This window comes from Providencia sp. PROV269, from assembly GCF_028477785.1.
GTDB classification, from domain to species: Bacteria; Pseudomonadota; Gammaproteobacteria; order Enterobacterales; family Enterobacteriaceae; genus Providencia; species Providencia rettgeri.
The window spans coordinates 460755-518425 of sequence record NZ_JAMPLV010000002.1 but is presented as its reverse complement, the minus strand read 5'-3'; the positions used below and the strand labels follow the sequence as shown (position 1 = coordinate 518425).

Genomic DNA, 57671 nt, shown 5'->3' with positions numbered 1-57671 from the left:
CAGGCTACTGAATTAAAACCTTATGAGCGTATAACAGTTACCGGGCGCTTTAATGCTATTTATGAAGCATCCGATGCAGTCTCCCGTAGGGCTGATAAAATGGGGGCATATGCCTTTTACATTCAAAGCCTTGATGATGTAGGTGATAGCGGCAACATGCGTGTTGTTGCAGATGTCTACGCAAAAGATGCACCAGAAGTTGGTACACCGAAACGTCGTGTATTCGGTGGTGTTGAAGAAATGTCAAAAACTGACGCAACAGAATATGAGCCTTTTGATACTGTTACGGTAAGCGGTTTTTACCCTTCTCAACCAGACCTCTATGAGGCTATTGCTAAAAAAGCCCTTGAAAAAAATGCAGCCTCATTCTATGTGGTTCGTAATATCGCAATGAATGATGGTGGAAACACATTAGCAACGGCTTACATCTATAAGAAAGATGCCCCGAAACGACAAGTACTTAATGAAGACGCAGTGGTTCCTGCTGATTCAGAAGCTGGTCGAGCTCTATTAGCTGAAGGCGGTGAAGCAGCTAAAAAAGTACGTATCCCAGGTGTTGCATCTTCTGAAGAGCCAACAAGCGCAGTCGGTCGTTTCTTTGAAACCTCTAGCAGCCAGCCAGGTCGTACTAGTGTGACTCTGCCAAGTGGCTATGTTATTGAAGAAGTGAACAAAACAGCAGCAGCTCAAATGGTTCCATTTGACTCTATTACATTCTCAGGATATTACACCAATACGCCAGAAGTACGTTACCAAATAGCAAAACGTGCTGAAGCTAAAGGGGCTAAGTATTTCCATATTACAAGAGAATGGCAATCTAATGGTGGAAGTGTCACCATCAGTGCTGACTTGTTTAAATAACCCAGTATTACGTGATGTTAAAACCAGCCTACTCGGCTGGTTTTTTTGTTTTTATACTTTCTCTTTACGTTATTTATTTTCTTTGGCTCTATTCACTTCCATTCTTTTAAAAAAGTGCATAAAACATCTTTAAAAATGCATACATTGCCATTGCATATCTGTCATTTCGTTCGTAGAATCCACACCTATGAAAACATGTAGTCATTCTATCTGCTTTTTTAATGGCTACTAGTTAAACTAATTATTGCAATGGCATTTTAACGTCATTTTAACTTTTGATTTCTGAACGTTCAGGATTTACTTTGAAAAATACTTTGAGTCTTACCGCACTAACAGCGCTAGTTCTTAGCTCAATGGTTGGCGCCGGTGTTTTTAGTCTCCCTCAAAATATGGCGGAAGTTGCCAGCCCACTCGCATTAATAATTGGTTGGTCAATTACAGGTGTGGGTATCCTCTTTTTAGCATTTGCCCTATTGTTACTTTCCCGCATACGTCCTGACCTTGACGGTGGAATATTTACTTACGCAAAAGTCGGCTTCGGGGAATTAATTGGTTTTTGTTCAGCCTGGGGGTATTGGCTATGTGCGGTAGTTGCCAATGTGTCTTATCTCGTTATCGTATTCGCAGCAATCAGTTTTTTTACGGATACGCCTGATAACATTGTTTTTGGTGATGGGAATACATGGCAAGCTCTAATCGGAGAGTCCATACTTCTCTGGTTTGTTCATTATTTAGTTCTTCGAGGGGTACAGACAGCCGCTGGGATTAATAAACTTGCTACAATGGCAAAATTGGTTCCTCTTGGCTTATTTATTGTATTGGCTTTTTTTGCGTTTAAACTTGATATTTTCAATGCAGATTTTAGTGGTATCGAATTTGGTGTTCCGGTTTGGGAACAAGTTAAAGATACCATGCTGATTACACTCTGGGTATTTATTGGTATCGAAGGTGCTGTTGTCGTTTCTGCTAGAGCTAAAAATCGCCGTGATGTTGGCTTAGCAACAATTTTTGCAGTAAGTTCTGCATTAATTATCTACATTCTTGTTACCTTACTTTCCCTAGGTATCATGCCTAGAGCTGAACTCGCAGAAATAAAAAACCCATCCATGGCTCCGCTCATGGTAAATTTAATTGGTTCGAGTGGTGATATTATTATTGCGGCAGGCCTAATTATTTCCGTTTGTGGGGCTTATCTAAGCTGGACTATTATGGCTGCGGAAGTACCTTATATCGCAGCCCAATATCAATCATTCCCTAAAATATTCAACAAATTAAATAAAAATGATGCACCATCATCTTCTTTATGGCTCACCAATGGTGCAGTACAACTATCTTTGGTTCTTATTTGGCTTAGTGGGAGTAATTACAACACATTGCTTACCATCGCCTCTGAAATGATTTTAGTCCCTTATTTCCTTGTTGGCGCATTTTTAGTAAAAGTGGCTTTTGAACGTCATAATAAAGCATTACTTGCCGTTGGAGCTATTGCCAGCCTTTATGGTTTATGGCTGCTTTATGCATCAGGGTTAATTAATTTGCTATTATCTGTCGTTTTGTATGCTCCAGGTATTTTGGTCTTTTTCTATGCTCGTCAGCAGCAAACCAACCAAATGCCATTAAAAGCGATTGAAAAAATTATGGCATATGCCATTGCGATAGCCGCTATTCCTGCGCTCTATTATTTGGTTGCCTAGTCTTATATAAAGGGCTTAATTTTTATGAGTAAATTTAAGCCCTAATCTGCTGCAAAATCCTAGTCCCTGGTCGCTTAATAGCCCAATAATTTTCTATTACCCCCACCTCTTTCACTATTTTTCGCTCTCTTATTTTAGTGAAAATGACTGTTGTACGAACTCGAAAGTTTATATTTTTAATTTCCTTTAGTATGTTGTAACTAAATAAGCCAAGATTAACTAAAATAAAAAACGCTTCACATAAACAATATGTGAAGCGCCAATGAGTAAAAAATAATAGTTCTTACAGCTGTTGTGATAAGTGTTCCATCAACTGCATAATGCGTTTATCCGAAATTGGGTATGGTGTTCCAAGCTGTTGGGCAAACAAGCTAACTCGCAATTCTTCAATCATCCAACGAATTTCTTGAACTTCTGGCATATTTCTCTGAATTGGAGATAATTTAGCTAGCCATTGTTGCCACATATTCTGAACATGCTCTACCTTACTCATTTGAGCACGATCTCGGTTAGGGTCAATCGCTAATTTTTCTAATCTCCGCTCTATTCCATTTAAATAACGAAGAATATCAGGTAAGCGCTTCCAACCATGAGTGGTCACAAAGCCTTTAAATACCAAATTCGACATTTGTGTTTTTATATCCGATAACGCTATCGCCATCGAAAAATCAACCCGCCCTTTTAGACGTTTATTGATAGCAAACACCGCTGTTAATATTTGTTCAACTTGCTTAGCAATATTAACAACCACATCATTTAATTCTGCACGTGCAAACTCTTTCAGTTTTTCAAACTGCACTTCATCCCATACCGCACCACCAAAATCAGCAATTATTTGGTCGACGCCACAAGCAATACAGTCATCAATTAACTCTAATACCTTACCATAAGGGTTAAAATACAGACCTAATTTTGATTTATTTGGTAATTTTTCATGTAGATATTTAATTGGCGATGGAATGTTTAACAGCAATAACCGACGCACTCCGGCCCACATTGCTTGCTGTTGTTCCAATTCGGTTTCAAATACCTTGATACCAACGCTATTTTTCTCATCGACTAACGCAGGATAAGCTTTAACGGAATATCCGCCTCTTTTTTGCTCATAACGTTGAGGTAATTCGCCAAAACTCCAAATATGTAACCCGTGTTGCTCAATACCGTCATCCACAACTTCAGATAACGTTTCTTGCACTTTTTCTTTTAAGCTATTTTTTAGCTCATCAAGATTTTGCCCTTCCGCAACGGTTTTATTTTTGTCACCCACAACACGATACGTCATTATTAAATGGGCTGGAAGCTGCGCTAATTGCCATGATTCACGTTCAACAGTGACACCTGTCATACGGCGTAATTCACGTTCAAGTTTATCCAATACGCTGCCTTCAGGCTCTGGCACTCGTTCTAAAAATGCAGAAGCATAATTAGGTGCAGGGACAAAATTTCGTCTAATAGGTTTAGGTAGTGATTTAATTAAAGCAACGATTAGCTCATGACGCAGCCCAGGAACTTGCCAATCAAAGCCAATATTCTGAACCTGATTTAATACAGCAAGAGGTATATGTACCGTCACACCATCAGCATCAGTTCCAGGTTCAAATTGGTAACTCAACCGAAATTTTAAATCTCCTTGATGCCAATAGTTAGGGTAATCAAGTGCCGAAACATTGCTGGCATCCTCTTTAATCAGCATACTTTTTTCAAAGCTTAACAGGTCAGATTGTTGCTTAGATGCTGTTTTCCACCAATTATCAAAATGACGGGAAGAAATCACATCATTCGGGATACGTTGGTCATAAAATGCAAATAATGTTTCATCATCAACTAAAATGTCACGTCGACGTGATTTATGCTCCAAATCCTCTACTTCTGATAATAATTTCAGATTTTCTTTAAAGAATGCGTGGCGAGTGACCCAATCCCCTTCAACCAAAGCGTGACGAATGAATAACTCACGGCATAGTAATGGGTCAATATTCCCATAGTTAACCTGCCTTGACGCAACAATAGGTAGCCCATATAGAGTCACTTTTTCGGATGCCATTACCGCGCCTTCAGATTTTGACCAATGAGGCTCACTATAACTATGTTTAGTTAAATGTTCAGCTAAGGGTTCAACCCACTCAACATCGATGGATGCGGCAATTCTTCCCCATAATTTCGATGTTTCAACAAGTTCCGCAACCATTGTCCATTTTGGTGGTTTTTTAAACAACCCCGAACCTGGGAAAATAGTAAAACGTGCATTCCTAGCCCCAGTGAATTCGTGTTTATCGGCATCTTTTTGACCAATATGTGAAAGTAACCCAGCCAATAGCGAAACGTGAATACTTCGAAAATCAGCCTCAGAACTATTAATTGCAAAACCTTGCTCTTTTACCACTTGCCTCAGCTGAGTATATAAATCTTGCCACTCTCGAATACGTAAATAATTGAGAAAATCTTGGCGGCACATTTTTCTAAATTGGGCGTTAGAAAGCTGCGTTTGTTGTTCTTTTAAGTAATCCCAAAGATTTAAAAAGGCTAAGAAATCTGATTGCTTATCATGGAAACGGCGATGTTTTTCATCAGCAGCTTGCTGTTTATCTAACGGTCTCTCCCGCGGATCTTGAATTGATAATGCAGAAACAATCACCATTGTCTCACGTACTGCACCATGTTTACGTGCTTCAATCACCATCCGAGCAAGTCTTGGGTCAACAGGAAGCTGAGCTAGCTGCCGACCTGTATCTGTCAATTGATAGCCTTTATCTGCCTGTTTGTGGGACTTAATTGCACCTAGCTCTTCCAGTAATTTCACACCATCTTGGATATTACGTTTATCTGGAGCCTCTACAAATGGAAATGCAGAAATATCACCAAGACCAATAGAAGTCATTTGTAATATAACTAATGCTAAATTCGTCCGTAAAATTTCAGGGTCTGTAAACTCTGGGCGTGATAGAAAGTCATCTTCTGAATATAAACGAATACAAATCCCATCGGAAACACGGCCACAGCGCCCTTTACGTTGATTAGCGGAAGCCTGAGAGATAGCTTCAACAGGGAGACGCTGTACTTTTGTACGGTAACTATAACGACTAATACGTGCATAACCGGTATCAATGACATATTTGATACCAGGTACAGTTAATGATGTTTCTGCTACGTTTGTTGCAAGAATGATCCGACGTCCTCCATGAGGATGAAAGATGCGATTTTGCTCACTATTAGAAAGCCTTGCGAATAATGGTAAGATTTCAGTATGACGTAAAGAAAGTTTTGATAACGCATCTGCGGTATCACGAATTTCCCGCTCACCACTCATAAAAATCAATATATCGCCATTACCTTCAACAGATAGCTCATTTACTGCATCTATAATCCCATCTATTTGGTCACGGTCGCTATCGTTCTGATCTCCCATAATAGGACGATAACGGACTTCAACCGGATAGGTACGGCCAGACACTTCAACAATCGGAGCATGATTAAAGTGTTTCGAAAAACGTTCTGGGTCAATAGTTGCTGATGTAATAATAACTTTTAAATCAGGGCGTCTTGGTAATAATTGACGTAAATAACCTAAAATAAAGTCGATATTGAGGCTTCTTTCGTGAGCTTCATCGATGATAATAGTGTCATACTGCAACAGCAATTTGTCATTTTGTAGTTCCGCAAGCAAGATACCATCAGTCATCAATTTGACTTGAGTTGTTTCACTCACTTGGTCACTAAATCGCACTTTATAGCCAACATTTGAACCTAATTCACATTCAAGTTCTTGAGCAAGACGTGTCGCGACTGAGCGTGCGGCTAAACGTCTTGGCTGAGTGTGGCCTATAAATCCTAGGACCCCTCTGCCAAGTTCTAGACAAATTTTTGGAATTTGGGTGGTCTTTCCGGAGCCCGTTTCACCTGCAACAATAACTACTTGATGCTTTTTAATGGCATCTAAAATAACCTCTTTTTTCTGGCTGACGGGTAAATTATCCGGATACACAATTTTAGGCACATTTAATCGTTTAATTTCAACTTTTTGTTTGGCCTTTTCAATATCTATTTTAATAGCGTCAAGTACCGCAGAGCGCGATTTTTCGTTCTGGATCTTTGCAATACCTTGCACTCTTTTCTTTAGTAACCATTGGTCACGTAATGAAGTTTGTCCAATATCAGCGGTTAATGCTGTCAGAATGGATTTCACCTGTTAAATCCTTATCTTTAATAAATTTCAATACACGCTAGCCAATCCACTTCGCAATTTGTAAGGGCTAAATTTCGTTTTTATTTTTAATTGTTATTATCACATAAAAATACCATCAATTTTTTTGAAGAAGGCTATCTAATTTTTTTCCTATCAATCAGTTACACCTTACGTATCATTACCAATAAAGTTTTACCTAAAAATAGAGGAACACATGAGTAAAGTATTACTATTGAAATCAAGTATTCTGGCTGACTATTCACAAAGCAATAAAATGGCAGATTACTTTATTCAACAATGGCAGGAAAAACACTCAGCAGATACAGTAACTGTACGAGATTTAGTCAAAGAGCCAATTCCAGCGATTGACGGTGAAATTTTAGCAGCTTTTAGCCCGAGTGACACGAAAACAGAACAACAACAAGCACATTTAGACCTGTCAAATACGTTGATTGATGAAATTAAAGCTCACGATGTGATTGTTATTACAGCTCCAATGTATAACTTTACGATTTCTTCTCATTTAAAACATTACTTCGACTTTATCGCTCGCTCAGGGCACACGTTTAAATATACAGAACAAGGTTCTGTTGGCTTATTAAAAGACAAGCGTGCCTATGTATTAACGAGTCGAGGTGGTATCTATAAAGGTACACCAACAGATACCATGGTGCCTTATTTAACATTATTTTTAGATTTCATTGGCATTACAGACGTTGAGTTCATTTTTGCTGAAGGAACATCGTTAGGCCAAGAGTCCGTTGAACGAGCACATCAACAAGCACAAAACCATATAAATACTATTATCGCTTAAGATATAGTCTTTTTAAGTCATATATTATTAAAACCCAAAGCTACCATTGTTATATTTTGCGCACTTTCTGAGTGCGCTTTTTATTTCTTTTGTAACCATTGGCCATTAATGCCACGCACAAACTCCCCAGGACTTGCCCGTTCTACGAGTTTTTGCCCTGCTATCCTAGCGACCTCATTTGTTTTTAGGTTATTTTTTGCAGCAATTTCGCTGTATCTTTTTTCTCGTTCTTGGTTAATTTGTGCTGCTAGCTTAGTTGCCTCCTGGTTACTCGTATTAATCGGAGCTAAATAGCCCGACAGTGTTTCCCCTAATAGGCCTGTTTCTTTGGCTTCATCAACCGTAATTGCTATCGTCTGAAAAGCAGTCAATAATGAACATAGTGCTAGTACCTTGATAATTCGACTCATTTAGGATTTACCTCACCGAACAAATCACTATTTTCTTTCAATAATTCTTCTACTTGCCTATCCGCTTTTATTTGGATTTCATGTTCAATTTTTACATTCATATTAATATTGATGGGCTTATCCGGTGTTGCGACCTCAACTCGCAAGCAAGCTGATAACAACAATGCGATCGATATAGCTGTAGTGAATTTTAATATTTTCACGTTCATTCTTATGCTCATTATAAATTTTTTTCCAACCACTCTTCTAAAGAGCTACCAAATCGTAAACTACGCCATAATTGAAAGATATTTTCTTCATGTTGATAATGCAAATGAACTTCACGTTTTTTCTTTTCTTGCGTGTTATACCCTTCAAGGATTGTTGTCATCTTTAACATCCCTAAATTTGTAACATTAACATCTGTACGGCTGCGTTTTATTTCCAAATATTGTAACCACCCCATTGCGGAACCTGCAGATATATTATCTTCTCGGATAGAATCAACAAATTGGGGATCTAATCGTAATGTTAATGGCCCACTATTTTCTAACCATCCATCTTTAACTATCCATTCTGGGTTATTTAAATAAAAAGGTAATTCACCATTAACTTTACCGGAAACAGCAAATTGCGACACTCTTAGTATGGTAAATAACTGGCTAAGTTCAATCTGCCTTAATTTTATCGTAGCGGCTTGAGTTTGTGGCCAACGCAGTAAATCCATCGATATTTCACCCCCTAATGTTTTAAAGCCTACATTAGTCAGTTTTAATGGCGAATTTTCCGTTGGCGGATAAGAACCAGAGAGATCTGCTTTAATATCAGTTAATTCGAATAAATTATTGAGCTGCTTAATACGCAACTCAACAGGTGCTTTAGCGCCCAAAGTCCAAGTACTTTGTTTTAAACGCCACGGTAAAACAAAATCTAATCCTGATAATTCGCCATCTTTTAACCAAAGACTAGTATTCTCTACGCGCCAGTGTCCTCCTGCAATAAAACCATCTTCCGGCGTTATTGAAAAAGCGGCTTGAGAAAATAATTTTCCTTGTTTTAATTCAATACCAAGGTCAGCAGGAATTAACGTTTGAAAAGCCGTGACCGACTGTTCAGGCCAACGAGCTTCCCCTCTTAATCTTTCACCGTCCCAGCGCCCAAAAATGACTATTGGCCCTACATCTTTAGTACTTAAATCGCCTTTAAGTTGAAATTCAGCAGGAGATTTTCCACTAAGATCTGCGTTTAATGTGATCCTTGGCAGATAACTTTCAGTACCGAATTGCATCCGTTCACTGGTAAGCTGTAATTTTCCATTAAAATTGGCTTTATTCTGATCACGCTGCCAAACCAATGGCTTACTTAGCTGTAAGCGTGGAGCTCTCATCGATAAGAGCCCATATTGTATTTGGTCAAACCCTGTATTTAAGCTATTTAATGTGATTAAAGTGTCCTGCCAACTCCCATTACCCTTAATATCCCAATTAGCTGATAATGAAGGCAAATTGGCATTTCCCCAATAATTCCAAAACCATTTTCCCTTATCTAAAGCAAACTTATTGGCTTTACCATCCAAATGAATGTCGAAATCTCCCCAGTACTGTTCTTTAACCTTAAGGATAGCTTGTAAACGCCCTGAAATACCATCTTCACTTAATGATGTTCCCGCGAGTGGTAATCTAACTTCATTCAGAACAAGTGTTTCAGAAAGGCGGCCATAAGCTCTTAATAATGAACTGGATAAAAAAGAAATTTTTGGGGCTGCTAGCTGACCTGAAAGCTTAGCGGGTAAATTAATATCCAGCACCATGTCATCATATTTAACTTGGCCATTTAAACTAAAATTAATATTCGTATCGAGTAAGTCTATTTGAGTGGCTGGCAGTGTTAAAACAATATTAGCTTTACCTTTCTTCGCTTGTGTAAGCATATTGACACGCCCTGAGAAAACCATTTCACTTAACGTTTTATCCCAGTTATCGACTTGAAAATTAACTCCCCCCTGCAAAGGAATATCTGCTTCTTTCCATTGCCATTTTCCTTGAGATATCTGTATGTTAGATGGTGTTAGCGCCCATGGTAGATAAAGTAATTCTTCTTGTGTTTCTGTATCCTTGACCGTTAATACCCCTTGGCCATTCACCCAACCAAATTCAGCCAGTAAAAATTTTTCTGGGTTGATTAACTTAAAGTAAGCATTCAATTCCCCCTTTTCGGGAAATTGATTAGCCATTAATGGCAATTGAACATCACCAAATAACTCTATTGTTTGCTTTTGTTCTGGTAGGTACGCAGAGAAATCTTTAATAACCAATTGATGCTCAGCCGTAATTAAAGATGATAATCTTAAATTAACCCCTCTAAAATCAAACTGTAGAGAGTTAACCTGATTTTTACGCAACCAGATACTACCTTGGTAATCACTCCATGGTTGTATATTGGTATTATTTATAACTAATGAAAAAACAGGGAGATTATCGATAAACTCTGCAATATTAATCGGTTCATTAACTGTTTCATTAGTTGGCTCAAGAGCACTTAAACATTCAGTTTTAACATCAAGACCATCCACAATAGCATGCAAGGGAAAGACAGAAAACCTTGTGCTATTCAATTGAACCAAAGTGCAATTGTTTGCTGTTATACTGATACTTGCTATATCCAATTGACCATAACTAATTCTTGGTTCTGAAAATGAAAGTTTAAGTGGCTTAGGAAGATAGTGCGATGCGACAACTGGCACCCAGTGGGATATCGTTATCCATAAGAGTATTAAGAGAGCAGCGCTTCCACCCAAAAAGTAGAGTAATGTTCTGAATGCTCTTTTTATTAACTGCATTACTGCGTCCCTTGTTCGAATTGTTCTATAGCGCACGTGATAATTTTCAGCAAAATTTTCTTATTAAACGTGATACTAACAAAGATAAACCACATTCAATCGTAAACAGATACCTATTTTCTTAATTTATAGGTGATTTACAAACTTAATTGCCTTATTCTGAGTTTATATTTTGTAGGTACACCTTTTTACCTACTCTTTTCTAATTGGTTCCTAAAAATTGGAGTCTTTATGATGAAAATTGTTTCTTATAGTACCAAACAGTATGACCGCAAGCACATGGAACAAGTTAATCAAAATTCTGGATTTAATTTTAGTATTGAATATTTTGATTTTCCATTGACGGTTCAAACCGCTAAAAATGCGGTTGGTGCCGATGCCATCTGTATTTTCGTTAACGACGAAGCTAATCGCGCTGTTTTGGAAGAGCTTGCCGCACTAAATATTCGAATTTTAGCTTTACGTTGTGCTGGCTTTAACAACGTTGATTTACAAGCAGCTAAAGAATTAGGTATTCAGGTTGTCCGCGTGCCCGCTTATTCTCCTGAAGCTGTCGCCGAACATGCTGTTGGTATGATGCTATGTCTTAATCGCAGGATCCACCGTGCGTACCAGCGTACTCGAGATGCAAATTTCTCTCTCGAGGGATTAACAGGCTTTAATATGCATAACCGCACTGCGGGTATTATCGGCACAGGAAAAATTGGTCAAGCAACACTACGTATTTTAAAGGGATTCGGAATGCGTTTACTCGCACATGACCCCTACCCGAACCAAGCTGTTTTAGATTTGGGTGCTGAATATGTTGACTTAGATACTTTATATGAGCAATCAGATATTATTTCTCTTCATTGTCCATTAACACCAGAAAATCATCACTTACTCGATGAAAATGCCTTCAAGAAGATGAAAAATGGCGTCATGATCATCAATACAAGCCGAGGCGCATTAGTCGATTCTGTTGCGGCAATTAATGCACTAAAATCGCAGAAAATTGGCGCTTTAGGTATGGATGTATATGAAAATGAGCGCGATTTATTTTTCGAAGATAAATCTAATGATGTCATACAAGATGATGTTTTTCGTCGGCTTTCCTCTTGCCACAACGTATTGTTTACAGGGCATCAAGCGTTTTTAACGGAAGAAGCATTAACAAGCATCAGTCAAACTACGCTTAATAATATCCGTCAAATAAGTCGCGGGGAAATTTGCCCTAATATTGTTAACGCATAGTTGGGTCTGGAACCATGAAACGCCTAATTCCACTTACAATTTTGGGTTTATTGCTAGCAGCTTGCCAAACTCATCAAGTCAATGCGCGAAATGATGACCAAGCACTTGAAAATAAATTAATGCATCATCGTTTTATTCTCACTGAAGTGAATGGTAAGGCCATTAACAGTAAGCAAACAGCTCCTTCCCTTTCTTTTGGCGAGAAAATGTTTGTTTCTGCATCAATGTGTAATGATTTTAACGGGTTTGGCGATATCAAAAACGCAAAAATTACTGTAAAAAACTTAACTAGAACGGAACTCGAATGTGTTGATGAAGATTTATCTAAATGGGATTCAATGATAAACCGAGTACTGTCTGATGGCGCTGTTATTTCTTTAAAAAACAATCAGCTAATATTAATTCAGGGTCATTACAAATTAGTTTATACACTACGTGACTACGTCCATTAATGGATTATCCTGCACAACCTGCCTCTTTTAGAGGCGGTTGGCATTTAACAAAACCCACTAAACTGGCAACCAAGTAAGCTATTTAGCCTTATCAAATAGCAAGTTAATATTCGTAGATTTTGCAATTCGCTCCATATAATTCCGAATGTTTGTGCTAAATGATAAGTGCTCAACAATACTCAAACTGCGTAAGGTTGGAAAAATAATAAAATCATTAATATCAATATCTTCGCTCCGTGTTTCTAACCACGCATCTAATAAAGATAATTGCGGCTCTAATTCAACTAGCAACGTATGTGTTTCTTTTTTAAGCTCATTTAAGTCGCCGTAAGATTTTGATGTTCTGCTTATATATGCTGCTCTAGCTTCCGCTGTACTGATTTCGGGAAAATCCGTTTGAGTAAAGCGTGGTGTTACAAGCTTATATACCACCGCCGAAACCGTTTTAGACCAAGTCTCTATTTCAGGAGCAATACTCCCTTTTGCATATTTAGGTTCATTAATACTATCAACATAATGAACAATATCTAAACTTTCAGGTAAATAGCTTCCATCATCTTTTTGTAAAATAGGTAACATTTTTCGACCAATCATTTTTGTCGGTGTTTCTATATCATCATCGAATAAAACGATTTGCTCTACTGCTAACTTTTTTAAACCAAAAATCATTCTTGCTCTGACACAAAACGGACAGTGGTCATAAATATATAATTTCATTGTTAACCTCACTAATTTGATAATAAAAGTTACAATAGGTTTATACAGTATACTTGAGTGCTTACATTTATGTCTTATCACGCTTGTAAAATTTTGTTTAGCGCAAGGAAAAATAAATGTAATAGAGTGCACAAAATCCCAATAATGAAATACAGATCATGGCAAAATACGTTTAATAATGGCTACTCCTGAAAAAAATATGCAGCTAAATTCCATCGCAATTATCCTTTTGATAATTTTGAAACCCTTGATGTTATGGGGCCTGTTGAAGTATTTGGCCGCTTAGAACATTGCCAAATTGAATTTATATCACCTTCAGGAAAGGCAATGACTAGCTCTCAAGGGGTTACAGTCAATACACGCCCTATACTTACCCCATTCTATCAATATATTTTGATACCTGGAGGGCAAGGTACTCGCTCATTATCGCAGAATGATGATTATATTCAGTGGCTGAAAAAACAGGTCGAGTATGCGGAAACTGTCATTTCAGTTTGTACTGGTTCCGCACTTCTTGCTCAAACGTCCCTTTTAAACGGCTTTAAGGCTACAACAGATAAGCTCGCTTATCAGTGGGTAACTTAACTCAATGACCGAGTATTATGGCAATCTAAAGCAAGATGGGTTCATGATAATAAGTTTTATACCTCATCTGGCATTAGCGCAGGTATTGATATGTCATTACAGATTATCTGCGATTTTTATAACCGAGACATTGCAAATAATATTGCGCTTAAAATGGAGTATATATGGAATAAAGATGCTAATCATGATCCTTTTTCAAAAGTAATCATTTAAGATGTTTATAGCTTTATTTAAATCAACTTATTTGATAGCTAATAAATATTATTGATTTATTAGTCATCTTTAATTATTCAAATAATAACTCCGCCAACCAATAAAAACAAAAAATTAACATTTATTCTCATGATTTAACTTTACACTTTCAATCTTACACATCCCAAAAAGAAAGCAACTAACTGAAAACAAAGAAAATAATTAACCATTTTTTATAACCATTAAATTTTAAGTATCCATTTAAATTTGTTAATATTAATTCTTATTTTAACAATCTTAGTTTGATGAATTCTTGCATTAGCTATTTTACTTATTTTCGTTATAATCCCTTACTATAAACAATGTTATTATTTATTAATGTTTAAAGCTCTAAATCGCGATTTTCATCATATTTATGTTCTTTAAATCTTTTAAAACACTTTAGTTTTTAATATACTATCAAATGTAATTTTAATTAAGTGCATTAAATAATAACCCTTCATATAAATTGAGGATGTCATATGGACATTCATACTATAATTGGTATTAAAATAAAAAACCGGAGAAAAGAACTCGGTCTATCTGGAGCTAATTTAGCTAATAAATTAAATTTAAGTCAACAGCAAATCTCACGTTATGAAAATGGAATTAATAAAATACCTATCAATCATTTAGTTGATATCGCTGAAGCGCTAAATTGCCCCATTGAATGGTTTTTCCAAGGTTATACGAGTGGATTAAAAAATGAAAAAAATGATGAATCCGAACATATCAATAAAGAACGACAGTATGTTGCTGAAAGCATAATTGTTGATTTGAAATAAGTCTTCTATAATAACTACGAATTATCATTTTTAATATAAAATAAAGGCTGACTCTAAATATAAAATCAGCCTTTATTATTAAATAAAATACTTTTAATAATTAATCATATGTAATATCAAAGCGCATTTGAGCATAAACTTCACCGGGTGAAGTTCTGTCTTCATATTGAAAATAACGAGCGGTAAGTTCTATATCGATATCTTTTGTATCATTATTATTTAATGATGCTACACGATATGGGCGGCCAAAATTGATTGGGCTTTTATCTTTTCGTTCTATAACTTGAACACCAATTCCTTTTGCTGGGCTATAGGTACTTTGGTTTGCTAAAACACCGTTTACTTGAGTCCCTGTCGCTTTTATCCCGCTAAAAGTAACATCAATATTAGTCTTACCCGTAAAACTAGTACCGCCACTACATTTCAACTTTATGGTAAAATCTTTTTCACCTGCAGGTTGGTCTCTCGCTGTTAATTGAACTCGTTTTATAGGGTCTAACATTACATTTTGATTTTCACCACTTGTCACTTGGCAGGATGGAGAAACGATAGTAATAGCATTTGCATCTAAATAACTAACTAAGATTGGACTGTTATTAGGTTTATATCCATAAGTGGTATAAATACCACTTGCTAGTGTTCCGGTTCCTGTATATTTAGCCGTTTTTATTATACTTAGCGTAAAAGTAGAATCATTTAATGACATTGGGGTACTATAATATCCCACATTTGTAGGAAAAGTACTTGGGTAAGTCATAGAATGCTGCCGACCCGATGAGCGGTGGAATTTTAAACCAATACCTTCAACATTCGTTTGGTAAACTTTCCCACCAATATCGCGTAAATCAGGCATGACCACTTCAGCCTCAATATTCACCTTTCCACGACACCAGAGGTAGGTTTGGTTAGTATTCATTGAATAATCTTGTGTTTTAATTACACTCCCAACCGGAAGGTTAGGATCTACAACAATTTTTCCAAGTCTCATATCTACTCTATATGCCGGCTGACTTGTTCTTTCGCAACTATTCATATAGATGTATCCAGGGCGCCCATTATTTGCAGATACGCCATTTGCGGTAAATAGTAACCCTACCCCAATATACCAAAACCATTGATTTTTTATTGACATAGAACTTCCTTACTATTTCCTGCAGCTAATGAGAATGTACATTGACCTTTATCCCACGTAATAATGGCATTAGTTGCAATTTCACTGCTAATGAACACCATACCACCTTGCCCAACAATACCGATTGCCTCACCTTTTTGGTCTGTCACATTAGCGCCAAATGGTAGTGGTTTGTTATTAGATCTTTTAACGTTATAAACCACATTTTTTTCAATCTTAGTACCAAATTTAACCTTAACGACACTACCTTCATAAGGAACTATCTGTGATGACATATTTTCAAAAATAATATCTTCAGAACTGCCTTTCGGGTCAATTTCGATTTTATTAGTGCGATAAGCTCTTACATAAGGCGCAATAGCATAACCATGACTATCAATTGTCGTCCCCATCGCCCCTACCACTGATGCACCTTCTGCGTCTTTCGCCTCAATCAATGCAATTGTGGTTGCATTATTCGGCGTTAGCGTTATTCCACCGGAGTGCAAAACTAATGACCCATTTGCGCCTACACCATATTGGCGATAACCTTCACCTTGGCTGTAATTCGCATTTGTATTGACCGACGATGTACGGTAGCTAGTATTAAGACCGATATTTTTCGCACCACCATTTGCAACTGAGGTATTGATTCCGTATGTCCAATTATTATCACGGTCAAACGTACCACTGGTACCTATTTGGCTACTTCCGAACTTTTCATTATTAAATGTAGTATTAGACGTTAAGGTGGACACCTGATTCTCTCCCCAATAAAGAGGAATGCTCAAGTTCACACCGAGCCTGTCATCTTTTTTATCATGGCTATTTTGTGTATATACCCTCATAAATGACAAACCATATGAAAGGCGATTGATGCTATTGTTGTAACTTAGTTGATATTGTTTTTCTGTTCCTGACTTATCCCAATAACTTGAAATACGCCCCATGAAATAAATTCCACCGTAACCTTCAGGTAAATTTTGGTTAATAGTGTAACTGAAACCATTTTTTTCACGCCCTAATGTATCGACAACGCCACGTTTATCGTTATCAATAGCATAAAGTGCATTATTAATATTGTAATAATCTTTCGTTGAATATCGATATGCTGCTAACACAAGATTAGTGTCTGTTTCAGTGAATAACTTATTAAATGTAAAACGATAACTTTGCCCATAATCTGTACGATGATTAAATACAATGCGAGATTGCGTTACATCAATTGCAACCGCACCAATCCCAGTATTAATACCACTTCCTAACAAATAAGCTTGGTAATCATCAAAAGCAGTGACCCCACCATAAAGGGTAAATGTATTATTAATCCCATGCTGAAGAGTCGCTTGCATAACAAAAGGACGATTTCTTAAATTTTCAGAATCAGATTTACCGCCCGCTATTTGGTAACGCGTAAACCCTGGACGTAATAATTGTGCTAACGAAGAATACGGCACACTAAAATTAGTCTCGCTACCATCAGCCTCTTTTACTGTAACATTCAAATCATTACCATAACCCGATGGGTAAACATCATTCAAACTAAATGGCCCAGGAGACACGGTTGTTTGATAAATAATATTGCCATTTTGCCGAATCGTCACTAAGGCATTACTTTGAGCGATCCCCCGAATTTCAGGCGCATAAGTTGTCATCCCATCTGGATACATATTGTCATCCGTTGTTAGCTTAGCCCCTCTTAAGCCAATACTATCGAATAAATTACCATCCGTATAAAACTGCCCAATAGTCGCTTTTGATTTTAGTGCGGCAATGGGCCTTTGCAGATAAGTTTGATTGCTATTCCATTCAGAACCTGTAGAACGTTGCCAACCCAAATTCCCTATATGTTTCAATAGCCAACCATCATAACTTAAGCCAGCATTAACGCCTAAATAGGCGCTAGAGCTATTTGAACCTTGGTTTCCACTGATATGGCTATCATAGTAATTAGCCATATAGCCAATATTTAATGCAGGAATTCCTGTTTCCCAAAATTGCGAAGAAACATAACCCCGAGAAATTTTTTGTTCGTAAATTTGCGGTACAGAAATATCTAAACGTAGTGTCGACGTATGAAATATATCTTTAACTTCTTTGTCGCTGTTCCACTCATCCAACGGCAGACAAGTAGCACTGTTTTTATCAATTGATGGATTAAATTTTTCAGTATCAATACCTAAGTTTGAAAGTAACTCTCGGGTATAACAAACCCCTAATTGTTTATTTTTTTGTTCTTCAAAATTAAGTTCGTAACGCCCTTTCCAATCATTATTCGTATATACATCAACTGAATACTTTCCTGGACTAATCCCTGTCGCATTAAAACGGTCTAAATCAACGTTGTCTTTACTTCCCATAATAAAGCCACTATTGAATTCATAGGTTTCTTCTTCAGCTGAGGCATGGAATACGGGAACAATCCATGACGTAATAAAGCAGACTACAGAGAGTGTATTGCTATATTTATTGTTTAACTCTCGCTGTTTCATTATATATTCCTATTTTGCAGTTAGAGTCACCGCAACATCTGAACCATAGTCATTAATATTGTTAACAACAACCTTACTGCCAGACTTAATTGCCTGCTTTAATTCAACTAATGTTTGATTTTTGGGTTCTATTAAAACAGTTTTATCTGTAAGGCCAACCTTTCCATCGGTGGATATTTTTGTGACCGTAATATAAAAAGGTGTTGGATTTTCAATAACAATATTCTTACCATTTGTTTTGATAACTAACTGTTCAGGAGCTAATTCTCGGCTACCTAGCCCAACAGGCCGGTAAAAAAACTTAAAACGAGAACGAATTGCTAGCTGTAAAACATTCTGCATTTCCCCATCTTTGCCTTTTACAGTAGGCGGAATATCTAGAATATTAAGCCACCATAAACTTTCCCTATCTTGGGGAATTTGCCCTTTATCCATTAACTTTATGCGTAAATTTTGACCACCCTTTGCTTCTACTCGAGAAACAGGAGGAGTAATTTGAAATGGGGTTTTTATCGTATCAGGTGTTTCTGATGCATTACCTGTATCAAGCCAAGCTTGAGCAACCGCAGGACGTTCTGCTGTATTTGAAAGTTGTACGGTGATCTCTTTCTCATCTCCAGGGTAAATAAACCTCGTACCATTAACAATTATATTGTTAGCAAACGAATTAATACTGAAGATAAAGCAACATGCTAATACGATAGCTTTCATTTAAACCTCAAAACATAAAAGCGGCAGTGTTCTACCGCTTATTGCAATAATATCCATTAGTGTTTTACTACAACGTCTAATAACACTAACTTAAAACAACCAACCTATTCTTATTGATAAGTGATTTCGTAAGTTGCGTAGCTTTTAACTTCACCTGCAGTAACTTCTGTTGGTTTATCGGTGATATAACCTACGTAATATTGGAAACGTGAACCTTGGTCAATTTGGGTAATAAGTTCGGATGGTTGTTGATTGTCGCCGCCTGGTACGATGAATTTTTTAGCATCATCAGCCGATAAGACAAATTGGATATTCTTCGCACCAGTAGAATCAGTATTCGCTAAATAACCTAATTTTTCGCTACCACTTAATAAGTTACCACCAGTCCACACCACACCGATCGTTTTAGCGTTGCCGCCAACTGATGTTGCTGAACAGTTAGTCACATCAATTGCAAATGTTTTTGGTTTTAATAATGTACCTTTACCACCTGCTTGAATTTCTTCCAATGAAATTGGTGCTAAGTATACGCTTGCATCGCTACCTTGACCGTCAACAGAAACAGTACAAGAAACATCAGTTACTTTACCGTTAAAGTTAACTTGGCCACCGCCAACTTTATTTGCTGCATTAGCTGTTGATAAGCCGATGATTGTTGTAGCAACAGCGGTCAGTAGTACTTTCTTCATTTTCATTTCCTAATATGAGATTTTTATTCTTACATTTAAAGAACTTATTAAGTTTTTATTTAATTTATTGGTAAATAAAGAAAAATAAAAACTCCACCGCATATTGAATACAGTTAGTCATTTATGTTTCATTTTTAAACCATTTTTACTAATGCAAATAAATATCTTTCTTAATTAGTCCTATTTAGAATTTATAATCATATGCTCTATATGATTTCGAAGAGAGGATACATAATAACTTAAATTTTATTAAATCGTTTTTTTCATCACTTATTAATTTTTTGATAGGTAAAGACTATTAAAACAAACCTATTGATTGAGCATTTTGATGTGCTGATTCCACTAATTTACTCGTACAAAGCTTAATATTTAGATTTTAATATCTATTAATTTTGTATTATCTTATTTTAATTCAACCAAACTAAAAAATGAAAATTATTATAAAATACAAAAATCGTTATAATTGGATTGAATACATATTTTAATTCACATTTTGATACTTTCTGTCGCAAAATATCCACAATATTAATCTAATAATGAATATCACATAAAGGCTCAAACATTAATATAATTAATATTTATTGATCTGTGAAGATATGTAATACCCGTCAATTACAAATATTAAATTTCGAATTATTATGCTTGAATATCAAATTAACACACTATGGGTGTATAGGCGTTCTTTTATATTAACAGTCTGCTTTGGTCGTTATTAAAGTTTAAAAATGTGAATTTTTACGAGGTAAATGTCGATTTTAATCAAAATTAAAAAATAAATGGAATGAGGGAAATAAAAATGATAAAGGAAATAGCGATAAAATCGCAATATAATCCTTTATTCATTCAACTTGATCTTGTAGTAAAAACCAGAATACCAAATTATTTAGCCGAAGCTATGTTAAAAAAAATTATCATTATTTTTGATATAGGATAAGAAACCCCGATTAATTGTACAAACTATAAACTGTGTTATATCAATTTTCTTGCTTTATAACCTAATGAAAATAATGATGTTTTCTTAAAACGAACACCCCATGGAAATGTGATCTATGCATCAATTTTTAACATTAAGAATATTCCTAAATAACTCATTGCGTGTGTTAAAGTGTGACCAAATCCAAAAAGCCATCGCTAAAAGATGATGTTTTACTCTATTACTTATCCACTAGCAGACAGTTTAACGTCTTTTTGGCAAATCAATCACTCTAATAAGACTAATTTATTTAGCAATTACATAACATAAGGTAGCTGTTTCTATTTTAGTACAACAAATTACCGGTTATGAGACATTAGTGGATAAAAATATTTTATATCAATAATTTGCCATAAACAGATGAGGTCATCCTTACTAAATCTATATGAAGCTATCAAAATATTGCCTCCCCCCTTATGATGAGCTTAATAAGTATTAGTCCTGTTATTACATCGCTATTTAGTTGATCAAATGACAAAAATACGCTGACAACTAGTAGTAATATCGGCTAATTTCAAGAAATAATTAATGCAAAATAGAAATATTATTGGATTGGAACTGTTAGATTGGAACTACAGCAAAATCTTCACTAAGTTTTCGCTGTAGCAGTAATCAAGAAGTGAATAATTGGTTAATGTTCGTTCTGACGGTATAGAGCCCACTCTTCTATTTTCTCACCTGAGGGCAAGATACAGTACCCGAGTTGCCCTTGCTCTGTTCTCTTAATTTCTAATTTCCCACCAATTTGTTCACAATACACCGAAGCAGGGTTGGCCATGCCTACCGCTTTTGACTCAATTGCGGTTGTATTGGAAACACATCCGGAAATAGCAGCAAAACTCACTAACATAAGTGTTTTCTTCATAAGAAATATTCTTTAGTTAATTTGGAACGTTCATTTATTATTATGGAATGAGACGAATATAAACTGATTTTATTAATAAATAAAAGCCATTTTACTTACGCCTTTTGTTGTCAAAAAGGACAATCAAAATGCCAAAAAAGGCAATTAGCAAACTGCCAATAATATAATTCTGCCTATCAAATGCCAGCCCTGAATCCTTCACACTCTCACCATAAACGATAGGAATACTTACATCCATATTGTAAGAAATAATCGCGGTAATGAGACCTATAATTGTGAGTACCACACCAAATGTTTTCATTTCCATCCTCCATGTTACTCTTACAAGAAATAGATTAGCTAAGTATCTTGAGAAAAGCAAAATGAGAGGTCACAAATCATCATTTTTCCTCAAATAAAAATATTATGGTTTTAAGATATAACATAAAAAATTGTGAGAGGTTGGTTTTAAAGATAGATTTTCATGCAGTTAAAATTTTAAGACTGATAAGGCTAATAACTAGAAGGCAATATTGAATATTTATTGAAAACTTCTATAACTAATAGAATAAATAATCACACCTTGTAGTAGTGTGATTATTATTTACTTTCATTTAACACACTATAATGCACCAATTAAAATGAATAAATCATCATCGATGCAACTTGGCTAAATTTTTCAAAAAAAGAAATTATTGCCGGTAAAATAGCAATATTTAGAATGGCAAATAAGCCTACAGTTGAAAGTGATATTTCCATAATAACTTACTGTATCATAGAGGGTTACTACTACCCCCTACCCATCGGCCTATTCATAATGTGTTCTTCCCAATCCACCACATCAATTTCTCTGACCGCGATATGGCGAACAGACACGCCTTCATTATGCATTGCCGCTTTAGAGCCGGTTTTTAATGGGTGCCAGGCCGGGAGAGGCTTCCCTTCTAATAACAAACGGTAAGCACAAGTGCTTGGCAGCCATCCAAATGTTTCTAAGTTATAGCGATTAAGTTTTATACAATCCGTTTCATAACTGAAGCGGTCTTCATAATGCTTACACTGGCAAGTTTTTAGATTTAGCTGATTGCAAGCGACATTAGTAAAATAGATTTCATCTGTATCTTCATCCATTAATTTGTGTAAGCAGCATTGCCCGCAACCATCACAGAGAGATTCCCATTCTTCATCCGTCATTTCATCTAAAGTTTTAAATTGCCAGAACTGCGACATAATACTTTTTAATCCTATACTTAAATAACCCGTGTAGTCAGCGAGTGATCATTAATTGATAATTTTAGCATATCACCAGAAGCTAATGGGCCAACACCTTCAGGTGTACCCGTTAAGATGACATCCCCTGCACGTAATGTGAAAAAGCGGGACATATAGCTAATCAGAGGTAAAATTGGCGTGATCATATCACGCGTTGAGCCCTCTTGGCGAACTTCACCATTTATTTCCAGAGAAAGCTGAACATTTTGTAAGTCATTTGGGTTACTAATAGGAATAAAGCCAGAAATTGGACATGAACCATCAAATGATTTGCTTTTTTCCCATGGCTGACCTGCTTTTTTAAATTTAGCCTGCAAATCACGTAAGGTTAAATCTAATGCAACTGCATAACCGGCGATAGAACGTGATACACGATCTTCATCTGCATTTTTTAATGGCATACCAATTAAGATTGCCATTTCAATTTCATGATGAACAGCACCAAAATCTTTTGGAATAACAATTGATTGAGTAATATCACACAAGGCAGTTTCTGGTTTAATAAAAATAACAGGTTCTTCCGGTATAGCAGACCCCATTTCTTTTATATGCTTTGCATAATTACTACCAACACAAACAACTTTATTTGCAGGGAAATCCAGTAACGCACCTTGCCAGTCACGATGTTGATACATAATAGTACTCCTATTATCGTTATTGTATTTTATTAGCGATACCATCTGCCATCATGCATACACTCAATGCAAAATAATACGAGCGGTTCCAATGCATAATGGTTCGAAAATTTTCGGTCACTAAAAATGTCCTGCCTTCAGGGTCATCCGGAATAACCACCCACGTTTTTACGCCTGAAGGTAACTGAGCGAATGCAGGTAATGTAACACCTAGTTCTTGCCATTCACTAACAGATCTTCCTTGTTCTGCTTTTACACCTTCCAACGTTTTATTAAAATCTACAGGTAAGTTAACTTGGTAACCCCATGGTAATTTAGCTTGCCAACCTTCTGTTGATAAATAATTAGCGATGGATGCAAAAACATCAGATTTATTATTCCAAATGTCCATTTTACCATCACCATCACCATCTGCTGCATAAGACAAATAAGAGGTTGGCATAAATTGACTCTGGCCCATCGCTCCAGCCCATGAACCTTTGAGCTGTTGATCTTCTGGGATATAACCTTTATCCATTATCTCAAGCGCAGCTAAAAGTTGTTTGCTAAAAAGCGCTTCTCTTCGTCCTTCAAAAGATAATGTCGCGAGTGCCGAGATAACATCTTCTTTACCCTGTGAGCGCCCAAAACCACTTTCTAATCCCCATAATGAAACAATAAACTGAGGTGGAACGCCATATTTATCACTTATAGCATCTAGAGTGGATCTGTTTTCTAAATATTTGTCATAGCCTGCATTGATACGCGATTGTGGTAATACGTTTTTTAAATAGCTTGCTAACGTAACCGTCGCCCTTTTCTCTGGTTGGCCTTTATCTGCTTTCACTACACGCTCAATAAAATGGATATTAGCAAAAGCACGTTCAATGGTGGCAGGCTTAATCCCCTGTTCAATAGCATGTTCTTTCAGTAATTCCACATAAGCAGGAAATTGTGATGGTTCACGTTGTTCAATAGGAAATGCTTTATCTAAAGCAACGACTTCTTGCGCTATAGCCGCATTTTGTTCTGCTGTAATCGGTTGAGTAACAATTGATTCGTTATGAGTTGCAGAGCAACTTGTTAAAAACAAACCAGCGACTAATGTATATAATAACGTTGGTTTCATTTGTCTCCTCCAGACTGTCATTGCTTTTCAGGATTTTCTTAATTTGCTCTAGTTATTCAGTTCTTTGTGTTCTGAAAGCAAATTTTCCACCGGAGGTGGGAATTGTAAGTAATAACCAACTTCTAAGAGGTCAGATTTAACCTTTGCCAAGTCAGCATTGGCGAGCTTTTCACGCTTATCTAATGAGACAAGCATAGCAAATTGAGGTGTACCAAATTGGGCTAATAATTCATCAGGAACACGTGAAAAATCATCTTTCTTCTCAATATAAAGATAAGTTTGGTCACGTTTAGGGCTTCTATAAATTGCACAAATCATTATATTTAACTCTTTTTCTTAGTTCATTAGCTTGCTTGAAGTATATAGTAACTATAACATGCTATTGTTTTACAGAATATCTTCACCCGAGGATTGTTTCGGAAATTTTAATTTGCTGAGTCTGGATAGATGCCACAATCGCCAATAGAACTTAAAGGCAGCAGTTTTACTCTTTCAGTTATTCACTTATACAGTGAAGAGCCTAAACTCATCAAAAAAGCGCTGCAAGATAAAGTAAATCAAGCTCCTGATTTCTTTAAAAATGCTCCTGTCGTGATTAACATTGCTGAATTATCCCCAAATGTAGATTTACAGAGCATTCATCGTTCTGTTATATCTGCGGGATTACGTATTGTTGGGGTTAGTGGGTGTACTAACCCGCAAATGCGACAAAAAGCAAACGATGCTGGTTTACCGATATTAAGCGAAGGTAAAAGTCAAAAACCTGTTGAGATTCAGCCTGAGCCTCAGGCTGCTACAGTTCAAACTGAGCCTTTATATCGTAAAACTCGTATTATCAATACCCCTGTTCGCTCTGGACAACGTATTTATGCACCAAATAGTGATCTGATCGTCACAAGTAATGTTAGTGCAGGTGCAGAACTATTAGCAGATGGTAATATCCATATTTATGGCGTGATGCGAGGCCGTGCATTAGCAGGGGCCTCCGGCGATATTGAAAGTCAGATTTATTGTACTCATTTGCAAGCTGAGCTGGTCTCCATTGCAGGTGAATATTGGCTGAGCGATCAAATCCCTGCTGAATTTCTCGCCAAAGCAGCTAAACTTTGTTTAGTTGATAACAAACTTAATATCGAATATTTAAATTAGACCTTATTTACAAGGAATTATTCATGGCACGCATAATTGTAGTGACTTCAGGTAAAGGTGGCGTTGGTAAAACTACTTCAAGCGCGGCCATAGCTACTGGCCTGGCACAAAAAGGGAATAAAACGGTGGTGATCGATTTTGATATCGGCCTACGTAACCTTGACCTCATCATGGGGTGTGAACGTCGAGTAGTCTATGACTTCGTAAACGTTATCCAAGGTGATGCAACCCTGAATCAGGCTTTAATCAAAGATAAGCGCACCGAAAATTTATTCATTTTACCTGCTTCGCAAACACGCGATAAAGACGCATTAACGCGTGAAGGGGTAGGAAAAATTCTTGATGAATTAAGCGATGATCTTGGTTTTGACTTTATTGTTTGTGACTCCCCAGCAGGTATTGAAAGTGGCGCTTTAATGGCACTCTATTTTGCTGATGAAGCCATTATCACTACCAACCCGGAAGTGTCTTCTGTCCGTGACTCTGACCGTATTTTGGGTATTTTAGCATCAAAATCACGTCGCGCAGAAAAAGGTGAAGACCCCATTAAGGAACACTTATTATTAACACGCTATAACCCTGGCCGTGTAACCCGTGGCGATATGCTAAGCATGGAAGATGTTCTGGAAATCTTATGTATTCCTTTGATTGGTGTTATTCCTGAAGACCAATCTGTACTGCGCTCTTCTAACCAAGGTGAACCGGTCATTTTGGATACAGAATCTGATGCAGGCCAAGCCTATGATGATTGTGTTGCTCGTATTTTAGGTGAAGATCGCCCTATCCGTTTCATTGAAGAAGAGAAAAAAGGTTTCTTAAAACGCCTATTTGGGGGATAAATAATGGCTTTATTGGATTTCTTTCTGTCGAGAAAAAAAACGACAGCGAATATCGCAAAAGAGCGATTACAAATCATCGTTGCAGAACGCCGCCGTGGTGATAGCGAGCCCCCATATCTTGCAGATATGAAAAGAGATATTTTGCAGGTTATCTGTAAGTATGTCCAAGTTGACCCTGAGATGTTATCAGTGCAATTTGAGCAAAAAGGGGATGATATTTCTGTTCTTGAACTAAACGTTACGCTACCTGAAGGTGACGAAATAAAAACAACAACAGAAGAAAAGTAATTTGCAAAGAAAGCCGCTGTCTAATTTTAGGATTAATTCAATAGGTCGCGGCTTGCTTTTATCTTATTAATATAAAACAATAAATTAAGAACTACCCTCGGGCGCTAATTTCAAACAGCTATTCAGGTTGAAAGCCCACCGCTATTAGGCAATTTATAACTCGAATTCAATTGACAATGTTATCTGTTTTTTTAAACCCTCTGGTGGTATGCCAACAGGGCGACTCTTTGCTATAGCCGTCAACGCAGCTTGGTCGAGTTGTGTATGCATAGAAGACTTAGCAATACTCACCCTTGTTATCTCTCCCGATGACGTAAGCGTAAAATTCACCAGAACCTTTCCTTGAATATGGGTATTTCTCGCTTTTCTTGGGTAACGTTTATGGCGCTCTATTTCTCTACGTAATTTATCAATATAAGATTGATAATTCGCACTTATATTATCCCCTACTGCCCTCGTATTTTGCGCACCCTGTTCCCCTGCGGCATTTGATAAAGTACTATTTTGGCCAGCTTGCTGTTCTTGTTTTACATCATCGTTTTTTTTATTTTGTTGTTGTTCTTTCCGCTTAATCACTTTTTTATTTGGTTGTTTTTGTTCTTTTTTCTCGATAACTTTTTTCTGTACATCCGAAACTTTATTTTCATCACTATGCGTACTTTTTTTATTAGCAACTTTGATTACCGCATTTTCATTTTGTTGCGGTTCAGAAAGTAAACCGCCAGTTAGTTTATTATTTAATGTGACATCACTTATTTGCTTTTCAATTACATTTTGCGTCAATGCAATAGAGATAATCGCCGCCTTTATTGGCGTATAAATTTGTGCGTGACGTGTTTTTTCAGCACTTAAGCAATAAAAAACGATACCAAAATGAAATAATAGCGAAACCATAACAGCAAAATTAAAACGTAGAGTAAGCATTTTAATATCCCTAATAGCCCCTTCGCTAATGCCAAAACATAACTACATCAACGAAGGGGAATCCCTTTTAGAAGCGACTTGTTACATTGAAGCGTATAGTTCTACCCGGTGCCGGCATCATACTGCGGGTTAGAGGATCAATATAATATTCATCAAATAAATTTGTAGCTAATAATTCAAACGATAGGTCTTTATTAAACTGGTAATTAACATAAGCATCAGCAGTAAAAACCGCATTCCAGCTCATTGGGCTATTATTTAATGGTGCATATGAGAATGGATATTTATCTATCATTTCCGCCTCATCCTCATTTTTTGCTTTACTGTGATAACGCATACGGCTACCCACTTCCAAGCTTTCATCTAAGAAACGTAAACCTAGGTTGGCATGAATACTGTATTTGGGTTGCAATTGAGTACGTAAATAGCCGCCGGGGAACCCAGCTGTTGTACACTCTGAGCCCCCAAATTTATTATAGGGGTCCATCACCATCAATGAGACTTCATCACAAACTTCATTTTTTAAGCGGTAATCTACCCCTAAGTCACCAAATACCCAGCCATTATCATAACGTGCCAATAGTTCCAAACCAGCTGTGTTATGTTTATCAACCTGCGTAAAGACTAACCTGTCGTTCCTATCAAAGGCATTTGTGACTACGGTGTTGTAGTAATTTATACGTAAGTCAGCATGATTTTCTGCCGCAACCAGTTCTTGGAAATTACGCACATATCCCAGTTCTATTGTATGGCTACGTTCTGGCAAATAAACCGGTGGCACATAGTTTGCTTCACGTCCCCCTGAAAAACCAATAGTGTCTTCAAAGATACTTGGCATTCTAACGGTCTCTAAATAACGCCCAAATATTCGGTCGTTCTCTGTTAGGTAAATAGTTGCTCCTAACGCTGGCGCCCAAGCCGATTCTTCATTTCTTTTTGGCGCTTTAAATTTTTGGTCATCTGTGAACATAACTTCATCTGTTTTTTTATTACTAAGCGATCCCAATCGATATTTTTTCGCTTTTAAACCTGTTACGGGATCTATTATTTCTTCTTTTAAATCAATCTCGCCATTATAGAATGGGTTATTTTTGCGTATAAACCGGTTATTTTCATCGACCTTCCATTTCACTATATTGTTTCTTTCTGTAATTCTAAACTCAAATTTTTTTCTATTTATATCCTCTCGATAGCTAGCATCACTTAATGAATTAGCTTTCATTTTTAGTGCTTTTTCGATAAAAATTCTCTGATTATAAAGTTTTTCTTTTATATCTTCGTATGTATTCCCTTTATCATCAACATACTGCTGTATTGTTTGGTATTCTTCTGCACTTAATAAACGGGATAACCTATAGTTTCGAGCGGTTATATGGCTATAGGGCGCATAATTTACATCTTTGGCCGCAATGCGTCTCTCTTTTAATAAATCCCTTGACCAATAGCTAATATATTGAGCCCCCGCATTCAGGCTTAACCAATCAGTAGGCTGCCAATCAAACCGAATAGTACCATTATATTCCCGACGCTTACCTTCCCTTGGGATAGCACGGAACATGTTCCCCTTGGGGCTAGAATCCGAATTAAAAATATCTTCACGACTACCAATGGTTTCATCAATTAAGCTTCCCATTAAAGTCACTTTAAATTCAGGTGTAATTTGAAACTTATTGGATAATGAAACACCATAGCGATCGTTAAGTTGGTTTAATTTAATGCCATCAACTAAGGTGCCATTAATGGCAGGGTTTTTAGCCACATTTTTATCTCGACCAAATTCATAATTCCAATCTCTTTCCATTGGTTCCCTAGGCTGGCCACCTGCGGTATTTGAGTTTAAATTAGTTTTTGTCAACCAATAACCTAAGCGAAAATCAATCCAACCAATGGACTCAGGTTTGAACGAATAATTGGCGTAAAAAGTATTTAGCGCCAAGTAAGCCAAAGGCCATTGCGGAATTTTCCCCTCAAGATCATGATAACGAATTTGTGATGGCATAATTTCGCCATAATGACTCACTGTACGCATATAACCCAGAGATAAATCTTGCGCATTCGGTAACATCAAATTTAATTTAGTCAACAACGTCGACATTTCATTCGAGGTATTCGCCACCTCTGTATTTGGCCCGTAAATTCTGGCTACAAAGGGTATATAGGGGTCTATCGCCTTATTTGTGTTATTAGGGTCATAGGTAATAATATCATCATAAAATTTATCCGCCCCACGGCGCCCTGCAAAATAGTTGCCTTGGTTGCGGTAGCTGTATGCCAGCATCAAATCAAACTTTTCTTGCCGTGTTCCAACGGCAATGCGTGCTGCGTTATCTTGCAGATTAAAGAAATTGGCGTTACCTTTACTACGAGCATCAACAAGCATTTCGTGATCTTGAAAATAAATTCCACGAAACTTCTGCATGTCTAACGTACTCAATAGGCGCTTATCATCACGATAATCTATACCGTGGTTTAAATGGTTAATCCGCGGCTTTGTAGAGTTACTCGATGTTTCTAATTTAATATCAAAACCAAATTTGTCATTTTTATCCATAACATCGTCAATACCAATGGTGGTTATCGCCACTCCACCGCCTGTCGATGTACGCACATTACGGTCTAGCGTTGCGCTTTTCATTACTTTAATACTGCTAATCATATTCGGGTCGATATAATTGCGGTTATTCGCCCCGTTATAGCCACGCCACACAGTGATAGCCTGTTCTGTGCCATCCACAGTCACCGGAACACGCCCTTGCCCCTGTATCCCTCGTACATTGGGGTCTATCGCCCCGCTATTACGGGCGTCACCACTATATACCCCTACTGCATGGTTAATGGTGTCTGCGGGGTTAGTGCCTTTATAACGATCAATTTCTTCTTTACTAATATAAATGTTTGATTCGTCTTTATCATATTGGTCGTCCGCCCCTTTTCTATCACGCTCTTTGATAGTGGTCGCTTTATCATTTACCACAATAGAGCCGATGTTTTCGCTTTGTTGGGCGTAGACTAAACTTGCAATACTGCTAATAGATAACCCTGTCACGATATTAATGGCTATCACTGTTTTGATTTTCATTATCTGTTCCGGTGAAAATTAAAATTTCTTGGTGAAATTGACACCGACTTCACTTTGCTTAAAAGAATAAATAATATCTGCCGTGCTTTTATTCACTTGGCTATTAAAATAAATAGAAGGTGTAAAGGTTAATATTTTATTTTTATCAAATGTCACTTGGGCATTTAAATATCTATTTTGATCTTTTCTTTTTACATTTAAATACACATCAAACTGTTCGAAATTTGTTTGTTTGTAACCTACCGCAACAAGAAAATCACACAGTCCGGTGACCTTTAAAAAACCGGCTCTAATCCCATACTGTGAATAACTATCACTATTGCGTTGTTTTTCCCGATTGGCTCCATGTATTCCTCCAAAAGCGACTAACTGAGAATCAACTAAATAGGTCCCAAATAGTGAATAGATCCATTTATCACCATCATTAAAACTATACTCATGAGGATGCGTTTTATTTTTATATTCAAAATCACCTAAAATAGTTACTCGATGATTTAACGTATATTCTGTTGCTATTTTTCCTCCTAGGCTTAAATTATAATATTGGTTATCATGCCATTTGGCTTCAAATATGGGCAATATGCCGATTTTTGTATTCGCATTCTCAAATTGATAACCCCCGCTAACAAATATATTTATTTTTCTAGCCGTGACTGTTTTCATCGGTTCTAACCCAAACGCACCAAATGATAATAGCCCTGAATGGTTACCCACGAGAGGAAAACGCTTTGTTGATTTAATGTAATAATGCCATTTTCCACCTGCAATAGACTGATTGCTGCTATTCATACATTTACTACGAAAACAGTACATTTCACGGCTATTTGATGCTTCATTTAAATTAAAATCATAACTTGAACCTAGCTTAACCATTCCTTGCCAGCGATTTTTATTCTCTAAATATATTATTTTATTTTCAATATATTCAGCTAACTTACTTGATATTCCCCCGCTATATTTTGTTTTTATATTTTGATATATCGATAATGCTGCCTCATAATGTTTAACATAAGTTAGTGCTCGAGCAAGTTTTAACTCAACCAAAAGCATATTAGGCTTGTGAATTAAAATTTCATTATATAACCTGATTGCCAAGTTATATTCATTATTTAACATCGCCTTTTCAGAGTAAATATATTTAACCAATTCTTTATCATGGTCTTTATGACTAACATAGTTATCAATGATTTTATTTATTACATCAAAATCCCTCTGCTGAATTAGATCATAAAGAATAAAGCCAAGCTCGTCGATATTTTTTTTACTATATTTTACATTATTTATTTCTGATTGATGTTTTTTGTTACTATAACCACTTAGATCATTAGTAACCTCTTCGTTTACATCTTGAACTGCCTGTATTGAGTGTAGAGGGAAAAACAATAACAAAGTTATATATATTAAATTTGTTTTTTTATTAAAAATAAACATATTAAGGCTACCATTTTAATGATAAAAATAAAAAAGTAGACAAAATTCCTTTTGCCTACTTTTTTTATCCAATTATATTTTCAATAATGATTAATCTTTCTGCCCACCAAATGCCGTGTCTAACTCACGATGGTTATCATAAGAAAGAATACCCGCCACTTGTTCTGCATTCTCACCAAATAGTTGCCCCATGCTGTTACCATAATGTGTTTCATTGGCAATGGCAGTACCGCTAAACTTACCATCCTCTTCAATGTTCCCCACCATGGAGTGGCTATTCGTTCCTTCTAATGCACCTGTATATGATTTATCCGCAAAATTTGCATTAAACCAACCCGTCTGTTTTGCTTCACCTGCGAATTGGTTAATGCCTGCTATAGTATAATTCGCTTGGCCACTGGTTGGGACTTCTGTTGTTGCATTCGCACCGGAGAAATAAACCGTGTGCATTGCATCATCGGCTAAGCCAGTTTGTGACCAATCACCAAAATATACCTCGGCATCTGCAACTTGACTAAATTGGAACTTGCCCATGCCACCGTGCTGGCTACCGCCACTTTCCAAAACATAAACATTGTCTGGCTTTTGTGTTACCATATATTTTAAGCCAGAAAATGATATGGTTTTGCCTTCCTTCATAAAGCGAGAACCAATTCCCGGTGCACCGATACTCCCCCCGTGTGGCCCCATGGTTGATTGAGTTTTATCGACAATAATATTTGTTAGGCCATCATTATAATTTAAACTCTGATTTGATACCGTTTCTGCCATAACACCAACAGAAAATATAGAGAAAGATACTGCAACTGTAATTAATGATAATTTCTTCATTTGCACGTCCTTTTCAATAGAAGTTTGAATTAGGTATTTTTTTACAAAGACACATTAAATAAAAGTTTATTCTTTCCTTTAATGTTCGAGATTGAGTATATGCAAATGATTTTTATTTACAAATGAGGGGGATATAATTCAATTTTTTATTATTAGGCAATAAGAAAAAATAATCTTTTATTTTTTAAGTGGTTAATTAAAAACCCTATAGTATCTAATTTTATTTATTAGGGTTTTCATTAAGAATTAATTGTATTTTTAAGAGTAATTACAATTATTGGATAAAAGTAGAATAAATATATTGACAAACAATAAATAGAAATGAAATACAGGTGGAGAAAGTAAACTAGGTTATTTAAATGAGATACAAGAAGTACTCTTCTTGTACCTCATAATATGCTATACGCTTGCTAAGAGCTTTGCTATGGGCTCAGCGAGTAATCGCCCTCGCCAACCAGCCAATAGCTCAGGAGGTGTAGCTGAAGACTTTAACCCCCAATGAATAGACAGTAATTGGTTAATTTGCCGTCTAGAGGCCAATAATTCTGCATTAAATTTTTCGTTTTCAGCAATATCTTTAACCACTGCTTTAATTTCTTTAAACACGCTTTTGTATTGGCTCTGTTCAGTAATATTCGCCACCGGTGTTGGGTATTGGCTTTCATCAAGTTGTTTTGCTTGTTCGACAATCGCTAATAAACGCTTACCATGGCAACGAATTTCTTGCCCCGTTAAACCAAGTGCATCGAGTTCACCAAGAGAGCCTGGTAAATAGCGGGCTACTTTCCACAGGTGCTCTTCTTTCACTACAAAATTAACCGCCATATCACGTGCTTTAGCTTGGTTTAAACGCCATTGTGCTAATAATTGTAGGCAAGCAAGCTGTTCATCACGTAGTTGCCACGCATTATGGATATTCATGTAGGCTTTTTCTGGCTTTAGTGTTTTTTGCCGACGAGCCACAACACGTTGGCACTCATCTTTTGCATCTTCCAAATAGCCTGCTTCAGTCACTTTTCCCATTAAAATTTCAGCTAATGGTAGCAAATAAAGTACATCCGCCGCTGCATAATCACACTGTTTTTCGCTTAGCGGACGCGCGAGCCAGTCTGTCCGTGATTCACTTTTGTCGAGCTCAATGCCTAAATGTTCAGCAACCAATGACGCAAAACCACAAGAAATTGGGTAACCTAAAAATGCAGCCACAACTTGTGTGTCGATCATCGGCTCAGGTACACAATCGAAATCATGCATAAACACTTCGAGGTCTTCACTCCCCGCATGTAAAAATTTTAGTTGCTCTGGGTTGGTTAAAAGTGCTTTAAATGGGCTAAAATCCGTGATTAATAATGGGTCAATTAACGAAACTTGCTTTCCATCATATAGCTGTAGCAAACCTAGTTGTGGGTAATATGTTCGGGTACGAACAAACTCGGTATCCAAAGCGAGCCATGGTGCATTACTAGCCTCTTGGCATACTTGGGCTAATTCACTATCTGTAGTTACTAAACGATAATTCAAAACAAGTTTCTCTTTTTTATTTTCATCACAATGACGCCGGTTAAAACCGGCGTCATCTATTCTTTGTTTAAGACTAAACCACAATCATACTGGTGATTTTTCTCTTTGCAATTTTTCTTCATCACGTAGGTCTTTACGCAAAATTTTACCCACATTAGATTTTGGTAATTCATCACGAAATTCAAATATCTTAGGTACTTTATACGCGGTTAATGAACGACGGCAAAAGGTTTTTAGCTCATCACCCGTTAAATTCGCATTTTTCGTTACAACGAAAACTTTAACCGCTTCACCCGTACTTTCACTTGGTACGCCAATTGCGGCACATTCTATAACGTCTGGATGTGCCGAAATAACATCTTCAATTTCATTTGGATAAACGTTAAAACCTGAAACGATGATCATATCTTTTTTGCGATCAACAATACGAATATAACCTTCGCTATCTATTTCTGCGATATCCCCCGTCGCTAACCAACCATCCACTATCGTGTCCGCGGTAGAATCAGGCCGGTTCCAATACCCTTTCATGACTTGTGGACCTTTTACCCACATTTCGCCAGGCTCACCAATAGCGACTTCGTTGCCGTCGTCATCAAGGAATTTAACATCTGTTGACGGAACAGGTAAACCAATGCTTCCACTATAACTGGTTAAATTATAAGGATTACCCGTTACTAGTGGTGCACATTCTGTTAACCCATACCCCTCGAGTAAATGTTTCCCTGTCAGCTTCTGCCATTTTTCTGCAACGGCTTTTTGAACGGGCATTCCGCCTCCAACTGAAAGGCGTAAACGTGAAAAATCCAACTTTTTGAACTCTTCATTATGCAGCCACGCATTAAATAACGTGTTAACACCAGTAATTGACGTAACGGGATAACGTCCTAGTTGTTTTACGGTGTCAGGTACATCTCTAGGGTTGGTAATCAATAAGTTAACTCCCCCCACCGTAATAAATAGTAAGCAGTTAACTGTCAAAGCGAAAACGTGATACAGCGGTAAAGCAGTGACAACAAATTCAGCCCCAAATTTCAGTACAGGCCCGTAAGCCGCTCTTGCTTGCTCAATATTTGCTAACATGTTGCGATGAGTTAACATCGCCCCTTTAGCAACACCGGTTGTTCCACCGGTATATTGCAAAAAGGCCAAGTCATCACCGGTAATGTTAGGCTTAATGTACTGCATACGATAGCCATAATGCATAGCGCGGCGAAAGGAAATGGCGTCTGGTAAATTATATTTAGGGACTAAGCGTTTGACATACTTAACTACAAAATCAACGATTGTGGCTTTAGGACGTGAAAGTTGGTCACCCATACGCGTTAAAATGACGTGTTTCACTTTGGTATTGAAAACAATTTTTTCCAGTGTATGCGCAAAATTCGATACAATAACAATCGCTGTTGCACCGCTATCATTCAATTGATGCTCTAACTCTCTTGGGGTATAGAGTGGATTAACATTTACTACAACCATCCCTGCTCGTAATATCCCAAATAAAGCAATCGGATATTGTAATAGGTTTGGCATCATTAATGCGACACGATCCCCTTTTTTAAGGCCAAGTCCATTTTGTAAGTAGGCAGCAAAAGCGCGACTTCTCTCTTCAAGTTTCCGATAAGTCATCACCGCCCCCATGTTAATGAAAGCAGGTTGGTCGGCAAATTGAGAAACCGCATTTTCAAGTAACTCTGCTAGAGAAGCGAAGCTATCAGGATTGATTTCTTCCGGCACATCAGCAGGGTAATTTTTTAGCCAGATTTTTTCCAAAATGTTACTCCTGAATTTAGTGAAGTTATTATACTCAACATCTCTTTTAACAAATTATTAACTCAGCGTACCAGTTTGAAAAACAGACAATGTCAAGGTTGAGAGGTCTATCACTAAATAAATTTTGTTCCTTCAAGAAAAAACAAGGCGGACTAAGCCGCCTTGTTTGTCTTAAATTAGTTAAACAGATATAAATCTGTACAAGATTGCGTAATTATACATGATGTTACGTTGTTTTTGGAGAGCTTATCTAGTCACTTAAGAAAGGATTTAACCTATTACGTTAACTAAAGTCATTTTTATTGAAACTAAATTTTAGTTAATGTTTTTATTACGCACTTTCATCTGTTAGCGCTTATTTAGATAATCTTTTCTATATCAACAAAAAAGCCCCGCTATAAGCAGGGCTTTTAAATAAAGAAAGATAATCATTATTCTGTTAGATACGTTTGTACAGGTACTGGGCCTCCAGGATAACCGTATCCATAACCATAGCTCCACGGGTGGTTATAAAAATACGGGTCACCATAATAACCATAACCCCACGGGCCAGATGGCGGAAGCATGACACTTTGTGCAACATTCCAGCGTTGGAAACCTGTTACATCTAACGTGACATACTTATAAGGAACTTGCCCTACTTTTCCTTGTTGCTCCCCAGTGATTTTCCCCACCACAGTAATATAACGGTTAGTAAAATCACTTGGTTCACGAAAACCATTTAGGTACGCATAAATACGCCCAATAGAAGGGGAATTGAGTTCTGGCGCAGCATCATATTTATTTAATGCCATCACCGCAATTTCTAAACGTGTTCTTGCTGTTTCATTTTTAACTGCAAGCACTTTCCCGCCAAAACGTGCCTCCTGCCCAATATACATTTCAGGAGCATTTTGTACGGATGTTAAGTTATCTGTTGGGTTTTGCACCGAACCTTGAATTGAAGCAGGTATCGAAACACACCCTGTCAGTGCTAATATGCTTGCAACAAAAAGGCCTTTAAGTGCATTACGGCAGTTTAATTCAATGTTCATAGACCACCTCCGATTAGCGACATTATAAATTCAGGTAATACAGTTTTAAATAGCATTTAGCAAACAAAACACGATATGTTAAAAGTAGCCATAAGAATTCTATTATACCCTAATAATATCCTAAATTATTGAATGATTCGATTCGTATTTTTATTATTCAATATTGGATTTATTTTCTGTTTAATATAAAAAATTGGCTATATCACGTGATATAGCCAATTCAAATCAATTAATTTCCCATGTATTATTCACGACCAGGCAATTTTTTCCATGTAACTTCATTACGTAGGTAAGTAGGTTCGACGTTTTCAACGGCAACCACTTTTCCCTGTTGCCATAATTGCGCAGCAATGGGTAACATATCTTGCGCATCAGGCAGCGTAATATGGCTATTGGACAATGAAGCTGAGTCATTCAGCAATGAAGGATACGCTTCCCATCCAGTTCCTGCATAACTCCAAGCCCCTGAAAGCCCAGTAAATTTATTTTTAAAATCATCGGGAAGTAGAACAGCTTCGGTTTCTTCACCTAACCAGTGACCTTCAGATGTTCGCTGATATTGGGCACAATAAATTTCTGACATCCGTGCATCAATAGCCACTAATACCTGTTTATGCCCCGCTATACGAAAGGCGCCTTCGGCAAGTGTCATTAAAGAGGAAACGCCAATCATGGGTAAATTAGCTCCTAATGCTAACCCTTGTGCGATACCAACACCAATACGAACCCCAGTGAAACTTCCTGGGCCTCGCCCGAAAGCTAATGCATCTAACTGATTTAACCCCATTCCGGCTTCCGCAAGAACGTCCTCAACCATGGGTAAGATTTTTTGCGTGTGCTCACGGGGAGAAACCGCAAAACGAGAAATAATATCACCTTCACACCAAAGTGCGACTGAACAGGCTTCTGTTGCTGTATCAACAGCAAGAATACGACTCGACATGCCTAAACTCCGGCAAATTAATAGTTTCTAATTGAAAGATGCCGATTATATTAACATAAACGGCCGTAGGAATAGCAGAAAAACAAGGTGGGATTTACCTCGTTCTATTAACTTCTTGTCTTTTCTCTTCAAGAAATGCAATTGCTTTTTGTATACTTCTTGTTCGCGGTGATGGCGGAAGGCTACGTAAAAAAACCTCACCATAAGGACGTGTCACTAAGCGGTTATCACAAATAACGATGACACCATAGTCACTGGTATCACGAATTAACCGCCCGACACCTTGTTTTAAAGTAATCACGGCATCTGGTAATTGAACATCAGAAAAAGGGTCTCCGCCTCGTAATTCACAATCTTCGATACGCGCTCTTAATAATGGGTCATCCGGCGCAGTAAATGGGAGTTTATCGATAATGACACAAGTCAGTTCATCACCTCGCACATCAACCCCTTCCCAAAAACTACTGGTAGCAACTAAAACGGCATTCCCTGCTGAAATGAATTGGGATAACAGTTTATTTTTACTGCTTTCCCCTTGCATTAAGACGGGTAATGTCAATGAGGATTTAAACTCTTCGGCCAATTCACGCATCATCAGGTGCGATGTACATAAAAAGAAACAGCGCCCCTGATTTTTTTCAATCATAGGTCGTAGCATTGTTGCTAATTTTTGTGCTAGACCTCGTTGATTGAGCTCGGGTAAAAAACGGGGAACACATAATAAGGTTTGGCTTTGATAATCAAATGGGCTGGCTAATAATAACGTTTTTGCACTGACTAAACCTAAACGGTCAGTGAAGTGACTTAATTTTTCATTTACCGACAAAGTTGCTGATGTGAAAACCCAACTGCCTGGCGTACTTGCAATCATTTCGCTGAATTTATCTGCAACCGTTAAGGGGGTTAGCGCCAGTAAAAAATGGCGACCATAACTTTCAAACCAATAACTGTAACCCGCAATCGTCACATCTTTTAAACGATTCAAACGATTTCGGTAAATAGTGACGCGCTCAAAAATTGAGTCTAAGCTCTGTGATCGGCCTAAAGTGGTTTTAATCACTTCGTAACAAAGTTCAAGAGAATCATCAAGTAATGTCAATGCTCTTTGCACTTCAGGGCGTTTTAGTAAATCACGTAAATTACCACGAAAACTGTTTTCCCCCAAATTGAGCCGGAAATCCAGTGTACTTTGCGTGAGCCTATCTGCACTTTTTTGTAGTTGCACTTGGTCTTTTATCTCAGTTCGATAGGCCATAATCATATCGCGTGCAAGATCAAGTAGTTGACGACTGCTAAGTTGCTGACCAAAATATTGGCTGGCGATATCTGGAATTTGGTGCGCTTCATCAAAAATCATGACTTCTGCTTGGGGAATTAGCTCACCAAAACCCGTGTCTTTCACGACTCTATCAGCCATAAATAAATGGTGATTTACAACAACAATATCCGCTTCTAAGGCTTTACGACGTGCTTTTAAGACAAAACAGTCTTGGTAACGTGGGCAGTCGCTGCCGAGACAATTATCATTGGTACTCGTCACTAACGGCCAAACTGGGCTGTCTTCAGCGATATCATGGCAGGTACTCGTATCACCTAACTCAGATTCAATTGACCAACTGCGTAGCCTCACTACCGCTGACAATATTTCAGGTTCAAGACTACCACCACCGAGGGACTGTTGGTCTAATCGCTCTAAGCATAAATAATTTGATCGCCCCTTTAACAAGGCTGTACGCCCAGTGTAACCCATGGCATCAATAATTGTCGGTAAGTCCCGGTGATACAGTTGATCTTGTAAGGCTTTTGACCCCGTAGAAACAATGACTTTTTTTCCACTACGCAATGCAGGAACTAAATAAGCATAAGTTTTTCCTGTTCCAGTACCGGCTTCCGCCACCAGCACATGCTGCTGCTCAATCGACCCAGTTACTGCGTTCGACATCGTAACTTGTGCTTCTCGAGGCTGAAAACCGGGAATTGTTCTGGCTAAAAAGCCATCCGCAGAAAAATCGTCGTGCACTACAAGACCTATTTATTAGTAATAATGAGCACACACTTTACCATGAGTTTATTAACCCTGCTGAGGTAATTATTATCCCCTTGAACAACTGATTTTCATCCAGCCTACAAACTGTTATTCTTGAGCCACATGTATAATAGGGAATAATTATGACTATCAAACGTATTGACCCGGATAATCGTTGGTCTGAAGCTGTTATTCACAATAATGTAATTTACTACACCAGTGTGCCTGAAAACCTTGACGCTGATATTGTTGCTCAAACAGCAAACACGCTCGCGGCAATTGATGTCATGCTTGAACGTGTTGGTTCAGACAAAAGTAAAATTCTTGATGCCACCATTTTTCTTGCTGATAAAGCCGATTTTGCTGGTATGAACCAAGCATGGGATGCTTGGGTTGTTGCTGGAAGTGCGCCTGTCCGCTGTACTGTCCAAGCATTGTTGATGAAGCCAGAATATAAAGTTGAAATTAAGATTGTTGCAGCAATTGATTGATTAGACAGGTTTTGCTTTGCATAAAAATGGGCGCCAATTATTAGCGCCCATCCATGCTCTAAATAGTTTGTGATGTCGCTAGGCGTCAAGTGAGTTAATCCCTTGGGGCATACAAAAGTATGTGACTAGGGTTAACGAATGCAGCCAACAACGCGACAACGCAAAATATGATGAGCATTATGACATCTTAATAAGTACCATCCCCAGCAACAGCAACACAATTCCCCCCCAGCCTTTATAATTTAGCCGTTGATTGAAAAGAATCCAACCTGCTGCTACTGTCGCGATAATACCGAATGCTCCCCATAATGCATAAGCAATTGAAAGTTCGATTCCTTTTACAGCTTGCGCTAATGCACTAAAGGCTCCGAGTACCGCAATTAGGGAGAGAATACCTATCCAATATCGTTTAAATCCATTCGACATTTTTAACAAAATGTTAGCTGCGATTTCTAATATTACGGCTAGGATCAAAAACGCAGCATGCCACCATTCAAAATGACTCGCCATATTACGCCTCCGACTTAGCTTCGCGTCCAACTAAAGCATTTGTTTTGGCAGCATTGACCGCGTTTTGTGTAACTTGTTTTACTTTCTGTGCAGATTGACGAACGGTGGCTTTTTTGGTGCCTGATTTAATCAACCCAATACCGGTGATCAGTAATACTAATCCACCTATTTTCATCGGTGATAGTGATTCTCCAAACCACATGACACTAAATGTTGTGATAAAAAGAATGCCAATACCTTCCCAGAGTGCATAGGCGACACCTAATGCCACTTTTTTAACTGCAATGGCAAGCAAAATGTATGATGTTGCTATCATGACATACATCACCACCATACCGGTGAAATCACCACTAACGCTGGCATGTTTCATTGATAATGTACCGATAACCTCGGCAACGATAGCTAATACTAAAAATATCCAGTAAATCATTATAATATCTCTCTATGTACAGCCACGTAATAGCCTGTTTTTTGTACAGAACAAATAGACAAATTACTATTGCGCGATTGTTGAAAATTCAAATAAATAACAAGGTGTTGCTGAGTTTATTCAGCGAAATGAATAATCGAGAGAGACGCTATAATGCACCACACCAGTAGTGTTCACTGGAAAGGATAGCTGAAAGGAAAAGCCTGTGTGTCGTTCTTTTTTGGGACTTGCTGATCTTGCCGCTAGTTGAGCTAAGCATGATATCTTATTCTTTTCATCAGGTAGACATCTACCCAATTTACTCCGAACCCTCATGTTGATAGTTAATTTCAGCTTATTTTTAGCATGCCAACTTTATTAAGTCAATGAATATAAACATTTTTTGCATTGAATAAAATATGAATAACTATTCATTTATATGCTAATCAACCCTTGAACTATCAACAATTATACGAATAAACAAGCGGCAACGATAAATTTTTCATTGGAATTATTTTATAAAAAAATCTCTTTATTCCACTTTTTATACTCTCATCACACCTAAAATATACTATTCGATTTTTAACATTGACAACCTGATTGAACAAGCTTCTTATAGTAGCCATATGATTGTAATATGCCGAAGAGAGTGCCATGAATACCTTTAGCCTTACCTCCAATAGTTTCCAAAATGCCGCAGATGCAACACCATTACCTTATGATGTCGTATCAATTCAGTCGCAAGTTATTTATGGCAGCGTTGGGAATAGCATTGCCGTTCCAGCGTTGACAAAACAAGGTTTACGAGTAGCTGCAGTCCCTACCGTAGTACTGAGTAATACTCCTCATTATACCACTTGCTATGGTGGGGAGTTACCTGGAGAGTGGTTTCGTGGTTATTTAAACGGTTTTGTTGAACGTGGTAGTTTAGATTCTGTAAGAGCTATTTTGACTGGTTATCTAGGCTCCCCAGAAAAAGCTCAAGACTTAGCTGACTGGTTAACCCTCGTCCGCAAAGAACGAGCCGCACTGCCGGTTATTGTTGACCCAGTCATGGGGGATGAGGACAGTGGTTTTTATATTCCCCCTGAAATTGCCGAGGTCTACCGTGATAAAGTCATACCTTTAGCAACAGGAATTATTCCAAACAAATTCGAGCTCATGACCTTAAGTGGCAAACAAGTTAATAATTTGGATGATGCAACAACTGCAGCCCGCAGCTTATTGAAAGGAAATACACAGTGGGTAATCATCACAAGTGCTTTCCAGCCTGATGATGATAATATCGAAGTGGTCTGTGTTACCAAAGATGACGTGGCCGTGATCCGCCACAAACGTTACCCTGTCACGCCAAAAGGAACGGGGGATTTATTTGGTGCAGAACTCACCGCACAATTATTAGCTGGGCTGTCCGTTCCTGATGCCGCTAAAATGGCGTGTTTACGCATCGAACAAGCGATTATTCACATGGCTGCTACAGGACGTAGTGAATTGATTCTTTAAACCACGATATAACACGATATAACAAGCATAGAGAAATGGCGGGATTATCCCGCCATTTTAGTCAATACACCGTCTAATATTTCAAGTATTGATAATTTTATTCGAACTCATTCCACGAACGACCATCACGAGCAATCATCGCTACAGATGCAATCGGCCCCCAAGTCCCTGCCTGGTATGGTTTAGGCGCTTCATTGTCCATTGCCCATGCATCTATAATAGAATCAACAAATTTCCATGCTTCTTCTACTTCATCACGGCGAACAAACAGTGCTTGAATGCCGCGCATTGCTTCAAGCAATAAACGTTCATAGGCGTCAGCAAGGTGAGTTTGGTTGAAAGTTTCGGAGAAACTTAAATCCAATTTAGTGGTTTGTAAACGGTGTTTATGATCAAGGCCTGGTGCCTTATTCATAATTTCAATATCAATCCCTTCGTCTGGCTGCAAACGAATAGTTAATTTATTCTGAGGTAGATCTTGATAACTTTCCGAGAAAATATTTAACGCGGGCTTTTTAAAATAAACCACAACTTCTGAACATTTAGCCGGTAGGCGTTTCCCTGTACGTAAATAGAAAGGCACGCCCGCCCAACGCCAGTCATCAATATCAACACGCAAAGCAACGAATGACTCAGTCATACTTTGCTTATTCGCCCCCTCTTCCTCTAGATATCCAGGGACTTTTTTGCCCTGAACAAAACCAGAGGTATATTGCCCACGTACTGCCTTTTCACGCACATTAGTATGGTCAATGCGACGTAAAGAACGTAAGACTTTCACTTTTTCATCACGAATACGGTCAGTAGTTAAATCTGCCGGTGGCGACATCGCAATCATCGTTAAGATTTGCAATAAGTGGTTTTGCACCATATCACGCATTTGGCCTGCTTGATCGAAATAACCCCAACGACCTTCGATTCCTACTTCTTCTGCAACTGTGATCTGGACATGATCGATAGTGCGGTTGTCCCAGTTATTGATAAATAACGAGTTTGCAAAACGCAGTGCGAGTAAATTTAAAACTGTTTCTTTACCAAGATAGTGGTCAATACGATAAACTTGGCTTTCATCAAAATACTTGGCCACTTCATTATTAATTTCTTGTGATGACGCTAAATCCGTTCCCAGTGGTTTTTCCATGACAACACGATTTGGCTTTTTATTTAATTTAGCATGACCCAGTCCTTGGCACATTGCACCAAAGGTGCTCGGTGGCATGGCAAAGTAATGGATAGCCGGTTGTGCATCTTGTTTTAACATTTCAGCTAAACGCACAAAACTTTCAGTCTGGTTAACGTCTAAGTTACAAAAATCCAAGCGAGAGCTCAATTTTTCCCACAATGCTGAATCGAGATCTTCTTTTAAGAACTTATCTAACGCTTCTTTGACAAAGTGGACATAATCATCTTGACTCCATTCAGCTCGACCGACACCAATAATACGCGTGTCTGGATGAATGTAACCTGCTTTCTCTAACTGATAAAGCGATGGCAACAGCTTACGACGAGCGAGGTCTCCCTTGGTGCCAAAAATAATTAAGTCACAAGCTTGAGCAGCATTATGTACCGCCATATTGGTTCTCCTCAATTTGCGGAATGTAAGACCTAACTAGGATAGGCCTTATTGTAATTTTGTTAAAATTAGCCCTAATTCCGCTAATGTACCCTGTTGCTAGTGCCCAGTAAATCTTCATGATACCGATCACAGTTTTTATGATGAAAAAAACAACATATTCCCTGTTTGCTCTTATGTTACACACTGAATAATTTTTAGTGTATTAAAAAGATGCGATTTAACTGAATGGAGACAGCTTCCGTAAAAAAATAACAAAATATGTAGGATGTTTACTAATCTGAAAATTAGATACGGGTCAAAGTTTCACAAAAAGCTGCTAGTTATCACCTGCATTCAGATAGCTTACATATCTTACATAGTATATTTTCACTCTCTATTACAGCATCACGACAAGAAATTAAAAATCAACAATAGGATAACGTGATGACTCACAAATTTCTCCTTTCGATGAAATAGGCGCTTTTGCTATATGAATATTTTAGAACAAATGAAAACAAGTCTCGATTTTTTAAGTAAATCAGAAAAAAAGGTGGCTGAGGTTATTTTAGGTATGCCACAAAATGCCATTCATCTTAGTATCGCCACTCTAGCGCAATTAGCAGATGTTAGCGAACCAACAGTAAACCGCTTTTGTCGGAAAATGGGCACGAAAGGATTCCCTGATTTTAAATTACGATTAGCACAAAACTTAGCCAATGGAACCCCTTACATCAATCGCCATATAGAAGAAACTGACACAGTAAATACCTATACTCACAAAATTTTCGAATCGGCTATGGCCGGGTTAGATAATGTGAAACACACGCTCGATATTAGTGCAATTAACCGTGCAGTTGATTTATTAACCCAAGCACGAAAAATCAGTTTTTTTGGCTTTGGTGCCTCTGCTGCCGTCGCCCACGACGCAATGAATAAATTTTTCCGCTTTAATATTCCTGTCATATACTTCGATGATATTGTCATGCAGCGTATGAGCTGTATCAATAGTACTGAAGGAGACGTTATTGTGCTCATTTCCCATACGGGAAGAACAAAAGCATTAGTTGATATGGCTCGTTTAGCAAGGGAAAACGATGCCACCGTCATAGCAATTACCTCAGAAAACTCTCCGCTATCCCAAGCCGCTACCCTACCTATCATTATTGATGTGCCTGAAGATACAGATATCTACATGCCGATGGTATCAAGAATGGCTCAGCTCGCAGTCATTGACGTATTAACAACGGGTTTTACGTTAAGAAGAGGTGAAAAATTTAGAGATAACTTGAAGCGCGTCAAAGAAGCATTACGTGATTCGCGGTTTGATAGCATCTAAAGGCAATAAACTGACAGTATAAATGCTTTTCTTTGCTTTTCAGGCTTTAATAGTTTTACAGACCTGATAGCATTAAGAAATTGGCTGTATATAATAGCTGTGCTCGTGTCAGCATCCCTATTTGCAGTAAACAGGTTTCGAAATGGGGTGAAATGGTTTCACTCTTTTATCAACACCATTACAGGTCAACGGAGTAATACATGTCTAGACGGCTTAGAAGAACTAAAATTGTTACAACTCTTGGTCCAGCTACCGATCGCGATAATAATCTTGAAAAAATTATCAATGCTGGCGCCAACGTTGTTCGCCTTAACTTCTCCCACGGAACTCCAGAAGACCATCTATTGCGTGCTAATAAAGTACGTGAGATTGCCGCTCGTTTAGGACGTCACGTTGCTATCCTCGGTGATTTACAAGGCCCTAAAATTCGTGTTTCTACGTTTAAAGATGGTAAAGTTTTCCTAAATATTGGTGATAAATTCATTCTTGATGCCAATTTAGGTAAAGGTGAAGGTTGCCAAGAAAAAGTGGGTATCGACTATAAAGGCTTACCTGCCGATGTCGTTCCAGGCGATATTTTACTTCTTGATGATGGGCGTGTTCAATTAAAAGTCCGAGAAGTCCAAGGATTACAAGTCTTTACAGAAGTTACTGTTGGTGGCCAATTATCTAACAATAAAGGTATTAATAAACTCGGTGGCGGTCTTTCTGCTGAAGCATTAACAGACAAAGACAAAGAAGATATAAAAACCGCAGCCAAAATTAATGTCGACTATTTAGCCGTTTCATTCCCTCGCTCTGGTGAAGATTTAGATTATGCGCGCCGATTAGCTCGTGATGCGGGTTGTGAATGTCAAATTGTTGCTAAAGTCGAGCGTGCTGAAGCCGTTGCCAATGATGAAGTCATGGATGAGGTTATTCTCGCTTCTGATGTCGTCATGGTTGCTCGTGGTGACCTCGGTGTAGAAATTGGCGATCCTGAGTTAGTTGCTGTTCAGAAAAAATTAATCCGTCGTTCACGTCAATTAAATCGCGTGGTTATCACTGCAACACAAATGATGGAATCGATGATCACTAACCCAATGCCAACGCGGGCCGAAGTCATGGACGTCGCGAATGCGGTGTTGGATGGTACCGATGCCGTTATGCTTTCCGCTGAAACTGCCGCAGGCCAGTACCCTGCAGAAACGGTAGCTGCAATGGCACAAGTTTGCTTTGGTGCAGAAAAAATGCCTGGCCTGAATGTATCTAAACACCGTTTAGATGCAGAATTTAGCAGCCCAGAAGAAGCAATTGCTATGTCAACAATGTATGCAGCTAACCACCTTAAAGGGGTTAAAGCTATCATTGCAATGACTGAGTCTGGTCGTACTGCTCGTATGATGTCTCGTATCAGTTCTGGCTTGCCTATTTTTGCAATGTCTCGTCATGAAAAAACACTCAACCAGTGTTCTCTATACCGTGGTGTTACCCCTGTTTTCTGTAGCACCCACACAGATGGTATTGCGGCTGCTAATGAAGCAGTGACACGTTTACGTGATAACGGCTATTTAATGAGTGGTGACGTGGTTCTTGTCACTCAGGGTGACTTAATGGGCACCGTAGGTAGCACGAATACTTGTCGTATTCTAGAGGTCGAATAATCTTTTAGCCCTCGCCTATAGGTGGGGGCTGTCTTTTATATTAGTGCTCTATCTAACCTTGAGCTTGTTTCCATTTGGCATATGCTTCGCTAATTACAGGGGCAATTTTATCATAATTTTCCCATGAATTTTCTATATGGTAAGTTGTTGGTAAATGGCCTTTAAGGACACGTTCATAATCTTCAAAATAGCCCTTCTCTTCCGCTGCATAGTAAAACTGAGTAAAAGCATTACCTTCATCACTTAAATCTTCATCTATAAATTTTTCATCACACATTGTCATCAAAAATTCACGACCATCCAACTTTCGAGCTTTAACTAATGCGAGTTCTTCCCCTGATTCTTCAGTATGAAATTCTCCTACTAAATTATTATGAATAATCCATGTTAAATAAAAGCCAATATGGGTGCCTCCATTCTCATTTGGTAAGTCTGATGGATAATCACCACCGTAATGCCAATCCATACGATCAAATGCCATAGTCGTCCTCAACTTATTCATCAATAAAAGCTAACTATAACTTACTTCAGGTTAGTGATGAATTAAGATAAAGTGCAAAATGATGGCTAAATAATAAGTAATACAAAACAGTAAAACTCTGCAGTTCACTTCTGTTACGTGCAGAGCAAATAGAGCTTAGTGATATTGTAGATTAAATTGTAGCGTACCGTTTGCTTCCCCAGCAGTTGTTATAGATTGAGTTTGGATATAAGCAGCTTCCAACGGAATGTTATATTTGCCTACATTATTTTGTTCAACGATAGGCATTAACTGATTAAGCTTAATTGGTGCTCCGTTATATTTTACTTGGATTGCATAGCCCTTCGCTGTATTTTCATCAGTTAAATTATTGAGTGCAATTGCCCCCGGTGTTTGGCTTGTGTCTTGCGATCCAATAAACGTAATTTTTATCGGTGATATAGGGTCGCAGTCTAATTGAATTTGAAAGTTTCTTTTACTCACGGAGCTTGTTGAACCAACACCTGTAAACGACGATTTGCTGACTTTACCGAACGGCACATCTATTGACTTATTTTTAACTTCGCAACCACTCGAAATAATATTAATTGGCCCTATAGTCACTTTTGGTTCAATTCTTCCATATGAGTCTGAAGCAATAAAACTATTATTGAACAAAATTAACATCGCAGCATAAGTGGTTGGTAAAGTTTGGTTTTTAACATTATTACCAACTTTATAAAAATCTGCTCTTAACTTTACAGTATATCTTGCTGATGATGCATTAGAACCACAAATTAACCTATTACTAATATTTCCATCTTTCGTATTTACTCCATCAACATACGCAGAACCAGAGCAAGGGCTCATCACTGTTCCATGTAAAGCATAACCAACACCTGAACTATTAACTTCTCTCACATAGCCTACACCAGAAATGTACCTTGAATTCCCAGATACGTTTGGTAAATATATACCAACTTCTGTATTACCAGTTACATTCCACCACACCCAAGGGGAATGCGTACCTAAATCAACTGAACCAATAAAAGTACCTACCGGTAATGTGCGTGAGACATAAAGTGTTTTATTTGAATTAACAAGTTGGTTAGTAAATTCAGCCCTAAATTCTGCAACACCAAATTGTGAATATAAAAGTAACGGAATGCCGATTTTTAATCCTAAATTATTCATGACGACTCCTATTCACAAGTTCGTTCTATAAACTGAATTTTTTCATTTTCTAACGATAATGAAAGTGGAACTGTACATTGTTGATTATGACTATTACCCCATTTTACAATGACGATACTTTGCTCTGGAACACCACTTAAATACACTTCCCCATCATTTGCAACAATACCTCCAGTCACTTGCTCTTCATTTTCTATAACAGAAACTTGTGTGCCAAATGCAATTGGTTTGCCTGCATGCTGCAGTTTTAGTAATACTCTAGCGCCGCGTTTTGCTTGAAAATTAGCTAATACAATAGCTCCTTGAGTAGGAACGACAGTTGTTGTATTAATAGCAACATCATTATTACCACTTAATGTTGCAGTATCGACACTAATTTTATTTCGTTCATAGCGTGTAACCGTAGGAATTACAGCAAAGCCTGAAGAGTTAGTATAGAGCGACTGCGCATTATTCACTTTTAAATTATCAATATCTTCAGCTTTTACGAGCACTGCAGAATCATAAATAGTACGTGATGTCGTTAGCCCTCCAGAATGCAGTAATAATGCTCCTGTTGCACCTAGATAGACAGAATGATATTTAGGATCATAATTATAGCCTGCACTGTATTCCCCTGATGAAACTATATAGTTTGCACTAATGGAATTACTATATTCATCATGGCTATGGTGGTATCTTTGTGTGAGGTCATACTGCAAATTATTATCTTCTAATTGCGTACCATTAAAACTCAATGAGCTAATAGAGTCGCCTTTTTTACTGGTATTATAGCTATAATTGATCCAATTATTTCTCCACCCTAAATCAAAAGGAATACTTAAATTTAATGACAGCATTTGGTCATTGGTATTCGAATAATCTTGCTTTGTATAAGAATAAGCAACACTGTAATTCATCGAATTATAATTAGAACTAAAACTCATTGTTAGATTTTTATCTGAACCACTTTTATCCCAATAATATTGCTGGTAACCATTCACTGATAAATAACCTATTCCGTTAAGTGATTGGGATACTGATGCTTGAAACTGTTGTTTTTTCCGATCGATGTTATAAAAGTAATTATTCGAATCAGAGAAATCATAATAATTCTTTGTTGAATAGCGATATGATGCTAAAGAAAAAGAAGTGCCTGTATCTGGAATATATTTTGAATACTGAATTCGGTATGATTGCCCTTCTGCCTTCTTTTTATCAATCAATCGTGCCGATGCTTGTGTAATATCTGTCGATATCGCACCAATATTACCTAAGTTTACTCCAGTACCTATTGTGTAAGCTTGATAGCCTTGGGAAACTAAAAAACCTCCATAAGCGGATAAGTTATATGGTAACCCATAAATTGCTGATGCTTGCGCAAAATTTGGTTTACGCCGTGCACTATCAACATTATATTTACCAATATCTACACTATATTTTAATGCACCTGCCCTTTGCATCATTGGTACCGCTGAAAACGGCTGAATAAAAGATCGGATTGTTCCATTAGCTTCTTCAATGGAGACCTCAAGGTCACCACTGTATGAAGTTGGATATAAATCATTAATTGAAAACTCACCGGGGGGTACAGTTGTTTGATAAATCACATTACCATTTTGCCTAATAGTAACAATCGCATTTGATTGTGCAATTCCTGTGACTGTCGGTGCAAAACCTCTTTCACTTTGAGGCAACATACTTTCATCGGAAGCTAACCTTATCCCACGATAAGGGTTGCTTTCCATCACACCATTATCAGAGGATGTTTCACCAATCGTTAATCGACTTTTTAAACTTCTGATATCTCGCTCTATATAGGTTTGTAAGTTATTCCAATTTGTTTCATTGGTTGTATTACTATATGTGCTATAGCTACGCAAACGCCAAGCATTTATATTAATACCGCTTCTTAAACCTAAGAATGTATTATCTCTGTTATCTCTATTTTGGTACCAATGCTTATTAAATCTTGCAGTGTAATTAACAAATGCCACATTAATTCCATCGTCCCATTCTTTCGGTTCAACGTAACCTCGGCTAGTATTTTCTAAACCAATTTGAGGAATACTAACTTGTAGCTGTTGGATTTCGAATTTGTATTGATAATTAGCGCTAGGAATAATTTGAGCAATATCGTTCAAATATTCATCACTTTCAATTACTGAGAATTTTTCGCTTGCTGAGTTTTTTACCCCCCAATCTAGTAGCATTTTTTTTGTTATTTTAGGGAGTAGTTTTTTAGTTTTATCATCAAATAAAAATGTAATATTCTTATTGTCCACCCGTTGATCATTAATATAAATATCAACAAAATAGTCACCTGGTAATTGCCCACCTGTGGATGACAAGTAGCCCAAGCTATTCACATCGGCAACTTGACTTTCAATTCCAGTGTTGATGGCATTGATATCAAATATATCTTCAGCAATTGTATTATTGGCATACAATATCAAGCTGATCGTAGTAAAAACTTTAGAATACATAAGTCTATTTTTGGTATAGAGAATTGACATCTTAGATACTCTTACTTGGTTTTTTCTCTATGATAGCGCCATAATCATTAATAAACTGAACAACTATTGAATCACCATTATTTATTTTTTTCTTAAGAATGTAGTCATTTTTAAATGGGTATATTAAGCTAGCGCCATCAATAACCTTGTCATTGATAAGAATATTTTTGATTGATAAATGATATGGTGTTTGGTTATCAATCATAACTCCATCTGATTTTTCAACTAAATTAACCTTCTCAAAATCAAAAGGTTCAATATCTTTCGACCTTAAAAATAATTTAAATTGTGAGTTTATAATTATCTGTAGCTCATTTTCAATACTATTATTTTTCGGTGGTATTGATTTAATATTAAGCAAATAGATTTTTTCTTCATTTGAATTTATAGGTTCACCTATGTATGAAATTCTCGCTGAGCCATTTGTATCTGGTTCAATTCGGAATAATGGTGGCGTAGCAATAAATGGTGCTTTACCCTCACCATTAAATGGAGAAACCCAACTTTGGATTAAAAATGGTTTTTCTTTATCACTATTAAAAATCGGGATATCAATTTCACGTTTGTTTTCTTCATAGACAAAACGTGTTCCACCTACACTAATACCTGACGCTTGAGAGATGTTAGAAATAGAAAATAAACATATACAGATTGAAAAAAATATTTTTTTCATAAAACAGCCATGATATTGATGTGAGAAAGAGGGCAACCATTGTGCCCTCCAAATAATTAATGATATTGAATGCTATATACTGCACTACTATTAGCAGGACCTGCAGTTGCTGCGCCTGTAGCTTTATAACGAGCTACGTAATCTAAGTCTACAGTTGCACCATCGAATTCAATTTGTTTTGAGTCATCAAATAATTTGATTTGTGTTGTTGCGTCTTTTTCAAATAAAGCAATACCGACATTATTTGCAACACCTGCACCTTGGTTGATGGCAAGAATATCGCGGTCTGCAGTATCACGTGTACCACCAAAGCGTACAGTTACTTTCGAGTTTGCTGGACAATCAACAAGCTTAATCGTGAAGTCTTTCAATCCTGCAACTTCACCCTGTGCAGCTAAACTTTTAGCTGATACCTTTCCAAGATCAACATTTAAATTTTTTGAATTACTATCAACTGTACAAGCAATGTCAGTTATTTCCCCGGTAAAATTAATTGTACCTGAAGCAAAAACAGTTGGCGCAGATGTTACAGCTAAAGCAACCCCTATTACTGCTAGGGATTTTTTTAGAATACTCATAATAGTTCCTATAATAAAATTTTTAATTATTAATTACTATTATATGAATAAATAAATTACTCATATTAGATGTTCTAAAGGAATATACCATTTACCTTTAGTTAAGTTAACTAATGGATACATTGAATTTTTTAAAATGACATCTAAAATATTTATGTTTAATTTTGGTTATTCATTAATTGACTCATTAATTTAGCTTTTTCATTATCAATTAGGTAGTATCTTAAAATTTCATTAGCCATTGAATTTTTATTCAGATACATATAAAAATTATAGAATGATTTTTTATTTGCTGTTTTCAGCTCTTTTAATGAATTATTATTCAATTCCTTCTGGACTAAATTTTTTGGTAACCATAAATACCCAATCGAATTCTCTGTTAATTGAATTGCTAAATCCACATTAGGAACATGAATGGTTTGGATGCTTTTTATACTATCCATATCTGTAGTTCCCAAAGCAATCAATGTTGTTTTTTCCATTGATTTCAATACATTATCAGCCTGGCAATGTTGAAGCTTATGATTTGGATTGGATACAAACACCGCCTCAACTTGCTCAAGGAATATAGGGTTTAACGACTCAACGTAATGGTGAGTAATTAATAAATCATAATTTTTAACTTCAAAAACATCTGTTTTTTTTAATAAAACACGTTTCAAATCAATATCATAATCCTTTCTAGAGCGACTTAACCCCCCAATTTTCTTCAGTATTTCATCACTTTGATATAGTGAATCAATAACAATATTAATTTTATTATTTCCTTCATAATTTAATGATTTAGCAACCTCTTCTAATGAAATTGCTTTATTTGTTACCTCTCTCGATAGCGCTAATAGCTGCTCTCCTTGTTTAGTTAATACTGCACGACGTTTTTCTAAAGAAAATATTTCAATTTCCAATGTTTGCTCTAATTTACTAATGGTGTAGCTAATTGATGATTGTGTCCTATGCAAAATTTCAGCTGCTTGAGCAAAACCACCGTAGTCAACCACTGCCTGTAGAGTTATCCATTGATCTAACGTTGTTCGAGTTTTTTCCATAGAGTCTCCAAGTATTAATCTGGGAGTCATTTTTATTATATAATTAAAATATAGCAATATATTTTATATATCGTTAATAAGTGATTATACATAATGCTTAGTATTTACTCATATGTTTAAAATTATTTATTCTCTTTTTTTTAGTATGTAAGGAATAATTTTTAATATAAAGATTGATTTTATATTTTAAATATAGCCTTACACTTATCATATAATTAACATAAATAACCAATAAATAACCAATAAATAATTTCAATTTTAAATTAAAAAAATAATAATTTCATAAAGATGAAAAAAATAATTTTAGAAGAAAAAACCAATACTCAATCATAATTATTGTAAAGCATACAAATAATAACCATAACTGGCTAGTCATTTAATGATAATTTTATAATGTTATCTACTACATGGTTGGCTTTACATTAGATAAATAAAAAGGAATATCACAATACAAACATTGAAATAAAGCTGCTTCAGTATATATACTAAGATCTAATTTCATGATTAATGTTACACTGGCTAATTACTGCCAGTGATAATATCATCAGCATAATAATTACTTAAAACGATACGGTTTGATATTTATTAGTTCTAGTTTATCTGATGTTAGGCAAGTAATAATATGAACCCTCGTTCATTCTATAAATACACACTTTTAAATAAAAAAAGCCATTACTTAAAAAGTAATGGCTTAAACACTATTCTGTAAAACTAAACACTAACGGTAGAGATCTTTACGCTGATAAGGTTCTATCTCCCCCTCTTTACGCGTTTTTAATAGCTTTAATATCCATGTGTATTGTTCTAAATTCGGAGAAACCAAATATTCCAGTTCCTCATTCATTCTTCGTGCGATGTACTTATCATCCTTACCATCGATATCATCCATTGGTTCACGGATATAAATATGCAATTGGTGCGTTTTATGGTCATAAACGGGAAATAGCGGTACAACTTTCGCTTTGCAAACTTTCATTAGCCTACCAATAGCAGGTAATGTCGCCTTATATGTACCAAAAAAATCAACAAATTCACTATGCTCTTCACCATGATCTTGGTCAGGAAGATAAAAGCCCCAATAACCTTGCCTAACAGAAGCGATAAAAGGCTTAATCCCCGCCTCTCTTGAGTGCAAACGCCCCCCAAAATGGTATCTCGCTTTATTCCATAAGTAATCGGCAACAGGGTTCTTTTGGTGATGAAACATTGCAGCCATTTGTTGGCCTTTTGCTGCTAATAACATGGCTGGCGCATCAACAGCCCAGCCATGAGGAACCATAAAAATAACATTACTTTGCTGCTGTTTTAAGCGCTCTATAATTTCTTGATTATGCCAATGTGTCCTCGCTAGCGTTTTACTCGCACCACGAAGACATAACTCTGCCAACATGACAAAAGACTGTGGTGCGGTTTCAAACATGCGATCAACTAACTCTTCTCGTTGATGTTCGGTCAATTCCGGAAAACAATAAAGTAAGTTAATTTTGGCACGACGACGGCCACTTTTAGCAAGCCGCCCAACCCATTTTCCTATTTTAGCAAGTAAAGGGTCACGGATCTTAACAGGAATGAAAGCCAATCCCGCTAAAACACCAGCCCCTAGCCACACCCCCCAATATTTAGGTAATAGGTAAGAACGGTGAAAAGTTGGCACATAGCCTTTTTTACTATCAGTGTCTTGATCTTTATTCATGCTGTACTCAAGTGAATAATAGCCATCTTTCTATAGCTTATAATAATAGTTTACGGGAGCATTACAAAGAAAACTGGCAGATACAAGTACCTGCCAGTGATAAAAATAGAAACTTAAATTACTGTAGCTTGAGTTGTGGTTTCGTTTCTTTCACAAGCGCTAAATATTCTTTACGCTCTTTTCCTGTTAAACCACCAGAACTCGGTAATTTTGCGGTGAGTGGATTTACCGCTTGTTGATTTACCCACATTTCAAAATGTAGATGAGGACCAGTCGAACGCCCTGTATTGCCTGATAACGCAATACGATCACCGCGCTTAACTTTCTGGCCTGGCTTAACTAATAATTGACGTAAGTGCATATAACGAGTTGTATATTGGCGGCCATGACGGATTGCAATAAAGTTACCTGCAGCGCCGCTGTATTTTGAAACAATCACTTCGCCATCGCCAACAGCAAGTACTGGTGTGCCAACAGGCATTGCGAAATCCACACCTTTATGCGGTGCTACGCGCCCAGTAACTGGGTTAACTCGCCGAGGGTTGAATTGTGAAGAGACTCTAAACTGCTTAGCAGTTGGAAAACGTAAGAAACCACGTTCTAAACCATTCCCTTCACTGTCATAATAGCGCCCATCTTCAGCGCGAAAAGCATAATAGCTTTTTCCATTCGTTTGTAGGCGAACACCAATAAGTTGGCTCTGTTCACTGCGACCATTAAGCATTTCCCTGCTCATTAATACACTAAACTTATCGCCTTTTTTCAATTTTTTGAAATCAACCTGCCATTGTAAAGCTTTAATTACCTCACGGCCTTCATTACGCGTTAAGCCCGCTTTATTTGTACTTTGCGCAAATGTGCCGTCAACCGTACCGTTTAAAACACTGTTAGTCCATTCACCTTCGCGAATCTGCTTAGCTTCTTCAAATTTGTTTGTCGTCCCAACACGGGTAAATACACGGGTCTCACGGCGAGAAACTTCCCATGTTAATGACTCTAACTCACCCTGATCAGTTAACGACCAATTTAATGACTGGCCTATCTTCAGATTTCTCAGTGATTTATGTTGGTTAGATAGTGTTGCAACGTCACCAGCTTCAATACCGAATTGAGTTAAAATAGTCGTTAAGTTATCACCACTTGCAACAACATATTCATGGACGAGAGGCGCAGCCACTCCTCCCGTCTCTACGGCTTCTGCTTCAGTATCAGCGAGGCCTTCATCTGGTAGCTGTTCACTACTGTCTTGAATTATATCGTCGGTAGCATCACTTGCAGGTAATAATGAAAGCGGAATGATGGTATCCGGTGTACCATCATATTCAGCTGTTGTTGGTACATGAACTGGCCGCCAAATTGCGACGGCCATAGTCGCTACAGTGAGCGTACTTAATACAATTTTGTGTGTTCTAGACAGGCTACCGTATACCTGAGCCAGACTTTTGGCCATTTGCTGCACTTAAACAATTCCTTCTATTTTTAATCCAGGCAGCTGGCGTATTGCTCTGATAATTGAGTCAAAAACTGCATGTAGCTATCCGGCCCTATCGCCAGCCCAATTCCTAGTGGGTCGAGAGTTCCCATTTTCACCCCCGTATTACGTGCTACACTTTCAATCACAGCAGGCCT

At 37.3% G+C, this 57671-nt stretch carries 49 protein-coding genes and 1 pseudogene (2 of these 50 cut by a window edge); 14 read left to right on the top strand and 36 right to left on the bottom strand.

Annotated features, from left to right (window positions below; translation table 11 throughout):
• Positions 1–861, top strand: the 3' portion of a protein-coding gene (gene ydgH, locus PR683_RS03790; RefSeq protein WP_109912180.1) for a DUF1471 family protein YdgH. 90 nt of this gene lie to the left of the window's left edge; 861 of the gene's 951 nt are visible here — the last part of the coding sequence; its start codon lies off the left edge, out of view; the stop codon is at positions 859–861.
• Positions 862–1214: 353 nt separating this feature from the next.
• Positions 1215–2555: a basic amino acid/polyamine antiporter gene (locus PR683_RS03785; protein ID WP_371021248.1), complete on the top strand. Its 1341-nt coding sequence runs from the start codon at positions 1215–1217 to the stop codon at positions 2553–2555.
• A gap of 283 nt (positions 2556–2838) precedes the next feature.
• Here PR683_RS03785 and hrpA read toward each other — a convergent pair whose 3' ends face one another.
• Positions 2839–6738, bottom strand: a complete 3900-nt coding sequence (gene hrpA, locus PR683_RS03780) for an ATP-dependent RNA helicase HrpA (RefSeq protein ID WP_272581676.1) — start codon at positions 6736–6738, stop codon at positions 2839–2841.
• A 214-nt stretch (positions 6739–6952) separates the two neighbouring features.
• Here hrpA and PR683_RS03775 point away from each other — a divergent pair, with 214 nt between their 5' ends.
• On the top strand, positions 6953–7552 hold the full coding sequence (locus PR683_RS03775) for an FMN-dependent NADH-azoreductase (RefSeq protein ID WP_198634931.1): 600 nt from the start codon (positions 6953–6955) through the stop codon (positions 7550–7552).
• 80 nt (positions 7553–7632) lie between these two features.
• Here PR683_RS03775 and PR683_RS03770 read toward each other — a convergent pair whose 3' ends face one another.
• From PR683_RS03770 to PR683_RS03760, 3 genes are read right to left on the bottom strand one after another with little or no spacing between them, the layout of a single operon-like run.
• Complete coding sequence (locus PR683_RS03770; protein ID WP_004910759.1) at positions 7633–7962, bottom strand: YdbL family protein; 330 nt, start codon at positions 7960–7962, stop codon at positions 7633–7635.
• Positions 7959–8171: a YnbE family lipoprotein gene (locus tag PR683_RS03765; protein ID WP_102140371.1), complete on the bottom strand. Its 213-nt coding sequence runs from the start codon at positions 8169–8171 to the stop codon at positions 7959–7961. The genes PR683_RS03770 and PR683_RS03765 overlap by 4 nt, the downstream gene beginning before the upstream one ends.
• Before the next feature lie 11 nt (positions 8172–8182).
• Positions 8183–10780: a YdbH family protein gene (locus PR683_RS03760; RefSeq protein ID WP_272581675.1), complete on the bottom strand. Its 2598-nt coding sequence runs from the start codon at positions 10778–10780 to the stop codon at positions 8183–8185.
• A gap of 234 nt (positions 10781–11014) precedes the next feature.
• On the opposite strand from PR683_RS03760, the gene PR683_RS03755 reads away from it, so the two are divergent.
• Both PR683_RS03755 and PR683_RS03750 read left to right on the top strand, forming a co-directional pair.
• Positions 11015–12013 (top strand): 2-hydroxyacid dehydrogenase, encoded by a 999-nt coding sequence (locus tag PR683_RS03755; protein WP_004910756.1) that lies wholly within the window; start codon positions 11015–11017, stop codon positions 12011–12013.
• A gap of 14 nt (positions 12014–12027) precedes the next feature.
• A complete protein-coding gene (locus tag PR683_RS03750) occupies positions 12028–12465 on the top strand; it encodes an META domain-containing protein (RefSeq protein WP_164528881.1) in 438 nt (145 codons plus the stop codon).
• A 78-nt stretch (positions 12466–12543) separates the two neighbouring features.
• Here the strand turns inward: PR683_RS03750 and grxB are convergent, their stop codons facing one another.
• Positions 12544–13182 (bottom strand): glutaredoxin 2, encoded by a 639-nt coding sequence (gene grxB / locus PR683_RS03745; RefSeq protein WP_004910754.1) that lies wholly within the window; start codon positions 13180–13182, stop codon positions 12544–12546.
• 240 nt (positions 13183–13422) lie between these two features.
• Between grxB and PR683_RS03740 the strand changes: the two are divergent.
• Both PR683_RS03740 and PR683_RS03735 read left to right on the top strand, forming a co-directional pair.
• A pseudogene (locus tag PR683_RS03740) lies at positions 13423–13767 on the top strand (DJ-1/PfpI family protein); the annotation flags it as partial.
• A gap of 713 nt (positions 13768–14480) precedes the next feature.
• The gene (locus PR683_RS03735; protein ID WP_109912175.1) at positions 14481–14783 is read left to right on the top strand and encodes a helix-turn-helix domain-containing protein; all 303 of its coding nucleotides are present in this window, start codon (positions 14481–14483) and stop codon (positions 14781–14783) included.
• A 100-nt stretch (positions 14784–14883) separates the two neighbouring features.
• Here PR683_RS03735 and PR683_RS03730 read toward each other — a convergent pair whose 3' ends face one another.
• The 10 genes from PR683_RS03730 to PR683_RS03685 all read right to left on the bottom strand — a co-directional run bounded on the left by PR683_RS03730 (position 14884) and on the right by PR683_RS03685 (position 24936).
• Positions 14884–15915 (bottom strand): fimbrial protein, encoded by a 1032-nt coding sequence (locus tag PR683_RS03730; RefSeq protein ID WP_164528882.1) that lies wholly within the window; start codon positions 15913–15915, stop codon positions 14884–14886.
• The gene (locus PR683_RS03725) at positions 15906–18386 is read right to left on the bottom strand and encodes a fimbria/pilus outer membrane usher protein (RefSeq protein WP_109912174.1); all 2481 of its coding nucleotides are present in this window, start codon (positions 18384–18386) and stop codon (positions 15906–15908) included. The genes PR683_RS03730 and PR683_RS03725 overlap by 10 nt, the downstream gene beginning before the upstream one ends.
• A 9-nt stretch (positions 18387–18395) precedes the next feature.
• The gene (locus PR683_RS03720; protein WP_102140365.1) at positions 18396–19097 is read right to left on the bottom strand and encodes a fimbrial biogenesis chaperone; all 702 of its coding nucleotides are present in this window, start codon (positions 19095–19097) and stop codon (positions 18396–18398) included.
• Positions 19098–19207: 110 nt separating this feature from the next.
• Positions 19208–19786: a fimbrial protein gene (locus PR683_RS03715; RefSeq protein WP_004910744.1), complete on the bottom strand. Its 579-nt coding sequence runs from the start codon at positions 19784–19786 to the stop codon at positions 19208–19210.
• Between the two features lie 1604 nt (positions 19787–21390).
• Positions 21391–21624 (bottom strand): putative hemolysin, encoded by a 234-nt coding sequence (locus PR683_RS03710; RefSeq protein WP_109913289.1) that lies wholly within the window; start codon positions 21622–21624, stop codon positions 21391–21393.
• Positions 21625–21715: 91 nt separating this feature from the next.
• Positions 21716–21925, bottom strand: a complete 210-nt coding sequence (locus PR683_RS03705) for a hypothetical protein (RefSeq protein WP_004910742.1) — start codon at positions 21923–21925, stop codon at positions 21716–21718.
• Positions 21926–22392: 467 nt separating this feature from the next.
• Complete coding sequence (locus PR683_RS03700) at positions 22393–22833, bottom strand: YcgN family cysteine cluster protein (protein WP_004910740.1); 441 nt, start codon at positions 22831–22833, stop codon at positions 22393–22395.
• A gap of 20 nt (positions 22834–22853) precedes the next feature.
• The gene (locus PR683_RS03695) at positions 22854–23510 is read right to left on the bottom strand and encodes a fumarylacetoacetate hydrolase family protein (RefSeq protein ID WP_004910738.1); all 657 of its coding nucleotides are present in this window, start codon (positions 23508–23510) and stop codon (positions 22854–22856) included.
• 19 nt (positions 23511–23529) lie between these two features.
• Complete coding sequence (locus PR683_RS03690; protein ID WP_004910737.1) at positions 23530–24618, bottom strand: lytic murein transglycosylase; 1089 nt, start codon at positions 24616–24618, stop codon at positions 23530–23532.
• Between the two features lie 48 nt (positions 24619–24666).
• Positions 24667–24936, bottom strand: a complete 270-nt coding sequence (locus PR683_RS03685) for a YcgL domain-containing protein (protein WP_004910736.1) — start codon at positions 24934–24936, stop codon at positions 24667–24669.
• A 129-nt stretch (positions 24937–25065) separates the two neighbouring features.
• On the opposite strand from PR683_RS03685, the gene minC reads away from it, so the two are divergent.
• Genes minC through minE form a run of 3 tightly spaced genes read left to right on the top strand, consistent with a single transcriptional unit; the run spans position 25066 to position 26894 of the window.
• Entirely contained in the window at positions 25066–25767 is a 702-nt protein-coding gene (minC, locus tag PR683_RS03680; RefSeq protein WP_004910735.1) for a septum site-determining protein MinC, read from the top strand.
• A 23-nt stretch (positions 25768–25790) separates the two neighbouring features.
• The gene (gene minD / locus PR683_RS03675) at positions 25791–26606 is read left to right on the top strand and encodes a septum site-determining protein MinD (protein WP_117161948.1); all 816 of its coding nucleotides are present in this window, start codon (positions 25791–25793) and stop codon (positions 26604–26606) included.
• Between the two features lie 3 nt (positions 26607–26609).
• Entirely contained in the window at positions 26610–26894 is a 285-nt protein-coding gene (gene minE, locus PR683_RS03670; RefSeq protein ID WP_004910733.1) for a cell division topological specificity factor MinE, read from the top strand.
• A gap of 153 nt (positions 26895–27047) precedes the next feature.
• Here minE and PR683_RS03665 read toward each other — a convergent pair whose 3' ends face one another.
• The 9 genes from PR683_RS03665 to PR683_RS03625 all read right to left on the bottom strand — a co-directional run bounded on the left by PR683_RS03665 (position 27048) and on the right by PR683_RS03625 (position 40450).
• Positions 27048–27818, bottom strand: a complete 771-nt coding sequence (locus PR683_RS03665; RefSeq protein WP_110731912.1) for a TonB family protein — start codon at positions 27816–27818, stop codon at positions 27048–27050.
• A 67-nt stretch (positions 27819–27885) separates the two neighbouring features.
• On the bottom strand, positions 27886–30897 hold the full coding sequence (locus PR683_RS03660) for a TonB-dependent receptor domain-containing protein (protein WP_117161950.1): 3012 nt from the start codon (positions 30895–30897) through the stop codon (positions 27886–27888).
• 18 nt (positions 30898–30915) lie between these two features.
• Positions 30916–32328 carry a surface lipoprotein assembly modifier gene (locus PR683_RS03655; RefSeq protein WP_196719521.1) on the bottom strand — a complete coding sequence of 471 codons (1413 nt, stop codon included), beginning with the start codon at positions 32326–32328 and terminating at the stop codon, positions 30916–30918.
• 90 nt (positions 32329–32418) lie between these two features.
• The gene (locus PR683_RS03650) at positions 32419–33159 is read right to left on the bottom strand and encodes a Slam-dependent surface lipoprotein (RefSeq protein WP_210845657.1); all 741 of its coding nucleotides are present in this window, start codon (positions 33157–33159) and stop codon (positions 32419–32421) included.
• A gap of 399 nt (positions 33160–33558) precedes the next feature.
• Positions 33559–34680 (bottom strand): ribonuclease D, encoded by a 1122-nt coding sequence (gene rnd / locus PR683_RS03645; RefSeq protein ID WP_004910722.1) that lies wholly within the window; start codon positions 34678–34680, stop codon positions 33559–33561.
• An 84-nt stretch (positions 34681–34764) separates the two neighbouring features.
• Positions 34765–36453, bottom strand: coding sequence for a long-chain-fatty-acid--CoA ligase FadD (fadD, locus tag PR683_RS03640; RefSeq protein WP_004910720.1), 1689 nt, complete (start codon positions 36451–36453; stop codon positions 34765–34767).
• Between the two features lie 431 nt (positions 36454–36884).
• Entirely contained in the window at positions 36885–37487 is a 603-nt protein-coding gene (locus tag PR683_RS03635; RefSeq protein WP_228367015.1) for a Slp family lipoprotein, read from the bottom strand.
• A 244-nt stretch (positions 37488–37731) separates the two neighbouring features.
• Positions 37732–38430 (bottom strand): tRNA (adenosine(37)-N6)-threonylcarbamoyltransferase complex dimerization subunit type 1 TsaB, encoded by a 699-nt coding sequence (gene tsaB, locus PR683_RS03630; RefSeq protein ID WP_115167294.1) that lies wholly within the window; start codon positions 38428–38430, stop codon positions 37732–37734.
• A gap of 94 nt (positions 38431–38524) precedes the next feature.
• The gene (locus PR683_RS03625; RefSeq protein WP_209101458.1) at positions 38525–40450 is read right to left on the bottom strand and encodes an ATP-dependent DNA helicase; all 1926 of its coding nucleotides are present in this window, start codon (positions 40448–40450) and stop codon (positions 38525–38527) included.
• Positions 40451–40599: 149 nt separating this feature from the next.
• Between PR683_RS03625 and PR683_RS03620 the strand changes: the two genes are divergently transcribed.
• Positions 40600–40947, top strand: a complete 348-nt coding sequence (locus PR683_RS03620; protein WP_004254978.1) for a RidA family protein — start codon at positions 40600–40602, stop codon at positions 40945–40947.
• Between the two features lie 177 nt (positions 40948–41124).
• On the opposite strand, the gene mdtI is transcribed toward PR683_RS03620, so the two are convergent.
• Both mdtI and mdtJ read right to left on the bottom strand, forming a co-directional pair.
• On the bottom strand, positions 41125–41457 hold the full coding sequence (gene mdtI / locus PR683_RS03615; protein ID WP_004254980.1) for a multidrug/spermidine efflux SMR transporter subunit MdtI: 333 nt from the start codon (positions 41455–41457) through the stop codon (positions 41125–41127).
• Position 41458: 1 nt separating this feature from the next.
• Positions 41459–41887 carry a multidrug/spermidine efflux SMR transporter subunit MdtJ gene (mdtJ, locus tag PR683_RS03610; RefSeq protein ID WP_004910709.1) on the bottom strand — a complete coding sequence of 143 codons (429 nt, stop codon included), beginning with the start codon at positions 41885–41887 and terminating at the stop codon, positions 41459–41461.
• 633 nt (positions 41888–42520) lie between these two features.
• Here mdtJ and pdxK point away from each other — a divergent pair.
• Entirely contained in the window at positions 42521–43369 is an 849-nt protein-coding gene (pdxK, locus tag PR683_RS03605; RefSeq protein ID WP_004910707.1) for a pyridoxine/pyridoxal/pyridoxamine kinase, read from the top strand.
• A 97-nt stretch (positions 43370–43466) separates the two neighbouring features.
• Here the strand turns inward: pdxK and zwf are convergent, their stop codons facing one another.
• On the bottom strand, positions 43467–44942 hold the full coding sequence (gene zwf, locus PR683_RS03600; protein WP_004910705.1) for a glucose-6-phosphate dehydrogenase: 1476 nt from the start codon (positions 44940–44942) through the stop codon (positions 43467–43469).
• 472 nt (positions 44943–45414) lie between these two features.
• Between zwf and PR683_RS03595 the strand changes: the two genes are divergently transcribed.
• Complete coding sequence (locus PR683_RS03595; RefSeq protein WP_004910703.1) at positions 45415–46260, top strand: MurR/RpiR family transcriptional regulator; 846 nt, start codon at positions 45415–45417, stop codon at positions 46258–46260.
• A 200-nt stretch (positions 46261–46460) separates the two neighbouring features.
• Complete coding sequence (gene pyk, locus PR683_RS03590) at positions 46461–47903, top strand: pyruvate kinase (protein ID WP_109913282.1); 1443 nt, start codon at positions 46461–46463, stop codon at positions 47901–47903.
• A gap of 52 nt (positions 47904–47955) precedes the next feature.
• Here pyk and PR683_RS03585 read toward each other — a convergent pair whose 3' ends face one another.
• The 9 genes from PR683_RS03585 to znuA form a co-directional block, all read right to left on the bottom strand.
• Entirely contained in the window at positions 47956–48384 is a 429-nt protein-coding gene (locus PR683_RS03585) for a DUF7832 domain-containing protein (protein ID WP_004910701.1), read from the bottom strand.
• A 156-nt stretch (positions 48385–48540) separates the two neighbouring features.
• A complete protein-coding gene (locus PR683_RS03580) occupies positions 48541–49557 on the bottom strand; it encodes a fimbrial protein (RefSeq protein WP_109913284.1) in 1017 nt (338 codons plus the stop codon).
• Positions 49558–49565: 8 nt separating this feature from the next.
• Positions 49566–52052: a fimbria/pilus outer membrane usher protein gene (locus tag PR683_RS03575; RefSeq protein WP_109913285.1), complete on the bottom strand. Its 2487-nt coding sequence runs from the start codon at positions 52050–52052 to the stop codon at positions 49566–49568.
• Position 52053: 1 nt separating this feature from the next.
• Complete coding sequence (locus PR683_RS03570; protein WP_109913286.1) at positions 52054–52725, bottom strand: fimbrial biogenesis chaperone; 672 nt, start codon at positions 52723–52725, stop codon at positions 52054–52056.
• A 56-nt stretch (positions 52726–52781) separates the two neighbouring features.
• Positions 52782–53303: a fimbrial protein gene (locus tag PR683_RS03565; protein ID WP_110731910.1), complete on the bottom strand. Its 522-nt coding sequence runs from the start codon at positions 53301–53303 to the stop codon at positions 52782–52784.
• Positions 53304–53461: 158 nt separating this feature from the next.
• Complete coding sequence (locus tag PR683_RS03560) at positions 53462–54349, bottom strand: LysR family transcriptional regulator (RefSeq protein WP_110731909.1); 888 nt, start codon at positions 54347–54349, stop codon at positions 53462–53464.
• A gap of 718 nt (positions 54350–55067) precedes the next feature.
• Entirely contained in the window at positions 55068–56042 is a 975-nt protein-coding gene (lpxM, locus tag PR683_RS03555; RefSeq protein WP_004910694.1) for a lauroyl-Kdo(2)-lipid IV(A) myristoyltransferase, read from the bottom strand.
• A 118-nt stretch (positions 56043–56160) separates the two neighbouring features.
• The gene (mepM, locus tag PR683_RS03550) at positions 56161–57501 is read right to left on the bottom strand and encodes a murein DD-endopeptidase MepM (protein ID WP_004910692.1); all 1341 of its coding nucleotides are present in this window, start codon (positions 57499–57501) and stop codon (positions 56161–56163) included.
• A gap of 20 nt (positions 57502–57521) precedes the next feature.
• Positions 57522–57671 carry the 3' end of a zinc ABC transporter substrate-binding protein ZnuA gene (gene znuA, locus PR683_RS03545; protein WP_004910690.1) on the bottom strand. 810 nt of this gene lie beyond the right edge of the window, so only the last 150 of its 960 coding nucleotides appear in the window; the start codon falls outside the window, past its right edge; the stop codon is at positions 57522–57524.

Excerpts from the sequence above, each read along its gene's own strand:
- PR683_RS03785 (WP_371021248.1), top strand. The coding sequence starts at position 1,215 with ATGGTTGGCGCCGGTGTTTTTAGTCTCCCTCAAAATATGGCGGAAGTT.
- PR683_RS03775 (WP_198634931.1), top strand. The coding sequence starts at position 6,953 with ATGAGTAAAGTATTACTATTGAAATCAAGTATTCTGGCTGACTATTCA.
- PR683_RS03770 (WP_004910759.1), bottom strand. The coding sequence starts at position 7,962 with ATGAGTCGAATTATCAAGGTACTAGCACTATGTTCATTATTGACTGCT.
- PR683_RS03765 (WP_102140371.1), bottom strand. The coding sequence starts at position 8,171 with ATGAACGTGAAAATATTAAAATTCACTACAGCTATATCGATCGCATTG.
- PR683_RS03760 (WP_272581675.1), bottom strand. The coding sequence starts at position 10,780 with ATGCAGTTAATAAAAAGAGCATTCAGAACATTACTCTACTTTTTGGGT.
- PR683_RS03755 (WP_004910756.1), top strand. The coding sequence starts at position 11,015 with ATGAAAATTGTTTCTTATAGTACCAAACAGTATGACCGCAAGCACATG.
- PR683_RS03750 (WP_164528881.1), top strand. The coding sequence starts at position 12,028 with ATGAAACGCCTAATTCCACTTACAATTTTGGGTTTATTGCTAGCAGCT.
- grxB (WP_004910754.1), bottom strand. The coding sequence starts at position 13,182 with ATGAAATTATATATTTATGACCACTGTCCGTTTTGTGTCAGAGCAAGA.
- PR683_RS03735 (WP_109912175.1), top strand. The coding sequence starts at position 14,481 with ATGGACATTCATACTATAATTGGTATTAAAATAAAAAACCGGAGAAAA.
- PR683_RS03730 (WP_164528882.1), bottom strand. The coding sequence starts at position 15,915 with ATGTCAATAAAAAATCAATGGTTTTGGTATATTGGGGTAGGGTTACTA.
- PR683_RS03725 (WP_109912174.1), bottom strand. The coding sequence starts at position 18,386 with ATGAAACAGCGAGAGTTAAACAATAAATATAGCAATACACTCTCTGTA.
- PR683_RS03720 (WP_102140365.1), bottom strand. The coding sequence starts at position 19,097 with ATGAAAGCTATCGTATTAGCATGTTGCTTTATCTTCAGTATTAATTCG.
- PR683_RS03715 (WP_004910744.1), bottom strand. The coding sequence starts at position 19,786 with ATGAAGAAAGTACTACTGACCGCTGTTGCTACAACAATCATCGGCTTA.
- PR683_RS03710 (WP_109913289.1), bottom strand. The coding sequence starts at position 21,624 with ATGAAGAAAACACTTATGTTAGTGAGTTTTGCTGCTATTTCCGGATGT.
- PR683_RS03705 (WP_004910742.1), bottom strand. The coding sequence starts at position 21,925 with ATGAAAACATTTGGTGTGGTACTCACAATTATAGGTCTCATTACCGCG.
- PR683_RS03700 (WP_004910740.1), bottom strand. The coding sequence starts at position 22,833 with ATGTCGCAGTTCTGGCAATTTAAAACTTTAGATGAAATGACGGATGAA.
- PR683_RS03695 (WP_004910738.1), bottom strand. The coding sequence starts at position 23,510 with ATGTATCAACATCGTGACTGGCAAGGTGCGTTACTGGATTTCCCTGCA.
- PR683_RS03690 (WP_004910737.1), bottom strand. The coding sequence starts at position 24,618 with ATGAAACCAACGTTATTATATACATTAGTCGCTGGTTTGTTTTTAACA.
- PR683_RS03685 (WP_004910736.1), bottom strand. The coding sequence starts at position 24,936 with ATGATTTGTGCAATTTATAGAAGCCCTAAACGTGACCAAACTTATCTT.
- minC (WP_004910735.1), top strand. The coding sequence starts at position 25,066 with ATGCCACAATCGCCAATAGAACTTAAAGGCAGCAGTTTTACTCTTTCA.
- minD (WP_117161948.1), top strand. The coding sequence starts at position 25,791 with ATGGCACGCATAATTGTAGTGACTTCAGGTAAAGGTGGCGTTGGTAAA.
- minE (WP_004910733.1), top strand. The coding sequence starts at position 26,610 with ATGGCTTTATTGGATTTCTTTCTGTCGAGAAAAAAAACGACAGCGAAT.
- PR683_RS03665 (WP_110731912.1), bottom strand. The coding sequence starts at position 27,818 with ATGCTTACTCTACGTTTTAATTTTGCTGTTATGGTTTCGCTATTATTT.
- PR683_RS03660 (WP_117161950.1), bottom strand. The coding sequence starts at position 30,897 with ATGAAAATCAAAACAGTGATAGCCATTAATATCGTGACAGGGTTATCT.
- PR683_RS03655 (WP_196719521.1), bottom strand. The coding sequence starts at position 32,328 with ATGTTTATTTTTAATAAAAAAACAAATTTAATATATATAACTTTGTTA.
- PR683_RS03650 (WP_210845657.1), bottom strand. The coding sequence starts at position 33,159 with ATGAAGAAATTATCATTAATTACAGTTGCAGTATCTTTCTCTATATTT.
- PR683_RS03635 (WP_228367015.1), bottom strand. The coding sequence starts at position 37,487 with ATGAACATTGAATTAAACTGCCGTAATGCACTTAAAGGCCTTTTTGTT.
- tsaB (WP_115167294.1), bottom strand. The coding sequence starts at position 38,430 with ATGTCGAGTCGTATTCTTGCTGTTGATACAGCAACAGAAGCCTGTTCA.
- PR683_RS03620 (WP_004254978.1), top strand. The coding sequence starts at position 40,600 with ATGACTATCAAACGTATTGACCCGGATAATCGTTGGTCTGAAGCTGTT.
- mdtI (WP_004254980.1), bottom strand. The coding sequence starts at position 41,457 with ATGGCGAGTCATTTTGAATGGTGGCATGCTGCGTTTTTGATCCTAGCC.
- mdtJ (WP_004910709.1), bottom strand. The coding sequence starts at position 41,887 with ATGATTTACTGGATATTTTTAGTATTAGCTATCGTTGCCGAGGTTATC.
- pdxK (WP_004910707.1), top strand. The coding sequence starts at position 42,521 with ATGAATACCTTTAGCCTTACCTCCAATAGTTTCCAAAATGCCGCAGAT.
- zwf (WP_004910705.1), bottom strand. The coding sequence starts at position 44,942 with ATGGCGGTACATAATGCTGCTCAAGCTTGTGACTTAATTATTTTTGGC.
- PR683_RS03595 (WP_004910703.1), top strand. The coding sequence starts at position 45,415 with ATGAATATTTTAGAACAAATGAAAACAAGTCTCGATTTTTTAAGTAAA.
- pyk (WP_109913282.1), top strand. The coding sequence starts at position 46,461 with ATGTCTAGACGGCTTAGAAGAACTAAAATTGTTACAACTCTTGGTCCA.
- PR683_RS03585 (WP_004910701.1), bottom strand. The coding sequence starts at position 48,384 with ATGGCATTTGATCGTATGGATTGGCATTACGGTGGTGATTATCCATCA.
- PR683_RS03580 (WP_109913284.1), bottom strand. The coding sequence starts at position 49,557 with ATGAATAATTTAGGATTAAAAATCGGCATTCCGTTACTTTTATATTCA.
- PR683_RS03575 (WP_109913285.1), bottom strand. The coding sequence starts at position 52,052 with ATGTCAATTCTCTATACCAAAAATAGACTTATGTATTCTAAAGTTTTT.
- PR683_RS03570 (WP_109913286.1), bottom strand. The coding sequence starts at position 52,725 with ATGAAAAAAATATTTTTTTCAATCTGTATATGTTTATTTTCTATTTCT.
- PR683_RS03565 (WP_110731910.1), bottom strand. The coding sequence starts at position 53,303 with ATGAGTATTCTAAAAAAATCCCTAGCAGTAATAGGGGTTGCTTTAGCT.
- PR683_RS03560 (WP_110731909.1), bottom strand. The coding sequence starts at position 54,349 with ATGGAAAAAACTCGAACAACGTTAGATCAATGGATAACTCTACAGGCA.
- lpxM (WP_004910694.1), bottom strand. The coding sequence starts at position 56,042 with ATGAATAAAGATCAAGACACTGATAGTAAAAAAGGCTATGTGCCAACT.